Genomic DNA, 57,671 nt, shown 5'->3' with positions numbered 1-57,671 from the left:
TGATGGGCCTCTTCCGGCTGTGGTGGGTCCCGGAGGGCCGCGAGCCGGCCGAGGGCTGTTACGTCCGCTACGACGCCGAGGCGATGCTCGGCGTGCTCGCACTGGAGGCGCACCGCGCGGGCGCCGTCGTCGTGGGCGAGGACCTGGGGACGGTCGAACCGGGGGTGCGGGAAGCGCTGGCGGCACGGGGGGTGCTGGGGACGTCCGTGATGTGGTTCGAGCGAGACTATGACGAAGGGGGGCCCGCCCGGCCGCTCGCGCCCGAGGAGTGGCGGGCCGACTGCCTGGCCACCGCCACGACCCATGACCTGCCGAGCACGGCCGCCCGTCTCACCGGCGACCACATCGAGCTCCGGCACCGGCTGGGGCTCCTCACCCGCCCGCCGGCGCAGGAGCGTGCCGCCGAGGCGGTCGAGGTCGCCGAGTGGCTGGCACTGCTGGGCCGGCTGGGCCTGCTGCCCGAGGGGCCGGGCGACGAGGAGGCCGCGATCAAGGCCGTCCACCGCTTTCTGCTGCGCACCCCGGCCAGGATGGTGGGCGTCTGGCTCCCGGACACGGTAGGGGACCGCCGGCCGCAGAACCTGCCGGGAACGTGGAACGAGTACCCCAACTGGCGGCTGCCCATCGCCGACGCGCGGGGGCGCGCGGTCTCGCTGGAGGAGCTGGTGGCCTCGCCGCGGCTGCACGCGCTGATGGCCGAGGTGGCCCGGCTCACCTCCCCTTCCGCCTCCCCTGAGGCCACCCCACGCACGCGGGGCGCGGGGGCGTCCGATAGGTTGAGTCCGTGAGCAAGAAGGTCAAATTGAACGCCGTGCGCGCCGGTGCCGTCATCGCCGCGACGACGGCGATGCTGCTGATGTCGTCCCCCGCGTTCGCGCTCAACCGCGACGACGGTGACGACCCGGGTCCGGGCCTGAGCGTCGCAGAGACGCTGGGCCTCTACGTCGCCGCTCCGATCGTCCTCTTCCTGGTGATCGCGGGTCTGGTGATCGCGGGAGACAAGAAGTCCCGCAAGCAGACCGACTGACGCGTCCGACCGACGAGGAGTCGGACCGACGATCAGTCACGATCGTTCAACGAAGCGCTGAGACGCCGCTACAAGGGCGCCTGCGGCCATTTGGCCGGGGGCGCCCTTGTCGTATGTGACACAACACTCCCGCAGCCAAGTGCGCCCGCGTCACGGCCAGTTCACCGGGGGCCACCCGAACGCCCCGGGTCGTTTATTTTCGCTTTAACCTACGCTGTCGTAACCTACGGACGCGTAAGTAAGTTCGACCCCTCGTCCCCAGGAGCCCCGCCGTGTCTCTTGCCCCCTCCAGCCGCACTGGTCAGGCCGTGTGGAGCGACACCCAGCTCCTGTACGCGCTCGAAGAGGTCGTCGAGACCGAGCTCAACCGGCATCTGAATGTCGCCAGGGAATGGATGCCGCACGAGTACGTGCCCTGGAGCGACGGCCGCAACTTCGACGGCGTCATGGGCGGCGAGGCATGGGCTCCCGACCAGTCCAAGGTCAGCCAGGTCGGCCGGATCGCGCTCGTCGTCAACCTCCTCACCGAGGACAACCTCCCCAGCTACCACCACGAAATCGCCACCCTGTTCGGGCGTGACGGCGCGTGGGGCACCTGGGTGCACCGCTGGACGGCGGAGGAGGGGCGGCACGGCATCGTCATGCGTGACTACCTGCTCACCAGCCGGGCCGTCGACCCGGTCGAGCTGGAGCGGTTCCGGATGCAGCACATGTCGGAGGGGTTCGAGTCCGACAACCAGCACAGCATGCTGCACACCGTCGCGTACGTGGCCTTCCAGGAGCTGGCCACCCGCATCTCGCACCGCAACACCGGCCACCACTCCGGCGACCCGGTCTGCGACCGGATGCTGGCCCGCATCGCCACCGACGAGAACCTGCACATGATCTTCTACCGGAACCTGCTCGGGAAGGCGTTCGAGCTCGCTCCCGACCAGACCATGTGCGCCGTCCGCGATGTGGTCGTCAACTTCCGCATGCCGGGCCATGGCATGCCCGGCTTCGAGCGCGCCGCCGCGCAGATCGCCATCGGCGGCATCTACAACCTCCGCATCCACCACGACGACGTGCTGCAGCCCGTGCTGCGCTACCTCAAGGTGCTGGAAATCGGCGGCCTCGGCCCCGAGGGGCTCAAGGCGCAGGAGGAGCTCGGCCTCTACATGGGCGGCCTGGACGACCAGGCCACCAAGTTCGACGAGCGGCGGGAGGCGCTGCTGGCCCGCCGCAGGGCCCGTGCCGAAGGTGTTTGATCACTCTGACACCATCGGGTGATAGCCGAACATTCATCGCAGGGGACTCCCGGCGCGGCGCCCGGTGAAACGCCCGGTGCGGCCCAGGAGGCCGCCGTGGCGGCCGAGTTGAAGGCCGCGGCGGCGGCCGGCGCGCCGGGGCGTACCGGGCCTTGGCCGAACTCCTCACCGAGCGCGGGCAGCTGGACGAGGCCCTGCCCTGGTGGGCCAGGGCCGCCGACGCCGGCGACGCGGACGCCTCGCGCACCCTGGCCATCTGCCACAAGGGCGACGCCGGCGCCGCGTACGACATCGGGCGCATCCACGACGAGGCCGGGGGCCGGCGCGCCGCCGAGATCTGGTTCCACCGGGCCGCGGGCCTCGGTCACGGCCGCGCCGCGTGGTGGCTCGGCCGGCTCCGAGGAGCGCGGCGGCGACCCGCAGCAGGCCGAACGCTGGTACGTCCGCGCCGCCAGGACCGGGCTGACCCCGCCCGCCTTCCTGGCCGGCCGCAGCATGGTCCGGCGCGGCGCCCACGCCGACGCCGAACCGCTGCTGCGGGCCGCGTGCGACGACGGCCATATGGAGGCGCCGTACTGGCTTGCCAAGGCGTTGCGGGGGCTGGGGCGTACGGAGGAGGCCGAGCCGTGGCTGCGCCGTGCGGTGGAGGCGCATCCGGAGGTTGTGCGCGGTTACGGCGGCATGACGAGGCTCGCCCTCCCCGACCCTCGCCGCGAGCTGGCCGAAGTCCTGACCGAACTGGGCCGCGCCGAGGCCGGGGCGGCCGGTGGCTGCGCCCCCTGGCCCCCGCCGGGCCGGCCGGGGGCTGCGCCTCCTGGCCCCCGCTGGGCCGGCCGGGGGCTGCGCTTCCTGATCCCCGCTGGGCCGGCCGGTGGCTGCGCCCCCTGATCCCCGCTGGGCCGGCCGGGGGCTGCGCCTCCTGGCCCCCGCTGGGCCGGCCGGGGGCTGCGCTTCCTGATCCCCGCTGGGCCGGCCGGGGGCTGCGCCCCCTGACCCCCGCCGCGCCGGTTTGTGGGCACCCGTTCCGCCCCGCGGAACGAATGCCCACAACCGGCCGGCCGCGTCAGCCCGCGGCGGCGTCCGCCGCCTGGGCTTTCAGGGCCCGCTCAACGCCCGCTCGCGACTCCGTGACCAGCCGCCGCAGGGCCGGCGGCGGCTCGGCGGAGGCGAGCCAGGCGTCGGTGGCGTCCAGCGTGTCCTGGGAGACCTGGAGCGAGGGGTAGAGGCCGACCACGATCTGCTGCGCCATCTCGTGGCTGCGGCTCTCCCAGACGTCCTTCACCGCGGCGAAGTACTTTTCCGTGTAGGGGGCCAGCAGCTCCCGCTGGTCGGTCTGGACGAAGCCGGCGATCACCGCTTCCTGTACCGCGTTCGGCAGCTTGTCGTCTTCGACGACCGATGCCCACGCCTCGGCCTTGGCCTGCCCCGTCGGGCGCGCGGCGCGCGCCGTGGCGGCGTGGCGTTCGCCGGCGGAGGTCTTGTCGCGTTCCAGCTCGGCCGCGATCGCGCCCTCGTCCGCCCGTCCCGTCGCGGCGAGCCGCTCCAGCAGCGCCCAGCGCAGCTCGGTGTCGATGGCCAGGCCGTCGATGGTCTCGGTGCCGTCCAGCAGCCCGGAGACCAGGGCCAGCTGGTCGTCCGTACGGGCGGTGGCGACGAACGCCCGTGCCCAGGCGAGCTGGTGGTCGCTGCCGGGGGCGGCGGCCCGCAGGTGGTCGAGCGCGGCCTCGGTCCACTTGGCCAGGCCCGTCTCGCGCCAGTCGGGCGCGGCGTACAGGTCCAGGGCGAGCTTCACCTGGCGGTGCAGCGACTGGACGACGCCGATGTCCGACTCCTTGGCGATGCCGGACAGGACGAGCGCGAGGTAGTCGCGGGTGGGCAGCTCGCCGTCGCGGACCATGTCCCAGGCGGAGGCCCAGCACAGCGCGCGCGGCAGGGACTCCTCGAAGTCACCGAGGTGCTCGGTGACAACGGCCAGCGAATCCGGGTCGAGCCGCACCTTGGCGTAGGTGAGGTCGTCGTCGTTGAGCAGGATCACGGCGGAGCGCTTCTCGCCGGTCAGCGCCGGGACCTCGGTCAGCTCGCCGTCCACGTCCAGCTCGATCCGCTCGGTGCGGGTGAGCTTGCCGGTCGCGTCGAGGTCGTAGAGCCCGATGGCGATGCGGTGCGGCCGCAGCGTTGGCTCGCCCTTGGCGCCGGGCGGCAGGACGGGGGCTTCCTGGCGCACCGCGAAGGAGGTGATGGTGCCGGAGTCGTCCGTGTCGATCCGCGGCCGCAGGATGTTGATGCCCGCGGTCTCCAGCCACTTCTTCGACCAGGTCTTCAGATCCCGGCCGCTGGTCTCCTCCAGCGCGCCGAGCAGGTCGGACAGCCGGGTGTTCCCGTACGCGTGACGCTTGAAGTACGCCTGGACGCCCTGGAAGAACTCGTCCATGCCGACATACGCGACCAGCTGCTTCAGTACCGAAGCGCCCTTCGCATACGTGATGCCGTCGAAGTTGACCAGGACGTCGTCCAGGTCGTTGATCTCGGCCATGATCGGGTGGGTGGACGGCAGCTGGTCCTGCCGGTAGGCCCACGTCTTCATGGAGTTGGCGAAGGTCGTCCAGGCGTGCGGCCACTTGGAGCCCGGCGCGTGGGCCTGACAGGCGATGGAGGTGTAGGTGGCGAACGACTCGTTCAGCCACAGATCGTTCCACCACTCCATGGTGACCAGGTCGCCGAACCACATGTGGGCCAGCTCGTGGAGGATGGTCTCGGCACGCGTCTCGTAGGCCGCGTCCGTCACCTTGGAGCGGAAGACGTACTGGTCGCGGATGGTGACCGCGCCCGCGTTCTCCATCGCGCCCGCGTTGAACTCCGGCACGAAGAGCTGGTCGTACTTGGCGAACGGGTACGGGTAGTCGAACTTCTCCTCGAACCACTCGAAGCCCTGCCGCGTCACCTCGAAGATCGCGTCCGAGTCGAGGAACTCGGCGAGCGAGGGACGGCAGTAGATGCCCAGGGGCACCGACCGGCCGCCCTTCTCGTACGAGCTGTGCACGCTGTGGTACGGGCCCACGATGAGCGCCGTGACATAGGTCGACAGGCGCGGCGTCGGCTCGAAGCGCCAGACGTTGTCCTTGGGCTCCGGCGTCGGCGAGTTGGAGATCACCGTCCAGCCCTCGGGCGCCGTCACGGTGAACTGGAAGGTGGCCTTCAGATCGGGCTGTTCGAAGCTGGCGTACACCCGGCGGGCGTCCGGCACCTCGAACTGCGTATAGAGATACGCCTGCTGGTCCACCGGGTCGACAAAGCGGTGCAGCCCCTCACCGGTGTTGGTGTACGCGCAGTCCGCCACGACCCGCAGGTCGTTGCGCCCGGCCAGCAGGCCCGGCAGCGCGATCCGGGAGTCCTTGAAGACCTCGGCGGGGTCGAGCGCCTCGCCGTTGAGCACCACCTCGTGCACGGTGGGCGCCACCAGGTCGATGAACGACTCCGCGCCCGCCTCGGCGGCCGTGAAGCGCACCGTGGTCACCGAGCGGTAGGTGCCACCCTCCTGCGCGCCGCTCAGGTCCAGCTCGATCTCGTACGCGTCCACGGTGAGGAGGCGCGCCCGCTGCTGCGCCTCCTCCCTGGTGAGGTTGGTGCCAGGCACGTCGTCTCTCTCCCGTTCGTCATGTGCGGTACGCCATGCGTCAGGCGGATTGCCATCCTCGCACGTCGGAACCGGTCAGCGCCGGTACACCAGCTTGTCCACCAGCAGAAAGCGCAGGGTGAACACCGCGACGAGGCTGAGGGCCGTGGCAGGGAGCGCGGACAGGCCGAACGTGGAGACGAGCACCATCGTCAGCGGGATACGGGCGATCAGATCGGCGTTGCCGAGCAGCGCGAAGCCGGTGAGCCGCGCCCCGCGGGGGCGCTCGGCGCGGTGGCGGCGGTGGAGCAGCGTGTCGACGAGGGCGAAGTTCCACAGTAGGCCGGCCTGGTTGGCGATGATCTCGGCGGGCACATAGTGCATCCCGGCCGTCTCGGTGAGCAGCCACAGCACGGCCAGATTGGGCAGAAAGCCGGACGCGCCGATGAGGGCGAAGGCGAGGAGCCGGAGCCGGGCGTCGTCGCCGGCGCGCAGCTGGCCGAGATGGCGCACGAAGCGCAGGCCCTCGCGGAGGGTGGACTTCGACTCGCCCGCGTGGCGCTCGCCGAAGTCGAAGGGGACTTCGCTCACCGCGCGGGGGCGGCAGCGCACGGCCAGTTCGAGCAGGATCTTGTAGCCCAGGGGGCGCAGCCCCGTGGACCGCGCCCCCCGCTGGCTGCCGCGAGGCCCGCCGCTCGCCGCACGGCCGACCGCCTCCCGCCGGATCGCGAAGAAGCCGCTCATGGGGTCGGAGACCCCGCGCAGGGCGCGGGGGAAGAGGGCCTTGGCGGCGGTGGTGGAGGCGCGGGAGACCGCCTGCCGGTAGCGGCCGGCCAGCCCCCGGCGGCTGCCTCCGGCCGCGTACCGGCTGGCGACGACCAGCTCGGCGCCGGTCCGTACACCCGTCGCGACGAGTTCGGGCACCAGCTCGGGCGGGTGCTGGAGGTCGGCGTCCATGACGACGATCCAGGGCGCGGTGGTGCGGGCGATGCCCTCGACGACCGCGCCGCCGAGTCCACCGTCGGGGCGGGCGCGGTGGTGGACGGAGACCGGGAACGGGCAGCGCCGGGCGGCTTCGGCGATCACCTCGGGGGTGCGGTCGGTGGAGTCGTCCACGAACAGCACGTCGTACGGAATGCCTTCGGGCACGGCGGTGGTGATCCGGGTGAGCAGCGCCTCGATGTTGTCGGCCTCGTTGAAGGTGGGGATGACAAGTGATACGGCCGGGGCCGTCGGGGCCTGTGGGGTCGGTATGTGGGCATGCGGCGGCGGCACGGGCACGCTGGCGGTCACTGCGTTCTCCTCGGGAGTGAGCCTCAGGAGGCGGACGTGGAGTGGCTGGGTTGTGGCTCCGTGCTGTTGAGGCTGTTGAGATGCGCGCCGACATGGGAGGTCAGCTCCCAGTCGTTGCGCCCGGTGTACTCGCGCCAGACCGCCCGCACGGCCGCGGCGCCGAGGATCAGGGAGTAGACGGGGGTGCCGAGGACGAGCTGGGCGTAATGCCGCAGCCGGATCCTGACGCCGTACTGCCGGCCGAAGTCGTGCAGCGCGGCGCATTCGAAGGCCGTCATCGTGGCCATCGGCAGCACCGGCAGCCAGGCGAAGAGCGCCGCGGGCAGCGGGATTCCGCCTGCCACCGCCACGCCCGCGCCGATCGGCACGGCCACCCCGCTGAACGCCTGGAGGAACGGGGTGGTCAGGGTGTAGCGGGCCAGCACGCGCTGTCCGAAGCCGGGCAGCCGGCGCCATTCGCCCTTCCTCAGGACCTGCAGAAAGCCCTGGTTCCAGCGGGTGCGCTGCTTGTAGAGGGCGAAGAGTGAGCCCGGTGTCTCCTCCCGGGTGACCAGCGCCGCGTGGTACGCGACCTGTACCTTGGCGCCGCCGCTGGAGAGCCGTACGCCCAGGTCACAGTCCTCCGCGAGGCAATCGCCGTCCCAGCCGCCGGTGGCGCGCAGCAGATCGGCTCGTACAAAGACAGTATTGCCGCCGAGCGGAATGAACCCCTTTCGAGCGTGCAAATGCAATCGGCTGCGGAACCAGAAGAAATACTCGAGACAATTGCGCAGTGCGTACCAGCTGGACTCGTAGTTCATCAGTTGGACGCCGCCCTGTACCACATCCGTGCGTCTGCCGTCCCCTTCGTCGCGGTGGAAGGCGAAGTCCACATGGGTGAGGAGTTCGGAATGAACGATGTCCTCCGCGTCGAAGACCCCGATGATCTCGCCACGGCAATGCGGCAGTGCGGTATTCATCGCCCGCGGTTTGTTCTTCTGCTCATGGTGGTCGGTGACGACCTTCACCCGGTCGGGATGGACGGTGGCGAGCCGACGGGCTATGGCGGCGGTGCCGGGGTCGTCATGACCCACGATCACCACGATCTCGAAGTCCGGATGGTCGATGCGGAGCATCCGCTCGACGGTGTGCTCCAGCACGGCCTCCTCGTGCCGGGCCGGGACCAGCAGCGAGAAGGACAGCCGATGTTCGCCGTCAGGCTCGGCGAAGGCGGTGGCTTCGAGGGTCTCGGGCGTGCGCCAGGCATGCATCATCCACCACAGCGTGATGGCGGCCGCCGTCATGAGCACCAGCGATACGAACAACAACACGGCGGAAAGCGCCATGGAATTCCCCCCAATGGATTCCAGCGGTGCTCCGGCGAAACAGGACGAGACCGTAGCACCCAATTTTCCCGGACGTCAATTTTTTCCCGGAAGTTAATTGCGGATGGTGTTCTTCCGCATTGACGGTCCCTCACCGGCCGGCCGAACATGTCGCTAGTCTGAAACCGGGAGTTTATCCGCCCGTTATGGCTCACTGGTGTTCTGTAATGCCGTACCGACGGTGTTCTGAGGGGGGTTCCGTGGGGTACGTCACATTGCCCGTGGAAGAGGGTTCGTCCGTGAGTTCGCTGGGCACGGCGGATACGCCTGCGCCCAGGGACCCGGGATTACGTACCGGCCGCACGCCGGACCTCGCACTTCTGTTGCCGGTGGTGATACTCGCCGTGGCCGTCCGCGCCTGGAACATCGGCGGACTGCCCTTTCCCAATGACGACGAGGGCACCTATCTGGCGCAGGCGTGGGCCGTACAGCAGGGGGAGGGCCTGGCCCACTACACGTACTGGTACGACCACCCGCCGCTCGGCTGGACCCAGTTGGCGGCCCTGTCCTGGCTGCCGTCCTGGCTTCTGCCGGACCTGCCGACGTTCGTCCAGGGCCGCATCGCCATGCTGCCCATCGCCGCCGCCACCACCGCCCTGACCTGCCTGGTCGCGCGCCGCGGGGGGCTGAACCGCTGGGCGGCCACCGGCGCCGCCCTGCTCTACGCCCTCTCGCCGCTCTCGGTGACCCTGGGCCGGCAGATCTACCTCGACAACTTCGCCGTCCTGTGGGCGCTGGCGGCCTTCGCCTTCGCCCTGTCCCCGCGCCGTCATCTGTGGCACCACGTCGGCGCGGGCATGTGCCTGGCGATCGCGATCCTGTCCAAGGAGACCATCGCCGTCGTCCTGCCCGCCGTTGTCGTCGCGCTCTGGCAGGGCAGCCACCGCAGGACCCGCACCTTCTCCATCGCGGGCTTCGTCTCCGGACTGCTGGGCATCGCCCTGCTCTATCCGCTGTACGCCCTGCTCAAGAACGAGCTGCTGCCGGGGGACGGGCACGTCTCGCTGCTGGGCACGCTCAAGTTCCAGCTGGCCGGGAGGGCCGGCACCGGGTCGATGTTCCACTCGGGGACCGAGGCCCACGCGCTGGTACGGCAGTGGCTCGATGCCGACCCGGTCCTGCCGCTCGCGGGGCTGGCCGCCACCGTCGTCGTCCTCGCCCTGCCCCGGCGGTCGGGGCTGCGGCTGCGCGGCCCGGCACTGGCCGCCCTGCTGCTCGCCTCCGTCGCGATGCGGCCCAGCGGCTATCTGCCGAAGATGTACGTCATTCAGCTGCTGCCGTTCCTCGCCATCGCCCTGGCCGCGGTGGCCCAGGCGGCCGTCACCGCGCTGCCCGCCGGGCGCCTCGCCCGTGGCGCGGGGAGCGCACGCCGTGTGCGCGTCACCGCCGCCGCGCTGCTGGTGACCGCCGGCGCCCTGCTGATCGCCCCGCCCTGGTCCCGTACGGACGGTCACAACGCCACCACGGCCGAGACCGACGCCTATTACGAGGCGGCCCGCTGGCTGCGCGAGGGCAACGTCCCGCACCCGGCCGACACCCGCGTGGTCGTCGACGGGGTGCTGTGGCTCGACGCCGTCGGCAGCGGGCTGCGACCGGGCACCGGGGCCATCTGGCACTACAAGGTCGACCAGGACCCGGCCATCGCCAAGACGCTGCCGCACGGCTGGCGCGACATCGACTACGTCGTCTCCACGCCCGCCCTGCGCGGCGAGGAGGACAACCCGCAGATGCCGACGATCGCCGACCTGCTGCGCCACTCGACGCCCGTGGCGACCTTCGGCGAGGGCGGCGGCCGCATCGACATCCTCAAGACCCACAACTGACAGGGGGGACCATGAGGAGACCGCACCCACCTCGAAGGGCCCGGAAGGCCCGAGCCAGCAGAGCGCGGCTGCTGGCCGCCGTGCTCACCGCCCTGGCGTCCGTCGTCCTGGCCCTGTCCCCGCCCGACCCCGAGGCCCGGGCCGCCGCCAAGGCCGCGGCCAACCTCATCACCAACCCCGGTCTGGAGAACCTGGCCGCGGACGCCTTCCCCACCTGCTTCGAGAAGTCCGGCTACGGCGACAACGACCACACCTTCACCGTCACCGGCGCGGCCGGCGCCCACAGCGGCAGCCACGCCGTCGAGCTGACCATCACCCGCATCGCCTCCGGCGACCGCAAGATGATGATGCTCGAGAACCAGTGCGCCCCGGCCGTCGTCCCGGACCACCAGTACGATCTGTCGGCCTGGTACCGCACCACCTCGCCGAACACCGTGGTCACCCTCTTCCGGCACGACGCCGCAGGCGGGTGGAGCTGGTGGACCGATCTGAAGACGCTCCCCGTCACCGACGGCTACGAGCGCGCCGAGGTCCGCACCCCGCCCGTCCCCGCCGGCACCGACCGGATCACGTGGGGCATCACCCTCTACGGCACCGGCACCCTCGCCACCGACGACTACGCCATGACCGACGCGACCGTCCCCGGCCCCGAGGAGCCGAGCTGCGCCCCCGAGGACACCAGCCTCGCCTGCGACGGCCGCTGGACCGTCCTCGACATGCCCTCCCCGGTCCGGGCCATCCACGCGGTCCTGCTCAACAACGGAAAGGTGCTGCTCATCGCGGGCTCGGGCAACGACCGCGACGCCTTCCAGGCCGGGACCTTCAAGACCACCGTGTTCGACCCCGCGACCGACACCTTCACCGATGTGCCCACGCCCGACGACTTCTTCTGCGCCGGGCACGCCCAGCTTCCCGACGGCCGCGTCCTGGTCATGGGCGGCAACAAGGACTACGCCGCGCCCGACGGCAGCATCAGCTACAAGGGCCTCAAGACGTCGTACGTCTTCGACCCCGCCACCAACCGCTACACCCGCACCAACGACATGATCGCCGGACACTGGTACCCCTCGGCCACCGCCATGGGCAACGGCGACATCGCCTCCTTCGGCGGCCTGGACGAGTCCGCGAACGGCACCGTCATCAACGAGCGGTTCCATCAGGCCACCGGTGCCTGGAAGGGCTGCTGCGAGAAGCAGACCTGGAGCTTCTGGGGCCTGTACCCGGCGATGATCCTGCTCCAGGACGGCCGCCTCTTCTACACCGGCAGCCATGTCTTCGGCGTCGGATTGCCCGGCTCCGGAGCGTCCCTCTACGACTACGACACGGGCACGATCACCGACGTACCCGGGCTGCGCCGCAAGGACGAGCGCGACGAGTCGATGAGCGTACTGCTGCCCCCGGCGCAGGATCAGCGGGTGCTCACCGTCGGCGGCGGCAACCACACCATCACCGAGAACGCCCATCGCCTCACCGACCTCATCGACCTCAAGTCCGACGACCCGGGGTACGTCCCGGGCCCGGACCTGCCGCACGGCCACTACGAGGACGGCACCGCCCAGAAGGGCGAGGAGGGCAAGGTCTACGTCTCCACCGTGATCCTCCCGGACGGCAAGGTCCTGGAGACCGGCGGCGCCCTGCACACCTACCGCGAGAAGCCGGTCTTCGAGGCGTCCCTGTTCAACCCCGTCACGGGCGCCTTCGAGCCGGGCCTGGCCACCGACCCGGTCCCGCGGACGTACCACTCCTCGTCGCTGCTGCTGCCCGACGGGCGAGTGCTCAGCGTCGGCAACAACCCCGGCGACGGCTCCTTCGACCGCCGGATCTCGATCTACGAGCCGCCGTATCTCTTCCGCGGCGCACGGCCGCGCATCACCTCGGCCGCGTCCGGTGAGTGGGCCTACGGCTCGACGCAGCGCATCACCGTGGACAAGCCGGTCGTCAAGGCGTCGCTGATCAGGCCCGCGGCCGTCACCCACTCCTCCGATCCCAACCAGCGGTACGTCGACCTGCCGATGACCGTGGTCGACGGCAACACCCTCGACCTCAACCTCACCAGCAACCCGAACCTCGCGCCGCCCGGCTGGTACATGCTCTCCGTCGTGGGCGCGGACGGCGTCCCCTCGGCCTCCCGCTGGGTGCACATCGGCGGCGAGACGGCCGCCACCGCCCACACCCAGCCGTTCGCCGACGATCCCTCGGCCGCGCCGCATGCCAAGAAGCAGCGGCGCGCCAAGGCGGTGACCCTCGGCGAGGGGTACGACGGGTGCGACCACACCTACGGCAGGGCCGGCCAGTGCGTGCCCTGGACGTTCCCCCGGGGCCTGGCCAGGACCCACCGGTGCGAGTGGCTGCTCGTCCGGGGGTACGGCGCCATGAAGACCCACGGCCGGGACCGTCACCGCCTCGACCGCAACCGCGACGGCACGGCCTGCGGCCGCGGCGACTGACCGCCTTTTTCCGGGGCTCGCCCGGAAACGCCGCGTGGGAGCGGCCCCTACGGGGGCGCTCCCACGCGTTTCGTGAGGACCGGTGTCAGCTGAGGTCGGCCGCCACCAGCTCGGCGATCTGCACGGCGTTCAGCGCGGCGCCCTTGCGCAGATTGTCATTGGAGAGGAACAGAGCGAGACCGTGCTCGACCGTCTCGTCCACCCGGATCCGGCCCACATAGCTCGGGTCCTGGCCCGCGGCCTGGAGCGGGGTCGGGATCTCCGAGAGGGCCACGCCCGGGGCGCCGGCCAGCAGCTCGTACGCGCGCTCCACGCTGATCGGACGCTCGAATCGGGCGTTCACCTGGAGCGAGTGGCCGGTGAAGACCGGGACGCGGACACAGGTGCCGGAGACCTTGAGCTCGGGGATCTCCAGGATCTTGCGGCTCTCGTTGCGGAGCTTCTGCTCCTCGTCGGTCTCGTGCCGGCCGTCGTCGACGATCTTCCCGGCCAGCGGGAGCACATTGAAGGCGATCGGGCGGGCGTAGACCCCCGGCTCGGGGAACTCGACCGCCGCGCCGTCGTGGGTCAGCTCGGCCGCGCGGTCGGCGGTCTTGCGGATCTGGCCGTCGAGCTCGGCGACGCCGGCCAGGCCGGAGCCGGAGACGGCCTGGTAGGTGGTGGCCACCAGGGCGGTCAGACCCGCCTCGGCGTGCAGCGGGCGCAGCACCGGCATGGCGGCCATGGTGGTGCAGTTCGGGTTGGCGATGATGCCCTTGGGGCGGTCCACGGCCGCGTGCGGGTTGACCTCGGCGACGACCAGCGGAACCTCGGGGTCCAGCCGCCAGGCGGAGGAGTTGTCGATCACAACCGGGCCCTGGGCGGCGACCTTCTCGGCCAGCGCCTTGGAGGTCGCGCCGCCCGCCGAGAAGAGCACGATGTCAAGACCGGAGTAGTCGGCCGTGGCCGCGTCCTCGACCGCGATCTCGGTGCCGCGCCACGGGAGCGTACGGCCCGCCGAGCGGGCGGAGGCGAACAGCCGCAGCTGCTCGGCCGGGAAATCACGCTCGGCGAGTATTCTGCGCATCACTCCGCCGACCTGGCCGGTCGCTCCGACGATTCCGATCCTCATATCTACCCTTTTCCTTGGTCGTGCCTGTTCCGGGCGCCTACCCGCCGACCAGTGTCTCAGGCTGTGATGTAACCCGCCCGTGACTTCTCCCGCGCCCGGGGGTTCCCGGGCGTATGAACACCCGGTGAGCGGAAAAATACCTGTTCACGAGCGCGCGATGACCGTTTGCTCCCCCCAAGATCCACGTGTCGATTTCGGCGACGGGCGTTGCCACGTCGTTCACGCACAGGCCATCCCCGATGCCAACGATCCGAAGGGAAGGGCAGTGCCTGCTGCCCGCAGCTTCCGCGTGTCTACTCGGGGAGATCGCGCATGTCCCGCATACGGTCCGCCGCCTCTGCCGTCGCCGCCGTCGACCGTCGCACCTTCCTCGCCGCCACCGCCGCCACGGGTGTCACGGCCGGTCTCGGGATCGCCTTCGGCCCCGCCAGCGGCTCGGCGGACGCCTCGCAGCCCGCCACCGTGCGCGCCGCGGGCCGCCGCGTGGTCACCGCCCCCGCCCTGCCCTCCAAGGCCGGCACGACGCTGGAGACGTTCTCCGCCGCACGCCCCGGCACCGGCTACCGCCGGCTCGGCCAGGGCCCGGCCTGGGCCCGTACGGTGCGCACCGAGCTCACCGGCGCCAAGAGCGGCCGGGAGGACCGGCGCACCGCGCTCGCCTCCTTCGTCCAGCTGACGGACCTCCACCTCACCGATGTGCAGCACCCGCTGCGCTACGAGTTCCTGCGCTCCGGGAAGACGGGGGCCTGGCGGCCGCACGAGGCACTGACCGTCGTCGGTGTCGCCTCCCTGATCGAGCGGATCAACGGGCTGCGCGGCGGGCCCGCCACCGGCGCCCCGCTGTCGTTCGTGATGACCACGGGCGACAACACCGACAACAACTCGAAGATCGAGCTGGACTGGTTCCTGACCTCGATGAACGGCGGCCGGATCACCCCCAATACCGGAGACCCGCGCCACTACGAGGGCGTGCAGAACAGCGGTCTGAAGGCGTTCTGGCACCCGGAGCAGGCGCTGCGCGACGCCGACAAGCAGCTCGGCTTCCCGCGGATCGACGGCTTCCTCAAGGCGGCGCTGTCCACCGTCAACAGCCCCGGGCTGCGGCTGCCGTGGTACTCGACCATCGGCAACCACGACGATCTGGCGGGCGGCGTCTACTCCTTCGGCGGCGACTACCTGGCGGACTTCGCCACCGGCAGGCGCAAGCTCCAGATCATTCCGGCCGCCGAGGCCGAGACGATCTACCAGGGGGAGCGCAAGGGTGCCGACCCCAAGGGCAAGGACATGAAGGCGCTGCTGAAGGCGCACGCCAAGGACATGCGCACCGTCACCCCCGACGAGCGCCGCGCGCCGTTCACCCGGGCCGAATACCTCACCGCACACCTCGACCCGGCCCACACCGGGCCCGGTCCGGTCGGCCACGGCTACACCCGGGCCAACCTCGACGAGGGCACCCTCTACTACTCGTTCCGGATCTCCGACGACGTCATCGGCATCAGCCTGGACACCACCGACCCGGGCGGCCACTACACCGGCTCGGTCGGCACGGCCCAACTGCGCTGGCTGGAGCGGACCCTGAAGGCCCACAAGGACGACTACGTCCTGGTCTTCAGCCACCACTACAGCGACAGCATGAACAACATGAATCACGACCCGGCCCGGCCGGGCGAGGCCCGCCACGGCGGTGACGAGATCGTCGCCCTCTTCAAGCGCAACCCCCAGGTGCTGGCCTGGATCAACGGCCACAGCCACCAGAACGAGATCACCGCGCACGGCACCTTCTGGGAGATCACCACCGCCTCGCACGTCGACTTCCCCCAGCTGGCCCGGGCCATCGAGGTCGTGGACAACCACGACGGCACGCTGTCCCTGTTCACCACGCTCATCGAGTCGGCCGCCCCGCACCGCACGGACTTCACGGACCTGTCCCAGACCGGTCTGGCCGCGCTCTACCGCGAGCTGTCCTTCAACGCGCCGGGTGCCAGCCAGAAGCTCGCGGGCGACCCGGACGACCGCAACACCGAGTTGCTGCTGCGCAAGGCATGAGCCGAAGGGGCGGGCTCAGCGCGGCAGCACCACCACATAGGAGGCCGGGTCGCGGTCGGCCGCGGCGATGAGGGCGGTGCGGACCACCGCGGCCTGTTCCTCCAGGCAGTCCCGGAGCCTCTTCGGGGTGACGCGGACGACCGTGATCCCGAGCCCCTCCAGATGCTCGCGCTTGCGGCCGTACCCGCCGTGCGGGGTGTCCTCCTCGGGGCGGGGGGCCCGCGCGTCGATCTCCACCGCCACGGCCTGCTCCCGCCAGTAGGCGTCCACCCTGCCGAGGCCCGGGCCGCCGGGCAACCGCAGCTCGACATTCCACAGCGGCTCGGGCAGGCCGTAGCCGCGGACCATGTCGTACAGCCGTCCCTCGGCGATGGCCCGTCCCTCGGCGAGCAGCGCGTCCACGGCGTCCACGACATGCGGCCGGGACAGCAGCCGGGCCGAGCTCAGCTCCTTGACGACCGTCGCCGCCTCGCAGTGGCCATGGCGCACGGACTCGGTGAGCAGTCCGCGCACCAGGGCGGCGTCGCTGAGCCGGCCGACCGCGTCGGCGAGGGCGCGGGCGACCGGCGCGGTCGGCACCCCGGCCACGTACTGGGGGCTGGGCAGGGCGCCCGCCCGTACGAAGCGGACGAAGCCGGTGGCGCGCAGCCGCCGGGTGCGCGGCACCAGCACGTCGACGTGGTCGAGGGAGGGCAGCGGGGGAGCGGAGGAGAAGTGGTGCAAGGAGAGCGCCGCGAGCCCGGTGATCATCGCCTCGCCGTACGGGCCGCCGGCCGGCTCCCCGCCGCCCCCCGGCCCGCCGCCGGAGGCCGCCGTCTGGCCGCGGCTCGCGGTGTACAGCAGCGCCGCGAGCAGCCGCTCCTCGCTGGTGGCGGGGCCGGGGTGGAGCAGATGGACGCCCGGCAGGATCTGCTGCCAGGGGCCGCCGGCCCGGCAGCGCTCCGCGGCGACGGCGGCGGTCACACCGTGTTCGCGGAGCTGACGTGACGTCAGGACCCGGCGCTGGACATCCGAGAGGTGGTGGAGGGGGCGGGGGGACAGCGGCGTGTTGTGGCTCATGCCCCCCGCCATTCCCGTCCCCGCTCCACCCTCTAACCCCTGTTACAGAGTCGTCGACAAAACTGGACAACACCGCACTAAAGTACGGCAGTTCGAATGCCGAAAGAGCCCCCGCCCGGTTGCCCGGGCGGCTGCCGGAGCCGTCAGACGGCCGCGCGCGCGTCGCACTCCTGTCCGCGCAGCGACCGCGCGAGGTCGTCGCGCGCCTCCAGGACCAGCCGCCGCAGCGCGGGCGCCGCGTCCGGATGGCCGGCCAGCCAGGCGTCGGTCGCCTCCAGCGTGGTGGCGTCGCCCTGAGTGCCGGGGAACAGCCCGCGCACGATGGCCATCCCGATCTCGATCGACCGCTCCTGCCAGATCCGCTCGATCACCTCGAAGTAGCGCGGTGCGTACGGCGCCAGCAGCTCCCGCTGGCCCGGCTGGTCGAAGCCGGAGATGGTCGCCTCCACCAGCGCGTTGGAGAGCCGGTCGGACTCCACCAGCGCCTCCCACGCCTCGGCCTTGACCGCGGCCGACGGCCGGGCGGAGAGGCAGCGCACCTGGTGGCGCTTACCGGAGGCGGTGTCGTCACGGGCCAGCTCGGCCGCGATCAACTCTTCGTCGGCCGCCCCGTGAGAGGCCAGCGCGGCCAGGAACGTCCAGCGCAGCTCCTGGTCGACGTCGAGCCCGTCGATCCTGGCCGTGCCGTCCAGCAGCCCGCGCAGCAGCCGCAGCTCGGTATCGGCGACGGCGACCTGGGCGAAGAACCGGGCCCAGGCCAGCTGATGCCCGCTGCCCGGCGCGGCGAGCCGCAGCTCGCGCAGCGCGGCCTCCGCGATCCGGCCGCCCGCCGCCGCGCGGCCGTCGGGCGCGGTGTAGTGGTGCAGGGCGGACAGCGCCCATGCCTGGACCATCTGCACCACGCCGATGTCGCTTTCGGCCCCGGCGAACCGGTCCACCAGCCCGAGGAAGTCGCGGGCGGGCATCAGGGCGTCCCGGGTCATGTTCCACAGCGCGGACCAGCACAGCGCGCGGGCCATGGGGTATCCCCGGCCGGAGGCTGGGGAAGGATCGGACAGCTCGCCGAGGTGCTCGCGCAGCGTGTTCAGCGAGCCCTCGTCGAAGCGGGTCTTGCAGTAGGTGAGGTCGTCGTCGTTGACGAGGATCAGATCGGGCCGCTGGGCCCCGGCCAGCTCGGTGACGACCGTGCGGGGGCCGTCGATGTCGACCTCCGCACGGGCATAGCGCACCAGTGCCCCGGCGCCCTCCCCGGCGGCGGCGTCCCTCCGGTACAGCCCGACGGCGATCCGGTGCGGCCGCAGCGTCGGGTGGCTCTCGGACGCCTCCTGGACGACCGCCAGCTCCGTGATGTGCCCGGCCGCGTCGTACGTCGCCTGCGGGGTCAGCGCATTGACGCCCGCGGTCTCCAGCCAGGCGCGGGACCAGGCGGCCATGTCCCGGCCCGAGGTCTCGGTGAGCACCGACAGCAGATCGGTCAGCCGGGTGTTGCCGTACGCATGCCGCTTGAAGTAGCGCCGCGCGGCCTCCAGGAAGGCGTCCTGCCCGGCGTAGGCGACGAGCTGCTTGAGGACGGAGGCGCCCTTGGCGTAGGTGATCCCGTCGAAGTTGAGCTTGGCGTCCTCCAGATCGCGGATGTCGGCCGTGACGGGGTGGGTGGACGGCAGCTGGTCGGCGCGGTAGGCCCAGGCCTTACGGCGGTTGGCGAAGGTGATCCAGCCGTCGGTGAAGCGGGTCGCCCCGACCATCGAGAAGGTCCCCATGAAGTCCGCGAACGACTCCTTGAGCCACAGGTCGTCCCACCACTCCATGGTCACCAGGTCGCCGAACCACATGTGCGCCATCTCGTGCAGGATGACGTTCGCCCGGTGCTCGTACGACGCCTGGGTGACCTTGCCGCGGAAGATGAACTCCTCACGGAACGTCACACACCCCGGGTTCTCCATCGCGCCGAGGTTGTACTCGGGCACGAACGCCTGGTCGTACTTGCCGAAGGGGTACGGGTAGTCGAAGTGGTCGTGGAAGAAGTCCAGACCCTGCTTGGTGACGGTGAAGATGTCGTCCGCGTCGAAGTGCTTGGCGAGCCCCTTGCGGCACAGCGCGCCCAGCGGGATCTCCAGCACGGAGCCGTCGGGGAGTGTGCGGCTGTAGCGGTCCGACTCGTAGTGGTACGGGCCCGCCACGATGGCCGTGATGTACGTCGAGATGGGCTGGGTCGGGACGAAGCGGGTGGTCGTGCCCCCTTCCGCGTCGCCCGTCGGCTCGGTCTCCGCGACCGCCCCGTTGCTGAGCACCGTCCAGCCCTCCGGGGCGGTCACCGAGAAGGTGAACGGCGCCTTGATGTCCGGCTGTTCGAAGGTGGCGAAGACCCGGCGGGCGTCGGCCGGCTCGTACTGGGTGTAGAGATACACCTCGCCGTCCTCGGGGTCCACGAAGCGGTGCAGCCCCTCACCGGTCCTGCTGTACGCGCACTGCGCGTCCACCACCAGCTCGTTCTCCGCGGCGAGCCCGTCCAGCGCGATCCGCGTCCCGTCGAAGACGGCCGCCGGGTCCAGCTCCCGGCCGTTCAGCCGCACGGAGGTCACCGAGGGCGCCAGCAGATCCATGAAGGTCGCCGCACCCGGCTGGGAGCAGCGGAAGCGGACCGTCGTGGTCGAACGGAAGGTCCGAGGTGAACCCAGCCCCGCCCCGGCGTGCTCCCCGACCGCTGACCGCACATCGAGCGCCACCTCGTACGCGTCCACGGCCAGCAGCTTCGCCCGCTCGCGGGCTTCGTCACGGGTCAGGTTCTCACCGGGCACGACGTGGCTCCCTCGGCATGTCTCGGATATCGGACAGCCGGAATCATGTCACGGTGCACTGACGGGGGGAATCGGGGAATGCGGTCCGATCCCGTCCATGTTGCCTGAAGGAGATAGCGCTTTTTCCGTATGCGATTCGTCTGCGCCCGACCGAGGAGAAACCGTGACCGAGACTGCCAAGACTCCTGCCGACTTCTGGTTCGACCCGCTGTGTCCCTGGGCGTGGATGACCTCGCGCTGGATGCTCGAGGTGGAGAAGGTCCGCCCGGTCGAGGTGCGTTGGCATGTGATGAGCCTGGCCGTGCTGAACGAGCCCAGGCTCGACGAGCTCCCCGAGCAGTATCAGGAGCTGATGAAGACCGCCTGGGGCCCGGTCCGGGTCTGCGTCGCCGCCGAGCAGAAGCACGGCAGTGAGGTCCTCGGCCCGCTCTACACCGCCCTCGGCACCCGCTTCCACAACCAGGGTCTGGAGAAGAACCGCGAGACGATCGTCGCCGCCCTGGAGGAGGCCGGTCTGCCCGCCGAGCTCGCGGACGCCGCCGACTCGGACGAGTACGACGTCGAGCTGCGCGCCTCCCACAAGGAGGGCATCGACCTGGTCGGCCAGGACGTCGGCACCCCCGTCATCGCCGTCCCCGGCGCCGACGGCGAGCAGGTCGCCTTCTTCGGCCCGGTCGTGACCCCCACCCCCAAGGGCGAGGCCGCCGCCAAGCTGTGGGACGGCACCCTGCTGGTCGCCTCGACCCCCGGCTTCTACGAGATCAAGCGGACCCGCACGGTCGGCCCGATCTTCGACTGACGCCGCCCGAGAACGGCCCCGGGAACGCCAGGGCCCCCGCGCGAGTCGACCGCGCGGGGGCCCTGTTTTCCGCCTGCCGGTGAAGGTTGAGAAGACGATCACACAAGCAGGAGGTCCGGGCGCTCCGTACTACGGAGCCAGCAGCAGGTTGTTGGCGCGCTCCTTGGCGGCGGTGTAGCGGCGCGCGACATCCTGCCAGTCGACCACCTTCCACATGGCCTCGATGAAGTCCACCTTCTGGTTCTTGTACTGCAGATAGAAGGCGTGCTCCCAGGCGTCGAAGACCAGGATCGGCACTGAGCCCTGGCCGACGTTGCCCTGGTGGTCATAGACCTGCTCGACCACCAGCCGGCTGCTCACCGGCTCGTAGGCGAGCACACCCCACCCCGAGCCCTGCGTGGTGGCGGCCGCCTTGGAGAGCTGCGCCTTGAACCCCGCGAACGAGCCGAAGTGCTCGGCGATGGCATCGGCGAGCTCGCCCACCCCGTCCTTCTCCAGCGGCTCCCCGCCGCCGTCACCGGTCATGTTGTGCCAGTAGACGCTGTGCAGGATGTGCCCCGACAGATGGAAGGCCAGATTTTTCTCGAGCCCGTTGATCGAGCCCCACTGGTCCTTGTCCCGCGCCTCCGCGAGCTGCTCCATCGTGTCGTTCGCGCCCTTGACGTACGCGGCGTGATGCTTGTCGTGGTGCAACTCGATGATCTCGGGGCTGATGACGGGGGCCAGCGCCGCGTAGTCGTACGGAAGTTCAGGAAGCGTGTAGATGGCCATGCGGAGCCCTCCGGGCGGCTTATTGCAATTAACTTGCAACTACACGCTAGCAGCAAGAGAGTTTTTCGCCGGCCGGGACCGACCATCCGGCACCAAAGACGGAGGCGGGGCAGGCCCTCGCACCGAGGACCTGCCCCGCCTCCTGAGAACGGGGGAGTGAAAGCGTCAGCGCCGGGCTGCCGCCATCCGCTGCCGTACGCAGCCGATGACCGCCAGGGCGAGCGTCAGCACGGCCGTGGCGTACAGCTGCGTGCGGGTGTCGCTCTCCCGGAGCATCAGCAGCAGGACACCGACCGTCGCGGCCAGGGCGATCCAGGTCAGATACGGGAAGAGCCACATCTTCACCACGAGCTTCTCCGGCGCCTCGCGCTGGAGGCGGCTGCGCATCCGCAGCTGGGCGACCGCGATGAAGGCCCAGACGACCAGCACGGCCGCGCCGACCATGTTGAGCAGCCACTTGAAGATCGTGTCCGGCCACCAGTAGCTGAGCAGCACCGCGACAAAGCCGAAGAAGGAGGAGGCGAGGACGGTGAGGCGGGGGACGCCGGAGGTGACCTTGCCGAGGAAGGCGGGGCCCTCGCCCCGGGCGACCAGCGAGTAGGACATGCGGGAGGCGCCGTAGATGTTGGCGTTCATCGCGGACAGCAGCGCGACCAGCACGATGACGTTCATGATGTTCCCGGCCGCCGGGATGTCGAGGTGGTCGAGGACCGCCACATACGGGCCGTCGGCCACGACCGCCTTGTCGTTCCACGGGATCAGCGTGACGACGACGACCATCGAGCCGACGTAGAAGAGGGCGATGCGCCACATCGCGGTGCGCACGGCGCCCGCGACGCTCTTGACCGGGTTCTCGGACTCGGCCGCCGCGATCGTCACCGTCTCCAGTCCGCCGTAGGCGAAGACGGAGGCCAGCAGACCGACGACGAGGCCGTTCACACCGTTGGGGAGGAAGCCGCCGTCGCCGGTGAGGTTGGCGCTGCCCGGGGCGTCGGTGCCCGGCAGGATGCCGAGGATGGCGAGGACGCCCAGGGCGAGGAAGAGGGTGATCGCGGCGATCTTCAGCGCGGCGAACCAGAACTCGAACTCGCCGAAGTTGCTGACCGCCGCGAGGTTCGTACCGCAGAAGACCGCCATGAAGAGGGCGACCCACATCCAGGAGTCGGTGGCCGGGAACCACTGGACCATGATTCCCGCCGCGCCGATCGCCTCAGCCGCGATGCCCACGCACAGCAGCACCCAGAACATCCAGCCCGCCGTGAACCCCGCCCACGGCCCGATCGCCCGCTCGGCGTGCACGGAGAAGGAGCCGGAGGCCGGATTGGCGGCCGACATCTCGCCGAGCATCCGCATGACGAGCATCACCAGCAGCCCGGACAGCGTGTACGCGATCACGATGGACGGTCCGGCGGCGGCGATTCCGGCGCCGGAGCCGACGAACAGGCCCGCGCCGATCACACCGCCGAGGGCGATCATCGACAGGTGGCGCTGCTTGAGGCCATGGGAGAGCGGGGGCGTGGCGGTCGCGCCCGCGCCGGTCGCCTCAGCAGCGCTCGGTGACGCGGATGACGCTGGTGTCCGGTTCATGTGTTCGTCATCGTCCCTAGGTGGATGCCGGGCGGGTACAAAAAACGTCCCCCAGTGTGCGGCCAATGTCCGATGAGAACAATGTTGAGCTCGAAACTTTCCGGATATCGGACATCGCGGTCACGCTTCGTAATGCGGCGATCTGCCTGAAGCCGCCAAGTCCATGGCTCGGCCTTTGTCTCATTCGGCGGTGATCGAAGATCGATCGCTGGGCTAACGTCGCCAGAGTCCGCACCGCCTTTCCCCTCGGAGCTTCGCTGATGAGCACTGTTTCTGCCGCTGCCGCGCCCGGTACCGTCCTCGCGGACGCGGTCTTTCCCGCCCGGCGCGCCCTCGTCCGGGACGCCGCGCTGGTCCTCGGGGGCGTCGCGCTCACCGGCCTGGCCGCGCAGATCTCGGTGCCCGTCCCCGGCTCGCCGGTGCCGGTGACCGGCCAGACCTTCGCCGCGCTGCTGGTCGGCACCTCGCTCGGGGCCCGCCGGGGCTTCCTCTCCCTCGCGCTGTACGCGCTGGTCGGGATGGCGGGCATGCCGTGGTTCGCGGAGGGCGGCTCGGGCGCCGCCGCGCCGTCCTTCGGCTACGTCCTGGGCATGCTGCTCGCCGCCACCGTGGTGGGCGCGCTGGCCCGGCGCGGCGGGGACCGCGGGGTGCTGCGCACCGCGGGCACCATGGCGATCGGCTCCGCGATCATCTACGCCGTGGGCGTCCCGTACCTCGCGCTGGCCGCCCACATCTCCCTCGCCCAGGCTGTCGCGGCCGGGCTGACCCCGTTCCTGGTCGGGGACGCGCTGAAGGCGGCGCTGGCGATGGGCGCGCTGCCGGCCGCCTGGAAGCTGCTCGGCCGCCGGGGTTGATACCAACTCGGCCGCCGGGGTTGATACCAACGAGCCGGGGCCCGCACCCTCCATGGGCGCGGGCCCCGGCTCGTACGGCACGGCTGGTGCGCACCCTACGGGGCCACCGACTCCTTGGAGGCGGCGGGGTCGGCCGCCGCCTGGCTCCGGGCCCCGGTGATCCGGTCGCGGACCAGGGCGAAGCCCACCACGAGCGCGGCCACCAGCGCGGAGAGGATCACCTGCTGGCGCCCGTCCTTGTCGGTGAGCATGTAGACCAGCACGAATGAGATCATGCCGATGGTCGCCCAGGTCAGATACGGGAACAGCCACATCCGTACGATGAGCTTCTCCGGGTTCTCGCGCAGGATGATCCCGCGCATCCGCAGCTGGGTGAAGCAGATGACCAGCCAGACGAAGAGCGCGACCGCACCCGAGGAGTTCAGCAGGAAGTCGAAGACCGTGTCCGGCCACTGGTAGTTGAACCAGACCGCCAGGAAGCCGAAGACGACCGACCCGAGAATCGCGGCCTGCGGGACGCCTCGCGTGTTGGTGCGGGCGAAGGCGGCCGGGGCGTCGCCGCGCCGGCCCAGGGAGAAGGCCATGCGGGAGGCGGTGTAGAGGCCCGAGTTCAGGCAGGAGAGCACGGCGGTCAGCACGATGACGTTCATGATGTCGCCGGCGTGCGGGATGCCGATCGAGTCGAGGGCGGCGACGTAGCTGCCCTTGTCGGCGATCGCCTTGGAGTCCCATGGCAGCAGGGTCACCACGATGAAGATCGAGCCGAGGTAGAAGACCGCGATCCGCCAGATCACGCTGTTGGTGGCCTTTGAGACGGCCCGCTGCGGGTCCTCGGACTCACCGGCCGCCAGGGTGACGATCTCGCTGCCCATGAAGGAGAAGACGACCAGCAGCACACCGGTGAGGATCGCGCCCGGACCATTGGGCAGGAAGCCGCCGGTGTCGGTCAGGTGGGCCAGGCCCGGGCCCGGGTTGTCCGAGTGCGGCAGCAGCCCGAAGGCCGCGAGTCCGCCGATCACGATGAAGGCGGCGATGGCGACGACCTTGATCCCCGCGAACCAGAACTCGAACTCACCGTAGGAGCCGACCGAGACCAGGTTGGCGGCGGTGAGCACGACCATCACGATCAGCGCCCAGCCCCACTGGGGTACGGCGGGCCACCAGCCCTCCAGGATCTTGGCGCCGGCGGTCGCCTCGACCGCCAGCACCACGACCCAGAAGAACCAGTACAGCCAGCCGATGGAGAAGCCGGCCCAGCGGCCGAGCGCCCGGTCGGCGTAGGCGGAGAAGGAGCCGGAGCTGGGATTGGCGGCGGCCATTTCGCCCAGCATCCGCATGACGAGGACGACCATGAGGCCGACCAGTGCGTAGGAGATGAGAATGCCGGGCCCGGCCTTGGCGATTCCCGCGCTGGAGCCGACGAACAGGCCGGCGCCGATCACTCCGCCGATCGCGATCATGGACAGATGGCGATTCTTGAGTCCGGCCTTGAGGCCGTCGGGGGAGCCCGGTCCGGAGCCGCCCGGTGCCTGCTGCTCCGAGGTGGTCGCTGGTTGTGCGCTCATGTGCTCGGTTCCTTTGCTCTCGCGATACGAGCGACGCCAGTGAATCTCAGGAAGACCATTTGCTGAACCTTTGAATCCGGATCGTTACTTGAGGTTTTCATGAGGTTCCTTGGTAAGGAAAGGTTTTTCCGCGCGCGCCTACCCGGCGCGGCGTGAGCGACACGGTCATGTCACACTCGGTTTATGCGCGTGTACCTCGGCTCCGATCATGCCGGTTTCGAACTCAAGAACCATCTGGTGGCCTGGCTCAGGGCGGCCGGCCATGAGCCCGTCGACTGCGGCCCGCACATCTACGACGCCCAGGACGACTACCCGCCGTTCTGCCTGCGCGCCGCCGAGCGGACCGCCGCCGACCAGGGCAGCCTCGGCATCGTGATCGGCGGGTCCGGCAATGGTGAGCAGATCGCCGCGAACAAGGTAAAGGGCGTACGTGCCGCGCTGGCCTGGAGCGAGCAGACCGCCGCCCTCGGCCGTGAGCACAACGACGCCAATGTGATCAGCATCGGCGCCCGGATGCACACCCAGGAAGAGGCGACCAAGTTCGTCGAGATCTTCCTGAACACGCCGTACTCCGGCGAGGAGCGGCACACCCGCCGCATCCAGATGCTCGCCGCCTACGAGACCACCGGCGAACTGCCGCCGATCCCCGCCCATCACCCGCACGGCGACTGATGCCCGAAGGGCACACCATTCACCGGCTGGCCGCCGACCACCTCGAGATCTTCGGCGGCCGGCCCGTCCGGGCCATGAGCCCGCAGGGCAAGTTCGCCGACGGCGCCGCGCTGATCGACGGCCAGGAGCTGCACCACGCCGAGGCGCATGGCAAGCACCTCTTCCTGGACTTCGCCGCCACCGGATGGGTCCACGTCCATCTGGGCCTCTTCGGCACGTACGGCTTCGGGCCGGCCCCCGCCCCGCCGCCCACCGACACCGTCCGGCTGCGGCTGGCGAACCCCACGGGGTACGCCGATCTGCGCGGGCCGACCGCCTGCGCGCTGATCACCGACGAGGAGAAGCGGGCCGTCCACGACCGGCTCGGCCCCGACCCGCTGCGCCCGGCGGACGACGGCGAGCACGCCTGGGCCCGGATCTCCCGCAGCCGGGTCAGCGTGGCCGCGCTGCTGCTGGACCAGAAGATCGTCGCCGGGGTGGGCAATGTCTACCGCGCCGAGGTCCTCTTCCGGCACGGCATCGACCCCTACCGTCCCGGCCGCCGGCTCCTGCGCGCCGAATGGGACGCGATCTGGTCGGATCTGGTGGAGCTGATGCGCGAGGGCGTACGGAACAACCGGATCGACACCGTCCGCCCCGAGCACACCCCCGAGGCGATGGGCCGCCCGCCGCGCGTCGACGACCACGGGGGCGAGGTCTACGTCTACCGCCGCGCCGGGCAGCCGTGCCACATCTGTGGCGGCGAGGTCCGCACCGCCGACCTCGCCGCCCGCAATCTCTTCTGGTGCCCGGAGTGCCAGTCGGCCTAAGCGGTTACGGCGAAGTCAAGTGCTGATCCTTCTCGGCGTCCAAGCCCTCGGCCAGGCCGAACGGCGAGGGATCAGCGGCGAACTCCACCGCATCCGCTTAGAAGCCGTGAGGCAGCCAGGGGGCGACGACGGAGAGGAACGCGGCCGACGCCTCCGCCAGCGCACCCTTTCGCGCCTCCTGGACGCGGCCCGCGCCCGCCAGTGCGGCCAGCGAGACCCCGCCGAGGTACGCCGCGCCCAACTCCCGCACGCCAAGCCGTAGATCGGGGGCGTCGCTGGTGCGGCCGCAGGAGGCGCCCTTCGCGTCGCCGGTCAGCCGCCAGCGCCCCTCGTTCCAGGGACAGAAGGAGTCCGTGACCTCCAGGACGACATCCACCGGGGTCGTATACGTACGCGCCTCCAGCGCCGCCCCCACGTCCACCAGGCGCACATGCAGCGAGTCGCGCAGCCGTACGTCGCATCGGCGGATGTCCGAAACCAGGTGCTGCCACGGGTCGTCGACCGGGCGGCCGCCCGTCCTGATCGCCGAGGTCAGGTCGAGGTCGAAGAGGAAGCGCCACAGCGCCGCGTACGACGCCGGGTCCAGGGCCTCCAGATCGCGCAGCAGGACCAGGCCCTTCGGCCCGGCCATATCCCAGTCGGGCTTGACCGCGAAGCGCGCGTACCCGGTGACCTCACCGCCCGTCTCGGCGAGCACACAGCGCAGTGGGGACGCCCCCTCGCGCTCGCCCGGCGGGTCCAGCAGCCGCAGCCGCTCCCAGCCGGGGCGGCGCTCCAGCATGCCCGGCCGCTCGGTCACCCGCCGGGCGTAGACGGCCTCACACTCCTCGGCCGCGGCACCGGGCGCCACCGCACGCAGCCTTACGTCATCGGTGCCCTCCGGGACGGTCAGCCGCACCCGGGTGGTGTCGATCTCGGCGTAGACGCTCTGCGTGGCCGCGCCGTACCCGAACCGGCCGTAGATGTCCGGTTCCGATGCGGTCAGGACGGCCAGCGGCTCGCCCGCCGCGCGGATGTCGTCCAACTGGCGAAGCATCATGGACCGCAGCACCCCGCGCCGCCGGTGCGTCGCCTGCACGCTGACCATGGTGACGCCCGCCGCGGGCACCACGGCGCCACCCGGCACGCACAGCCGGAAGCTGAACAGCCCCGCTGTGCCGACGATGTCCGCGCCGTCCCAAACGCCGATCGAGCGCTCGCATTCGGTCAAGTCCCGCCAGAGCGCGGTTTCCTCCGGCGACTCGGGTACGCCGCCGAACGCGAACACCAGCTTTCCGTACCAATCATCCCAAATCGTGGGATCGAGCACCCGCAGCTCAGTCGTCATATTCCCATCCCTAGCAGCAGTTTCCCGTACACGCGAACGGATTTCGCTTACGATTGCCCCCCTTGGCTGGGTGGTTCAACGCGCCACGAATCGACGCGCGTCCGAACGGGTGGGTAGGGTCCCGATGCAATGACTGGCGGCGCGGACACTCCGATGGCCCGGATGCGCAAGGCTCTGCACCGGGCTCGCACAGGCGTGCGCAAAGCCGGAGTCGACTACTTCCGCGGCGAGGGCTCCGACCGGCTCGCCCTCACCGCACTCCTCCTCGGCGTCCCCGCCATCGCCTGCGGCACCATCGCCATGCCCGACTGGTGCGCCCCCTCCGCCCTCGTCCTGCCCATCGTCGCTGGCGGGCTGCTGCTGCGCCCCGCCAGCCTGCTCGCCCTGTACGCGGCCGCCGCCAGCGCCCTCATCGTGGAATCCGCCGTCCTCGGCCCCTACACCGAGGAGGACGCCTCCTCCCGCGTCACCCCCGGCACCATCCTGGTCGTCGCCGCCGTCGGCTTCTTCGGCCTGCTGATCGCCCAGTTCCGCAGCCGGGTCGGCGTGCCGTGGCGGCGCGGCGGCACCATGCTCTTCGACCTGCGCGAGCGCATCCGCGTCCAGAGCAAGCTGCCCGGCCTGCCGCGCGGCTGGCACCGGGAGATGGCCCTGCGCCCGGCCGGCGGACAGTCCTTCTCCGGCGACTTCGTCGTCGCCGCCCGCACCGGCGGCGGCCGCACCCTCGAAGTCGTCCTCACCGACGTCTCCGGCAAGGGCATGGACGCCGCCTCCCGCGCCCTGCTCCTCTCCGGCGCCTTCGGCGGCCTCCTCGGCTCCCTGCCCCCGCACGGCTTCCTCCCCGCCGCCAACGGCTATCTCCTCCGCCAGGACTGGGACGAGGGCTTCGCCACCTCCGTCCATCTCGTCCTCGACCTCGACAGCGGCGACTTCGAGCTCTTCTCCGCCGGACATCTGCCCGCGCTCCAGCTGAGCGCGGGCACCGGCAAGTGGGAGGAGAAGTCCGCCGACGGCCCGCTCCTCGGCGTCTACGACGGCGCCCAGTTCGACCCCACCAAGGGCACACTGCGCCCCGGCGACGTCCTGATGCTCTTCACCGACGGCCTCGTCGAAACCGCCGACCGCGACATCAGCGAAGGCATCGACCGCCTGACGGGCGAGGCCGACCGCTACGTCGCCTCCGGCTTCCACGGCGCGGCCTGGCACCTGATCGAAACGGTGGCGAAGGACGTCAACGACGACCGAGCGCTGCTGCTGATCTGCCGCCAGTAGTACGGGGGTTCCCAGCGAACAGGTGACCGGGCCACGGCCGCCGGCGCGCGTGAAGAGTGGGGCCGGGGCCACCGGCCCGGCGCCCGCCGACGAGACGGGAGGGGGCGGGGAAAGGGGGCTGACGCGGGGTCTGACGGGGGAGGGCCGGTACATCCCGCCGCCGATCCATGCGGGTTCGCGGGGGTCGCCGTGGCGCTCGGCCTCGTGGCGACGGCACTGCCCGCGCGGCCGGCACCGCGCCGGGAGACGCCCCGACGGGGCTGAGCGGCACCCGGCGCGCCCCCGAAACGGCAAAGGGCTGGGCCGTGCCGTGCCCGGTCCAGCCCCACGGCTCCTCGCCGCCTTGGCTCAGGCTCAGGCCGTCGTCGTACGGCTGCGGGCCTGTTCGGCGGGGTCCTTCTTGAAGGCCCACGCCATCTTCGGCTCCATCGCGAAGCGGAAGGCGCGCTGTACGGGGGAGGTGCACAGCACGGTCACCACGGAGGCGGCGATCACCGTCACCGTGATCTCGCCCAGCGGCTTGTGCAGCCACTGGTAGTCGTCGAACCAGCCCCAGAAGCGGGAGCCCTTGGCCAGGAAGCCGTGCAGCAGGTAGCCGTACAGCGTCCCGGCGCCCAGCGCGGTGAACCACATCTTCCGCCGCGGCACCCAGGAGAAGAAGCAGGCCACGAGCACCATCGAGCAGCCGAAGAGGGCGAGCGTCATCACGGGGCCGGTCCACGGCGGGGCGCCCAGCTCCTGGACGCTGTCCCGGTGGTAGAACCACGCCGAGCTCATCCGGGGCGCCGCCCAGTAGGCGAAGAGGAGGGCGCACAGACCGATCGGCACCGATGCGATCCGCACCTCGCGCCGCCGCATCAGCTGGAAGTGCTCGGGCTTCATGCACAGGCCGATCACGAAGAACGGCAGGAACTGGAGCAGCCGCTGCAGATCGAGGTCGTCGCCGATGTCGGGTGAGACGGACGCGAGCGTGGCGATCGCCAGCGACAGCGGGACTGGCCAGCGCACCAGCTTCCAGATGGGGGTGGACAGCCGCCATACGAAGAGCGCGACCAGGAACCAGGTGAGGTACCAGGGGTCGAGCAGGCTGAAGTCGTAGGTCGGATCGTCGTCCGCCCACCGCTTGAAGAAGGTGTACGCGACTTCGAAGAGCACGTACGGGACGGCGATGCCGGTGATCAGCCGCTTGAGCCGGTCCGGCCGCATGTCGAAGCTGCGCGAGAAGTAGCCGGAGATCAGGATGAAGGCCGGCATGTGGAAGGTGTACACGGTCATGTACAGCGCTTCCGCGGTCCGGCTGGTGTCGGTGAGCGGTTCCCAGGAGTGGGCCATCGCGACCAGCACGATCGCGAGGTACTTCGCGTTGTCGAAGAACGCGTCCCGCTGCTTGGGCTTCTGCCCGGCGGGGGCGCTGGGGGTGGGCGGGGCGGTGGCCCGGTGCCCTGCTTCTTCGTCCCGCGGTGTGGGGGCAGTGGGTTCCGCCTCCCGTGCCGGTGGGAGGGGGGACCGCTGATAACCGTGCGGGCGCAGGGAGTTGGTCACAGGCCCTCCCACCAGGAACTAGGGGAAAGTACGCGGGACCGCACTGCGCGTAGGGGAGTCATGGCAGCGTGGAACATCCAAGGCACGATAGCGCCGAAACCTGTATTCCGTAAAACCTCGTTCAGTTCTTTGCCGGTAATAGCTTCCGTGACTCGGCTGATGGTCCGCTCTTATGGAGTCGATAAAACGATCTCCGTGTCCTGCGAGTCGACTCATGCTGTCCGTTCTGTCATGTTTCATCCTACTTAAATGGTGCATATGCCCCGCAGGAGGCTCAAGCGGAATGTCTGATTCATTGATGCTTTGTCACCCCGTCGAGTGACCGCCGGACGAATTCCGAATTTCCGCACGGGCTATCGGATCGGGCTGGGATTTCGCCCTCGTGTCGCTCCGTGAATTGTGGCGGGCGTCACCCGCGCTGATTTGTGTGAAGTATTTCGGGGCGGGTACGGGCGGAGCGGATGTCGTGTGCACTGATGGCCGCAGGTCGCTCACCCTGCTGCTGTGCGGCGGGAGTTGGTGGCACGATGGAGCCGCGGGGGTGTGCGAGGTCGCGTGCTTCCGGGGCAGGCGAGACAGTGCGACCGAGGATGTGTGATCAGTTGTGGCCATTTCTCTGTCACTGGTGGTGCTCGTGGGCATCATCCTGGTGCTGATGATCCGCAACGGACAGATGAAGTGGGGGCCGGCTCTCGTCGCGGCACTCTTCGGCTTCCTGCTGGCCTCGTCCACCCTCGCACCGGACATTCAGCACTTTCTGGACTCGGTCGCGAACTCCATCAGTGACATAAAGTTCTGACCTTGGCCGTCCGGCCCGCTCCAAAGATGCGAAGAATGCGAACGGCCCGGCTCGGGGGAGTTCCCCGGGGCCGGGCCGGACGTCGTGGAGCGGGCGACGGGAATCGAACCCGCGTAGCCAGTTTGGAAGACTGGGGCTCTACCATTGAGCTACGCCCGCACGCGCCGCGAACATGGTGGAGGGCCGGTCACCCGGTCCCACACGCACAGGCATGATCGCCCGAGTCGCGGCACGGGATGCATCGTAGCGGGTCCCCACCGTTCCCCGCACACCCTTGCCCACCAGTCGAATAACCGGCAGCCGGGGCGTCCCCGGGCATGTACCCTACGTGTCGCACCGACGGGGTGTGGCGCAGCTTGGTAGCGCGTCCGCTTTGGGAGCGGAAGGTCGTCGGTTCGAATCCGGCCACCCCGACCATCATCAGCGGCAAGATCGCATTGTGGGGTCCGTCATGCGTGCGGTTACTATGCAAGCTGCGCGTCTGTGTCTTTTCTCCCGGACGCGATCCGCTGCACCGCAACAGCGCACCGCAGCAGAACACCACACGTCAGCCCCCAAGGAGACCGAACCGTGAAGAGCGCCGTGGAGAACCTGAACCCGACCCGGGTTCGGCTCACTGTCGAGGTGCCCTTCGAGGAGCTCAAGCCCAGCCTCGACGCGGCGTACAAGAAGATCAATCAGCAGGTCACGGTGCCTGGGTTCCGTAAGGGCAAGATCCCGGCCCGGGTCATCGACCAGCGCTTCGGCCGTGGCGCCGTGCTGGAGGAGGCCGTCAACGACGCGCTCCCGAAGTTCTACACCGACGCGGTCAACGAAGGTGAGCTGAACCCGCTCGGCCAGCCCGAGGTGGACATCACCGAGCTCAAGGACAACGAGTTGCTGGCGTTCACCGCCGAGGTGGACATCCGCCCGGCGATCGAGATCCCGGACTACTCCGGCATCGAGGTCACCGTCGACTCCGTCGAGGTCGCGGACGAGGACGTCGACAAGGCGGTGGAGCAGCTGCGCGAGCGCTTCGCCACCACCACCCCGGTCGAGCGCGCCGCCGCCGAGGGCGACATCGTGGTCATCGACCTGGAGGCCAAGGTCGAAGGCGAGGTGCTGGAGGACGGTGTCGCCGAGGGCGTCACCTACACCATCGGCTCCGGTGAGCTGCTCGAGGGCATCGACGAGGCCGTCACCGGCCTGGAGGCGGGTGGCTCCGCCACCTTCACCTCCGAGCTCAAGGGCGGCTCCGCCCAGGGCAAGGAGGCCGAGGTCTCGGTCAAGGTCTCCGAGGTCAAGGCCCGTGAGCTGCCCGAGCTGGACGACGACTTCGCCCAGATGGCCAGCGAGTTCGACACCCTCGAGGAGCTGCGCGCCGACAGCCGCCGGCGACTGGAGCAGTCGAAGAAGTTCGAGCAGGCCACCCAGGCCCAGGAGAAGGTGCTGGACGCCCTGCTGGAGCTGGTCGAGGTGCCGATCCCCGAGAAGCTCCTCGAGGACGAGATCCAGACCCGCAAGCACAACCTGGAGCACCACCAGCTCGAGCAGATGGGCCTGAACCTCGACTCGTACCTGCAGATGCAGGGCAAGACCGCCGAGGAGTTCGACGCCGAGCTCAAGGAGCAGGCCGAGAAGGGCATCCGGACCCAGTTCGTCCTCGACGAGCTGGTCAACAAGGAGAAGCTGTCCGTCGGCCAGGAGGAGCTCACCGAGCACCTGATGCGCCGTGCGCAGTCCTCCGGCATGAGCCCGGACCAGTTCGCCCAGGCCGTCGTCGAGGGTGGCCAGGTGCCGATGCTCGTCGGCGAGGTCGCCCGCGGCAAGGCGCTGGCCGTCGTGGTCGAGGCCGCCGCGGTCGTCGACGACAAGGGCCAGACCGTGGACCTGGACGACGAGGACGAGACCGCCGAGACGGTCGAGGCCACCGAGGAGCCCGCCGCGGCCGAGGCCGCCGCCGAGGAGCCCGCGGAGTCCGCGGACAAGCAGGAGAAGTCCGAGGGCTGATCCGCCGGCTCCCCCCGCCCGTACGAACGGGCCCGAACGTATGTACGCGTCCGGGCCCGTTCGTGTTCCGCGATGTCCCCGGTATGCCGGAACCTGCGCTCAGAGCGAACAGTTCCTGATGCGGGATGGCGCCCGCCGACCAGCGCGTTAGGGTCCGTAGATACGAGGGCAGGGGAGTCCCGCAAGCCCGCCGGGAGCGCACCGGCGGCCACGCTCCCGCGCCCAGAAGAAGACGCTGAGACGGCCAGTCGCCGTCAGAGACGAGCAGGTGGATACGTGACGAATACGATGCCTTCCGCCGCCGGCGAGCCGACCATCGGTGGCCTCGGCGACCAGGTCTACAACCGGCTGCTCGGTGAGCGGATCATCTTCCTCGGCCAGCCGGTCGACGACGACATCGCGAACAAGATCACGGCGCAGCTGCTCCTGCTCGCCGCCGATCCGGACAAGGACATCTACCTCTACATCAACTCCCCGGGCGGCTCGATCTCGGCCGGCATGGCGATCTACGACACCATGCAGTACATCCAGAACGACGTGGTCACCATCGCCATGGGCCTCGCGGCCTCGATGGGCCAGTTCCTGCTGAGCGCCGGCACCCCGGGCAAGCGGTTCGCGCTGCCGAACGCCGAGATCCTGATCCACCAGCCCTCCGCGGGCCTGGCGGGCTCGGCCTCGGACATCAAGATCCACGCCGAGCGGCTGCTGCACACCAAGAAGCGGATGGCGGAGCTGACCGCCTTCCACACCGGTCAGACGGTCGAGCAGATCACCCGCGACTCCGACCGCGACCGCTGGTTCTCCGCCGAGGAGGCCAAGGACTACGGTCTGGTCGACGACGTCATGCTGTCCGCCTCCAGCGTTCCGGGCGGGGGCGGCACTGGGGCCTGAGTCCCGCCGTCCCGTAGCCGACCTCCAGCCCTCAGATCGCCACAGGATGGTGAAGACCCAGATGAACACCTTTTCCGGCAGCGGCCAGTACACCGGCCCGATGGCCGAGTCCCGCTATGTCGTCCCGCGCTTCGTCGAGCGCACCTCCCAGGGCATCCGCGAGTACGACCCGTACGCGAAGCTCTTCGAAGAGCGAGTGATCTTCCTGGGCGTCCAGATCGACGACGCGTCGGCCAATGACGTCATGGCGCAGCTGCTGTGCCTGGAGTCGATGGACCCCGACCGCGACATTTCGGTCTACATCAACTCGCCCGGCGGCTCGTTCACGGCGCTGACCGCCATCTACGACACGATGCAGTTCGTGAAGCCCGACATCCAGACGGTGTGCATGGGCCAGGCGGCGTCCGCCGCGGCCGTCCTGCTCGCCGCCGGGACGCCCGGCAAGCGGATGGCGCTGCCCAACGCCCGCATCCTGATCCACCAGCCGTACAGCGAGACCGGTCGCGGCCAGGTCTCCGATCTGGAGATCGCGGCCAACGAGATTCTGCGGATGCGCTCGCAGCTCGAGGAGATGCTGGCCAAGCACTCCACCACGCCGATCGAGAAGATCCGTGACGACATCGAGCGGGACAAGATCCTGACCGCCGAGGAGTCGCTGTCGTACGGTCTTATCGATCAGATCGTCTCCACCCGTAAGACCTCGGTCGGCCTCGGCTGAGCGCCGGTTGACATGGCCCCCCATGGATCGAGTCGGTCCAAGGGGGGCCCGAACCGGGGGCCCGGCAAGGTACCGTCATAGAGGGCTGGGGGCCGGCCCCCGGAGACAGACGCAGAAAGCGCAGCGCAAGCACCCGGATCCGCGGAGCAAAGCGGATCCAAGGCGAAGGGGAAGCACCTCGTGGCACGCATCGGTGACGGCGGCGACCTGCTCAAGTGCTCGTTCTGCGGAAAGAGCCAGAAGCAGGTGAAGAAGCTCATCGCGGGCCCGGGTGTGTACATCTGCGATGAGTGCATCGATCTCTGTAACGAGATCATCGAGGAAGAGCTCGCCGAGACCTCCGAGGTGCGCTGGGAGGAACTTCCCAAGCCGCGTGAGATCTATGAGTTCCTCGAGGGCTATGTGGTCGGCCAGGAGGCTGCCAAGAAGTCGCTCTCCGTCGCCGTCTACAACCACTACAAGCGGGTCCAGGCGGGCGAGAACGGCGGCCACAGCCGCGACGACGGCATCGAGTTGGCGAAGTCCAACATTCTGCTGCTCGGCCCGACCGGCTCCGGCAAGACGCTGCTGGCGCAGACTCTCGCCCGGATGCTCAACGTCCCCTTCGCCATCGCCGACGCGACCGCGCTCACCGAGGCGGGCTATGTCGGCGAGGACGTGGAGAACATCCTCCTCAAGCTGATCCAGGCCGCCGACTACGACGTCAAGAAGGCCGAGACGGGCATCATCTACATCGACGAGATCGACAAGGTGGCCCGCAAGAGCGAGAACCCCTCGATCACCCGTGATGTCTCCGGTGAGGGCGTCCAGCAGGCGCTGCTGAAGATCCTGGAGGGGACCACGGCGTCGGTGCCGCCGCAGGGCGGCCGCAAACACCCGCACCAGGAGTTCATCCAGATCGACACGACGAACGTGCTGTTCATCGTGGGCGGTGCCTTCGCCGGTCTGGAGAAGATCATCGAGTCGCGGGCGGGTGCCAAGGGCATCGGCTTCGGCGCCACGATCCGCTCCAAGCGCGAGATCGAGGCCAGCGACCAGTTCCAGGAGGTCATGCCCGAGGACCTGGTGAAGTTCGGGATGATTCCGGAGTTCATCGGCCGGCTCCCGGTCATCACCTCCGTCCACAACCTGGACCGCGAGGCGCTGCTGCAGATCCTGGTCGAGCCGCGGAACGCACTGGTCAAGCAGTACCAGCGGCTGTTCGAACTCGACGGTGTGGAGCTGGACTTCGACCGTCCGGCCCTGGAGGCCATCGCCGACCAGGCGATTCTGCGCGGCACCGGGGCGCGCGGCCTGCGCGCCATCATCGAAGAGGTGCTGATGTCGGCAATGTACGAGGTACCGTCCCGCAAGGACGTGGCCCGGGTCGTCATCACCGAGGACGTCGTCCATTCGAACGTCAACCCGACGCTTGTGCCGCGCACCCGTGGCACCGAGCCGGGCGAGCGTCACGAGAAGAGCGCGTAGGCGCCCCGCACAGCGCATACGAAGAGGGCCCCGGCATCCGGGGCCCTCTTCGTGTCGTACGCGCCCTGTGGCGCCGTGGGAGGTCTTGCTCAGGCGGGCTTGCGGGCGTCCTTGTAGATGCCCGCGGTCACCTTGGCGAAGGCTTCCATGTCGGCGTCCGATGCGGTGGTGTGCTCCGCGTTGACGTCCAGCACCATCGCCGCGTCCGTCTTCTCCGCCCAGGTGCAGGCGGGGGCGTAGATCCGGTCGTAGAGCTTCACGACCTCACACTCCACCGCCGGGCCGTCGGCGCCATTGGGCTGGAACCGCTTGCGCTTCTGCTCGACGGTGGGGGAGCCCTCACCGCCCTCGAACCCCTTGAACATCTCGTCCTGGACCTTCTCGGGGTCGCTGATCTCCCCGTACATGCCGGAGAAGGCGAGCCCCGAGTTCTCGTCATCGGACCGCTTGTACTGGGCCAGCACGGAGGTCGCGCCCTTCGGCATGCTCTCCTGCACGCTGGTGCCCTCGTTCTTGAGGTCGTCCGTGCCCTTGTCCAGGGTGTACGTGCCGTTGTCGAGCGTCTTGGGGGTGACGAGCTTCATCGCCTTGGGGCTGTCCTCACCACCGCTCAGGACGACGGCGCCGGTGACGATGGCACCGGCCACCACGAACCCGGCCACCGTAATGGCGATGATCTTGGTCCGGTTCCCGCCCCCGCCGGCCGCGGGCGGCGCGGGGTACGGGGGCTGGCCGTAAGGGCCCGGCTGCTGCGGGTAGCCGTACCCCTGCTGGGGCTGCGCCTGCGGATAGCCGTAACCGGGCGGCTGGGCGTACGGATTGGGCTCCGCGGGCGGCTGCTGCCCTCCGCCGTACGGATTGGGCTGGGCGCCCCCGTACGGGCCGGGCCCGCTGCCGCCGTACGGGCCAGACGGCGGCGGTGGCTGGTTGTAGCTCATGGGTGGGGTCCCCCTCCGGGCATTTCGGTACGGCCTGCGAACTGAACGGCAGGGGCCGCTACTTGGCTATCTCCACGCGGCTGTCCTTGCGGACCTTCGCGGTGAGTTCCCCGGCCTCGTCCAGGGACGGGCCCTTGCCCGCCATGGCCAGCGCCCGGTCGCTGCTGATGACGTAGGCGACCGTGCTGTAGTCCCCCCACATGCAGAGCGGAACGGTGAAGCCGTTCTTGGGGATGCCGGGGGTGCCGCTCCCCTTCGAGGTGGGCGTGAACTTCATGTTCTGGCACTTCATCACGGCGTCGTCGAGTCCGTTCGGGGACACCTTCTCGGGGCTGCCCACGAGCTCGGCCTTGAGGATGCCGCTGTCGGAGGTGTCCTTCTCGGACTCCTGCGCGATCTTCGCGAAGGCGCCGTCGACGACCGTCTCGGGATCCTTCACCTCCCCGTAGACCCCTTGCATCTGCAGGTCCTTCTCGGTGAGACCCGAGCCCGACTTGTACTCGCCGGACACGCCCTTCGGGTTGGTCACCCCGAACTTCTCGAAGTCGTCGATCTGGTCCTGGTCGACACTGCCGCCGGAGCCCTCCTTGGAGTACTCGCCGGCCACGGTCTGCGGAGTGGTGAGCTTGTAGCGCTTGCCGTCGTCGGCGATCTTGCCGCCGCCGTCGTCCCCGCCCGTGGCCACCAGGATGCCGCCGACGACCGCGGCCACCACGACCACCGCCCCGATCGCGATGGCCAGGGTCTTCTTGCTGCCGCCGCCCTGTCCCGGGCCCGGCTGGTAGGGGCCCGGCACGCCCGGCTGGCCGTACGGGGGCTGCTGGCCGTAGGGCTGCTGGCCGTAAGGGGCCGCGGGCTGACCGGGCTGACCGGGCTGACCGGGCTGACCGGGCTGACCGGGCTGGCCGTAGGGGCCCGGCTGCTGCGGGTAGCCGTACCCCGGCTGCGGCGGCTGGCCCTGCGGCGGCTGGCCGTAGGGGCCGGGCTGCTGCGGGTAGCCATAGCCGGGCTGGCCGGCGGCACAGCCCTGGCCATAGGGACCCGGCTGCTGGGGCTGCTGGCCGTAGGGGCCCGGCTGGTTGTAGCTCATGTTGTTCCCTCGTTAGACATATGTAGATCTGTCGCTGTTGCCCGTTTCGGGCTAGCCGCCGATCTCGACGCGCGCGTCCTTGCGCACCTTGGCCGCGACATCGGCGGCCTCCTTCAGGGACATGCCACCCCCGATGACAGCGGCCGCCGGGTCCGCCATCACGGTGACCCCCAGGGTGTTCTTATCGCCCCAGACGCATGCGGGAGCCTCCATGGATCCCTGATCCGAGGTGAACTTCAGCGTCTGGCACTTCAGGACGTCCCCGTCGAAGCCGTCCGGGGAGAACTCCTCCGGGCTGCCCTTGGCCTGGGCGGTGCCGTTGTCCTGCAGCGTCTTCACGATGACCGCCAGGGCAAGATCCGCGCCCCGCTCGGGGTCGGTCACCTCGCCCCAGACACCGGTGAACTTCAGCATCTCCTTGCCGGGAGTCTGGTAGTCGGCCGCCACCAGATGCGGATCCTTGACGACCGGGACCTGCTGGAGGTCCTTCTTGCCCGCCGCGGAAAGATCACCGTCGTCGGTGCCCGAACCCTGGCGCTGGTACTCCCCGGCGACCGTCTTCGGCGTCGTCAGCTTGTACGGGCCGCTGTCGCCGCCGAACAGCGCGAACGCTCCCACCGTCAGCGCGCCCACCACGACCAGCGCGCCGACTGCCCAACCGATCGTCCTGCCCTTGCCGCGGCCACCGCTGCCCGGCCCCGTCGACGGCGCGGGCGGCTGCTGGCCGCCGTAGTACTGAGGCCCCGGCGGCTGCTGCGGAGCCTGCGGCGGGCCGGGCGGCTGCTGGGGCCCGGGTGCCTGCGGCGGCCGGCCGTACGGGTTCGCGGGCCCGCCGTACGGGTTCGGCTGGGCGTACCCTCCCTGCGGCGGCTGCCCGTAGCCGGGCTGCTGCGCGTACGGATTCGGCACTGGCGGCTGACCGGCGCCGTACGGCCCCGGCTGTCCCCCATAGGGACCGGGTTGCGGCGGCGGCTGCTGATGGCTCATCGTGCCTCTCCTTGACGCGCATGACAGGTGCGCAACATCCTTCCCGACGCGCCCGGGTGCCTTTGCCCCGGGGCCACAACGGGTTCGTAACGGAGTGCCGCCGCCCTTTAGACTGCGGTCGTGACCGAGAACTCTTCGCAGCGCCCCGAGAGCGGGCCGAACAGCCACCCTGAACTGCCGACCCAGTACGCGCCGGCCGATGTGGAGGGGCAGCTGTACGAGCGCTGGGTAGAGCGCGGTTACTTCGAGGCGGACGCGAAGAGCGACAAAGAGCCCTACACCATCGTCATCCCCCCACCCAATGTGACCGGGTCACTCCACCTCGGCCATGCCTTCGAGCACACCATCATCGACGCGCTCACCCGGCGCAAGCGGATGCAGGGCTACGAGACGCTCTGGCAGCCCGGCATGGACCACGCCGGTATCGCCACGCAGAACGTGGTCGAGCGCGTGCTGGCCAAGGAAGGCGTCTCCCGACACGACCTGGGCCGCGAGGCGTTCGTCGAGCGGGTGTGGCAGTGGAAGGCCGAGTCCGGCGGGCAGATCTCCGGCCAGATGCGGCGCCTGGGCGACGGCGTCGCCTGGAACCGCGAGCGGTTCACCATGGACGAGGGGCTGTCCAAGGCCGTCCAGACCATCTTCAAGAAGCTCTACGAGGATGAGCTGATCTACCGCGCCGAGCGCATCATCAACTGGTGCCCGCGCTGCCTCACGGCCATCTCCGACATCGAGGTGGAGTACCAGGACGACGACGGCGAGCTCGTCTCGATCCGGTACGGCGAGGGCGACTCCTCGATCGTCGTGGCCACCACCCGCGCCGAGACGATGCTGGGCGACACCGCGGTCGCCGTCCACCCCGACGACGAGCGCTACCGCCATATGGTCGGCACCGAGATCGAGCTGCCGCTCACCGGCCGCCGTATCCCGGTCGTCGCCGACGAGCACGTGGACCCGGAGTTCGGCACCGGCGCGGTCAAGGTCACCCCGGCCCACGACCCGAACGACTTCGAGATCGGCCAGCGGCACGGCCTGCCGAACCTGAGCGTCATGGACGAGCACGCGGTCATCACCGCCCATGGCCCCTTCCAGGGCCTGGACCGGCTGGAGGCGCGCAGCGCCATCGTCGGCGCGCTGCGTGCCGAGGGCCGGATCATCGCCGAGAAGCGCCCGTACACCCACTCCGTGGGCCACTGCTCCCGCTGCCAGACGACCATCGAGCCGCGGCTGTCCATGCAGTGGTGGGTCAAGGTCGGCCCGCTGGCCAAGGCGGCGGGCGACGCGGTCCGCGACGGCCGGGTGAAGATCCACCCCGAGGACATGGCGAAGCGCTACTTCGACTGGGTCGACAACCTCCACGACTGGTGCATCTCGCGCCAGCTGTGGTGGGGCCACCGGATCCCGGTCTGGTACGGGCCGAACGGCGAGGTCGTGTGCGTCGGACCGGACGAGGAGCCGCCGAGCGGCGAGGGCTGGACCCAGGACAGCGATGTCCTGGACACCTGGTTCTCCTCCGGGCTGTGGCCGTTCTCCACGCTGGGCTGGCCCGAGCGGACCGAGAGCCTGGAGAAGTTCTATCCGAACTCCGTCCTGGTCACCGGTTACGACATCCTTTTCTTCTGGGTCGCCCGGATGATGATGTTCGGCCTGTACGCGATGGACGGCACCCCGCCGTTCCACACCATCGCCCTGCACGGCATGGTCCGTGACCAGTTCGGCAAGAAGATGTCCAAGTCCTTTGGGAACGCGGTCGATCCGCTGGACTGGATGGACACCTACGGCTCCGACGCCGTCCGCTTCACCCTGGCCAGGGGCGCCAACCCCGGCGTGGACGTCCCGATCGGGGAGGACTGGGTCCAGGCCTCCCGCAACTTCGCCAACAAGATCTGGAACGCGACGCGCTTCGCGCTGATGAACGGCGCGACCGTCGAGGGCGAACTGCCCGCGCCCGAGCGGCTTTCGGCGACCGACCGCTGGATCCTGTCCCGGCTGAACCAGGTCGTCGCGGACGTCGACGCGTACTACGACGACTACCAGTTCGCGAAGCTCTCGGACACGCTCTTCCACTTCGCCTGGGACGAGGTCTTCGACTGGTACGTCGAGCTGTCCAAGACAACGTTCCTCAAGGGCGGCGCGGAGGCCGACGCCTCGCGGCGCGTCCTCGGCGAGGTGCTGGATGTCACACTGCGGCTGCTCCACCCGGTGGTCCCGTTCGTCACCGAGAAGCTGTGGACCTCGCTGACCGGGCAGGAGTCGGTCGTCATCGCCAACTGGCCGAACGACAGCGGTTTCCGCGACGAGGCGGCCGAGCGGGAGATCGAGAACCTCCAGCAGGTGGTCACCGAGGTCCGCCGGTTCCGCGCCGACCAGGGGCTGCAGCCCGGCCAGCGGGTCCCGGCCCGGCTGGAGCTGTCCGGCACCTCGCTCGCCGCCCACGAGGACGCGATGCGCTCCCTGCTGCGCCTCCAGCCGGCCGGTGGGGGCTTCACCGCCACCGCCTCGCTGCCGGTCGCGGGCGCGACCGTGGCGCTCGACCTGTCCGGTGCGATCGACTTCGAGGCCGAGCGCAAGCGGCTGGCCAAGGATCTCGCCGCGGCCGAGAAGGACAAGGCGCAGACGACGGCCAAGCTGTCCAACGAGGGGTTCCTGGCCAAGGCGCCCGACCACGTCGTGGAGAAGATCCGTACCCGGCTGGCGACCGCCGAGGCCGACATCGCCCGGATCACCGCCCAGCTGGCGACCCTGCCCAAGGGCTGAGCCCTCGCTCACCAGGCGCCCCCCACCGGATGCCGGCGGGGGGCGCTTCGCGTGATATCTCACAATCGCCGCTCAGGAACGCCTCGCAGGAACCCAACCCTTCCTTCCGGGAGTTATCCGCCCGTACGTCCCGGAAGGAGCTCCACCCTCCATGAACAAGCCCCTGCGGAAAGCCTCCGTGTTCTCCCTGCTGCTCGTGCTGGCCCTGCTCATCTGGGTCACGTATGTCCAGGTGGGGAGAGCGAGCAGCCTCCGGGACAACCCGCACAACAGCCGGACGGCCATCTCCGAGTACGCGGGCCCGCTCGGCGACATCCTGGTCGGCGGCAAGCCCGTCACCGGCTCCGCCGCCACCACGGGCAATCTGAAGTACAAGCGGACGTACAGCGCCGGGAAGCTCTACGCACCGGTCACCGGCTACGCTTCGCAGTCGTACGGCTCCAATCAGCTCGAGGCCCTGAACCGGCAGGTTCTCGACGGCTCCGACAGCCGGCTGAAGAGCCCGCTCCAGGCGCTGACCCGGGAGCGGTCCAAGCCGGGCGACGTGGTCACCACGATCAGCCCGGCCGCCCAGAAGGCCGCCTACCGTGGGCTGGGGAAGAAGACCGGCGCGGCCGTGGCGCTCGACCCCAGGACGGGCGCGGTCCTCGCCCTGGCCAGCACGCCCTCCTACGACCCCGGGTCGATCTCGGGCTCCTCCACGGGCGACTCGAAGGCATGGAGCGCGCTGCAGAAGGACGAGAAGCAGCCGATGCTGAACCGGGCCCTGCGCCAGACCTATCCGCCGGGCTCGGCCTTCAAGGTGGTGGTCGCCGCCGCGGCGCTGGAGAACGGGCTGTACTCCTCGGTGGACGAGCCCACCAAGAGCCCCGATCCGTACCGGCTGCCGAACACGAGCACCGATATGCACAACGAGAACCGGTCGGCGCCGTGCCGTAACGCGACGATACGCACCGCCCTGCAGTACTCCTGCAACACGGTCTTCGCGAAGATGGCCGTGGACCTGGGCCAGTCCAAGGTGGCGGCGCAGGCCGAGAAGCTGGGCTTCGACGACTCCAGGCTGGACATTCCGGTGCGCGCCGCGAAGAGCCTGTACCCGCGCGGTATGGACAAGGCGCAGACGGCGCTGAGCGGTATGGGCCAGTTCGATGTGACCGCGACCCCGCTGCAGATGGCCATGGTCACCTCGGCCATCGCCGAGGACGGCAAGCTCATGACCCCGAACGAGGTGGACCGCACCACCGACGGCTCCGCGTCCGCGCTGGACCGCCCCGGGACGAAGACGTACGGCCAGGCGATGTCCAAGGACACCGCGACCGAGCTCCAGTCCGCGATGCGGACGGTGGTGGAGAAGGGCACCGGCACCAACGCGAGGATCCCCGGGGTGACGGTCGGCGGCAAGACCGGCACCGCACAGCACGGCGAGAAGAACGATGCCAACCCGTACGCCTGGTTCGTCAGTTACGCGGACGACGGCAGCGGCCACAAGGTCGCGGTCGCGGTGGTGGTCGAGGACAGCGACGCGGCGCGCGCCGACATCTCCGGCGGCGGCCTGGCGGCGCCGATCGCCAAGTCGGTGATGAAGGCCGCGCTGGCCGGCGAGTGAGCCGAAGTCGAACCGGGCCGCAGATACAACGAGACCTGGTCGTAACCCCCGCGATGGCGCTCACCCGGCTTGTCACCCCTCCCTCGTAGACTGGTCGGCGTGAGCGAGGAGCGTCCCCAAAACGAGTCCGACGGGTCCGACGAGTTCGAAGAGATCGTCGGAGCCGAGACCGACCGCGACCCCGATCTGGCGGTGATCGAGGCCGGCAGCCGGACGCTGCGCGCGCAGTCGGGGCCGCCGCAGGGGGACGGCATCCCGGCCCGGCCGGCCGACCCCGAGATGGACCGCGCCCTGCGCGAGGTGGAGACGGAGCTGGCCGGGCGCTGGCCCGAGACCAAGCTCGACCCCTCGTTGGTGCGGATCGAGTCGCTGATGGACATCCTCGGCTCGCCGCAGCGGGCCTACCCCTCGATCCACATCACCGGGACGAACGGCAAGACGAGCACCGCCCGCATGATCGAGTCGCTGCTGGGCGCCTTCGAGCTGCGCACCGGCCGCTATACGAGTCCGCATGTGCAGTCCATCACCGAGCGGATCAGCCTGGACGGGGCGCCGATCTCCGCCGAGCGGTTCATCGAGACGTATCAGGACATCCGGCCGTACATCGATATGGTCGACGGCCGGCAGGAGCACCGGCTGTCCTTCTTCGAGGTGCTCACCGGTATGGCGTACGCGGCCTTCGCGGACGCGCCGGTGGACATCGCGGTGGTCGAGGTGGGCATGGGCGGCTCCTGGGACGCCACCAATGTGATCGACGCGGGCGTCGCCGTGATCATGCCGATCTCCCTGGACCACACCGAGCGGCTCGGCACCACCCCGGAGCAGATCGCCACGGAGAAGGCCGGGATAGTCAAGCAGGACGCCACCGTGGTGCTCGCGCAGCAGCCGGTGGAGGCCGCCTCGGTGGTGCTCAAGCGCGCCGTCGAGGTGGACGCCACGGTTGCCCGCGAGGGCATGGAGTTCGGTGTGCTCTCCCGTGAACAGGCGGTCGGCGGTCAGCTGCTGACGCTGCGCGGCCTGGGTGGTGAGTACCCGGACATCTTCCTCCCGCTGTACGGCGCCCATCAGGCGCACAACGCGGCGGTGGCGCTGGCCGCCGTCGAGGCGTTCTTCGGGATCGGCACCGAGCACGCCCGCACGCTCGACATCGACACCGTCCGCTCCGCCTTCGCCTCCGTCACCTCGCCCGGCCGGATGGAGGTCGTGCGCCGCAGCCCCACCGTGGTGCTGGACGCCGCGCACAATCCGGCGGGCGCGCGGGCCGCGGCCGAGACCGTCGCCGAGGCGTTCGGCTTCAGCCGGCTGATCGGTGTGGTCGGGGCGAGCGACGACAAGGACGTACGCGGCCTTCTGGAGGCCTTCGAGCCGATCTTCGCCGAGGTCGTGGTGACCCGCAATTCCAGCCATCGCGCGATGGACCCGGACGCGCTGGCCGCGATCGCCGTCGAGGTCTTCGGCCCCGACCGGGTGCAGGTCGAGCCGCGGCTCGACGACGCCCTGGAGGAGGCGATCACCCTCGCGGAGGAAGAGGGTGAGTACTCCGGCGCGGGCGTGCTGGTGACCGGCTCGGTGATCACAGTCGGCGAGGCCCGGCTGCTTCTGGGAAAGGGCTGATATGCGAACGCTGTGCGCCTCCACTCTGATCGGCGAGTTCTTTGTGATCGGCTTTGCCGGGCTGGTCGCGATGAAGATGTCCGAGCTGTCGATGGGCACCGTCTGGACGGTCTGCGGCGTCGCCATGGCGCTGTGTGTGCTGCTGTGCGGCGCGCTGAGCCGTCCCGGGGCGGTGCGGATCGGCTGGGCCCTGCAGATCGGCCTGGTGCTGAGCGGCTTCATCGTGACGACCATGTTCTTCCTCGGCGTGGTCTTCGCCGCTCTGTGGTGGGCCTCCGTTCACTTCGGCCGCGAGGTCGACGAGGCGAAGGCGCGGTTCGCCGCGTCCTCCGCTCCCTCCGCTGACGCTGCGTAACGTGGATCACGTTCATCCATGTAGCCTCTGCGGCACAGCTTCACCCGCACGCCACTTCCCTAAGGAGCCCGCACCGTGAGCCAGCGCACGCTCGTCCTTCTCAAGCCCGACGCCGTACGACGCGGCTTGGTGGGCGAGATTCTGGGGCGGATCGAGAGGAAGGCGGGCTGGACGATCACCGCCCTTGAGCTGCGCGAGCTGGGCCCCGAGGTCCTGGAACAGCACTACGCCGAGCATGTCGGCAAGCCGTTCTATGAGCCGCTGGTGACGTTCATGGCCTCCGGTCCGGCCGTGGCGCTGGTCGTCGAGGGCGAGCGGGTGATCGAGGGCGTCCGTGCGCTGGCCGGGCCGACCGACCCGATCGCCGCGGCGCCCGGCTCCATCCGTGGCGATTTCGGCACCATCGTTCGGGAAAATCTCATCCATGCCTCGGACTCCGAAGAGTCCGCCGAACGGGAAATCAAGATTTTCTTTCCCGGTCTTGCCTGATCGTTCCTGATCTCGCCTGATCGTTCATCAGGTCGTCACACCCCTGTTGACCTGGGGGCGGTCGATTTTATCGGCCGCCTCTTGGCATATGCGGGCCGATCGAGGGAACGCATCTCCGCGACACGACGTCACCATTAGGTGGGGCGGGCTCGTGTTCCGCCGACAATGGCGGAGGACCCCCGCAGCGTGTTCGAGCGGGCGTGACTACGATGAAGCTTCCGCGCCTCGCAGCGCACTACACATCCCTGCCGACCTCAAGCAAGCAATCGCTCCAGTAGGGAAGGCCTGACGTATCCTCATGGGGAACAACATGTCGTTCATCGGCCGTGACATGGCTGTCGACCTCGGGACCGCCAACACGCTGGTGTACGTCAGGGGCCGCGGGATCGTCCTCAACGAGCCATCCGTCGTCGCCATCAACACCAACACCGGCGGAATTCTCGCCGTGGGCGCCGAGGCAAAGAAGATGATCGGCCGCACCCCTGGCAACATCGTCGCTGTGCGTCCGCTCAAGGACGGCGTTATCGCCGACTTCGAGATCACCGAGCGGATGCTGCGGTACTTCATCCTTAAGATCCATAAGCGCCGCTATCTCGCCCGCCCCCGTGTGGTCATCTGTGTTCCCTCCGGAATCACGGGGGTCGAGCGCCGCGCCGTCATCGAGGCGTCCACTCAGGCGGGCGCCCGCCAGGTGCACATCATCGAGGAGCCCATGGCCGCCGCCATCGGCTCCGGCCTCCCGGTCCACGAGGCCACCGGCAACATGGTCGTGGACATCGGCGGCGGCACCACCGAGGTCGCCGTCATCTCCCTGGGCGGCATCGTCACCGCCCAGTCCATCCGGGTGGCGGGCGATGAGCTGGACAACGCGATCATCCAGCACATCAAGAAGGAGTACAGCCTGCTTCTCGGTGAGCGCACCGCCGAGAACATCAAGATCACGATTGGCTCGGCGTTCGAGAACGGCGAGGAGGAGCACACCGAGATCCGCGGCCGCGACCTGGTCAGCGGGCTCCCCAAGACCGTCGTGATCTCCGCCGCCGAGGTCCGCAAGGCGATGGAGGAGCCGGTCAACTCCATTGTCGACGCGGTCAAGACGACCCTCGACAAGTGCCCGCCGGAGCTTTCCGGCGATGTCATGGACCGCGGCATCGTGCTCACCGGTGGCGGCGCGCTGCTGCGCGGCCTCGACGAGCGCCTGCGCCGCGAGACCGGCATGCCGATCCATATCGCCGAGGACCCGCTGGACTCGGTCGCGCTCGGCTCCGGCAAGTGCGTCGAGGAGTTCGAGGCGCTCCAGCAGGTGCTGGACGCCCAGCCCCGCAGATGACAATCCGGCGGATCCGCCGCACAGGTTGACGGCTGCTGCCCGTGCGGCGGAACGCTGATATACAGGCATAAGGCTCCCAGGACCGGTCGCACGCCATGAAACCGGGACCGGTCCGACTTCGACGAGGAAGGCACGTCGCCGCACGTGAGGGACACACGAGAGAGCCGGCTGCTCCTGGTGCTGCTGGTCGCCATCGCGTTCGCGCTGATCACGGTGGATATCCGCGGCGGCGAGGACTCGCCCCTCGACGGCGCCCGTCAGGCCGCCGCTTCCGTCTTCGGGCCGGTGGAGGACGGGGTCTCCTCCGCCGTCGATCCGGTCGGCAACGCGGTTGCCGCCGTACGGGACTCCGATGAGCGGCACAACCGGATCAGCGCCCTGGAACAGGAGAACGCCAAGCTCAAGCAGCGGCTCGGCAGCGACGACCGCAACCGCGCCCGCGCCGGTGAGCTCGACAAGCTGCTGAAGACAGCGGGCCGCGGCCAGTACGGCATCAAGGGCGCCGAGGTCATCGGCGTCGGCGCCGCCCAGGGCTTCTCCTGGACCGTCACCATCGACCTCGGCAGCAACGACGGCATCCGCCGCGACCAGACCGTCATCAACGGCGACGGACTGGTCGGCCGGGTCACCACCGTCGGCCCCTCGACCGCCACCGTGCTGCTCGCCATCGACCCGGACTTCACCGTGGGCACCCGGATGGAGAAGTCCAGCGAGCTCGGCTTCGCCACCGGCCGCGGCGACCGCTCGCTCCACGTACAGCTCCTCAATGGCAAGGCCAAGATCAAGAAGGGCGAGCGGCTCGTCACCTTCGGCTCCCAGGGTGACAAGCCGTTCGTTCCCGGCGTCCCGGTCGGCAAGGTGGTCCGCGTCGATCCCACCGGCGGTGACCTGACCCGCACGCTCCAGGTGCGCCCGTACGTCCAATTCAGCAAGCTGGACATCGTCGGGGTCGTCGTCCAGCCGCCGCGCACCAACCCGCGCGACACCGTGCTGCCGCCCAAGCCCGCGAAGCCCAAGCCCACGCCCACGGTCACCGTCACGGCCACGCCCTCCGGCACGGCCACGCCCTCCGGCACAGGCACGCCCTCCGGCACGGCCACGCCATCCGGCCCGTCCACGAGCCCGGCCCCCTACAGGAGCTGACCCGATGCTGCACCTCAACCGGATCGTCCTGTCGACCGTCCTCGTGGTCTTCGCCCTCGTCGTCCAGATCTGTGTGCTGGCCCGGCTGCAACTGCCCGGCGCCGTACCGGATCTGCTGCTGCTCGTCGTCCTCGGCCTCGCCCTCGTCTACGGCCACACGGGTGGCGCGCTCATCGGCTTCGGCGCCGGACTCCTCGCCGACCTCGCCCCGCCCGCCGACCACGCCGCCGGGCGCTATGCGCTGGTGCTGTGCGTCATCGGCTATCTGGCGGGGCTCGCCAAGCCGGAGACCGGCCAGCTCCGGTCGGCCACCGGGCCGATGCTCGTGGTCGTGGCCGCGGCCGTCGGAGCCACGCTGCTGTACGCGGGCGTCGGCATCCTCGTCGGCGACGACGCGGCCCGCCAGGTGGGCCTGGGCAAGCTGCTGTTCACCGCGGCCCTCTACGACCTGCTGCTGGCGCCCTTCACGGTGCCGCTCATCATGGGGCTGGCCAGACGGAGTGAGAACGATCCGATGGCCGACAGCGCCGGTGGCACCGGCGGCGAGAGCGCGTCCCGCTGGATCAGCGCGGCGGGCGGCGTCCGCACCGGCCGGACGAGCCGGATGAGCCGGCTTCGCCGCCCCGGCCGGACCGCCCGCATCGGCAGCCAGCGCGGTGGGCTGCTGTCGAAGGCGGGCAAGAGCAAGTCGGGACGGATCAAGGGGGTCAAGCGCCTGTGATGCCGCCATCTCCCGCCACGGCCCCCGAGGGAGGCTGCGCGCCATGAGCAATATCCCGGAGACCGGACGGACTCCGCGGGTCACCGTCCGCCTTGTCGCCATCCAGATCCTGGCCTTCTCGCTGCTGCTGACCCTCGGCGGCCGGCTGTGGTTCCTCCAGATCCGCAACGGCGACGAGTACACCGCCGAAGCCGCCAACAACCATGTCCAGCAGGTCGTCCACCCCGCCGTGCGCGGTTCGATAGTGGATGCCCGTGGGGTGCCGCTCGCCGACAACGAGACCCGTCTCGTGGTCTCCGCCAGCCGCACCGCCCTGATGAAGGAGCCGGACGACGGCAAGGCCGTCCTCACCCGGCTGGCGGGCGTGCTCCGGATGAAGCCCAAGGACGTCATGGACAAGGTCCGGCTGTGCGACGCCAAGACCCCCCAGCCCTGCTGGAACGGTTCCCCGTACCAGCCCATCCCGATCACGGATGAGGCCAGCGCCAAGCAGGCGCTCCAGATCCGCGAGCGGGAAGAGGACTTCCCCGGGATCAGCGCGGAGCCCACCGCCGTGCGCCGCTACGCCGCGCCCGCGGGCTCCAACGCCGCCCAGGTGCTGGGCTATCTCTCGCCGGTCACCGACGAGCAGATCAAGAAGGCCGAGCACACCAAGTCGCCCCTGCTCCGCTCCGACCAGGTCGGCAGCAACGGCCTTGAGCACCAGTACGACACCCAGCTGCGCGGCAAGGCGGGCGTCACCCGCTACGAGGTCGACAACCTCGGCCGGGTCATCGGCCAGCGGGAGAGCCAGCGGGCCCGCCCCGGGGACAACGTGGTCACCAGCATCGACTCCCGCGTCCAGGCGGTCGCGGAGAAGGAGCTGGACCAGGCGATGAAGGACGCCCGGAAGCAGTTCGACAAGAACACCGGCCGGAACTACAAGGCCGACTCGGGCGCGGTCGTGGTCATGGAGGCCAAGACCGGCCGGGTCGTGGCCATGGCCTCCAACCCGGCGTACGACCCCAATGCCTGGGTCGGCGGCATCTCCGGCAAGGACTACAGGAAGCTCACGGGCAAGGACAGCAACTACCCGTTGCTGAACCGGGCCATCCAGGGCCAGGCGGCCCCCGGCTCGATCTTCAAGGTGATCCCCACGACCGCCGCGGTCAACGCCGGATACGGCTTCGCCGGGCCCTACGCCTGCACCAGCTCCTTCAGTATCGGTGGCCAGGTCTTCAAGAACTTCGAGTCCCAGAACCACGGCGGGATCAGCCTCGGCCGCGCGCTGGAGGTCTCCTGCGACACCGTCTTCTACCGCCTCGCCTACGACGAGTGGAAGAAGGACGGCGGCAACAAGCCCAAGAAGAAGCCGGGGGACTGGTTCTACAAGACCGCCCACCAGTTCGGCCTCGGCAAGGAGACCGGCATCGACCTCCCCAACGAGGTCACCGGCCGGGTCCCCGACCGCCAGTGGAAGAAGGACTACTGGAAGGCCAACAAGGACGCCTGGTGCAAGAGCGCCAAGAAGGACGGGAACTACGGCCAGCGGCTCGCCTACGAGAACTGCCTCGAAGGCATGAAGATGCGCGCCGGTGACTCCGTCAACTTCTCCATCGGCCAGGGCGACACCCTGGTCACCCCGATCCAGATGGCCAGCATCTACGCGGCCATCAGCAACGGCGGCACGCTCCACAACCCGTCCGTCGGCAAGGCGATCGTCAGCCCCGACGGCAAACATGTCCGGGAGATCAAGCCAAAGTCCCACGGCAAGCTGCCGATGAACGCCCGGACGCAACAGCAGATCGACAGCGCGCTCGCGGGCGTCGCGACCCGGGGCACCGCCGCCTGGCGGTTCCAGGGCTGGCCGCAGGACAAGATCCCGATGCACGCCAAGACGGGTACCGCGGAGGTCTACGGCAAGCAGACCACCTCGTGGTTCGCCACGTACACCAAGGACTACTCGATCGTCATGACGATCTCCCAGGGCGGCACCGGCTCCGGCGCCTCCGGCCCCGCCGTGCGCAAGATCTACAACGCGCTGTACGGGGTGGACGCCAAGGGCGGCATCGACAAGCGCAAGGCGCTGCTGCCCCAGCCTCAGGCGAGCCTCCCCAGGATCGACCCCGACGGCTCCATCGAGGCCCAGCCGCTGGGCAAGCAGTTCGAGCGGGCGGCCCGGGAAGCGAAGAGGAGGCCGCAGTGAGTGACGCGGGTGCGGCCGCCGGGCCGCAGGTGACATCGGAGGCGGCACCTGTGCGCCGCGCGGGCGGAGAAGCGAACGGGAGGTCGCTGTGAGTGGCGTGTGTGCGGCCGCCGGGCCGCAGGTGACGTCGGAGGCGGCACCTGTGGGCCGCGCGGGCGGAGAAGCGAACGGGAGGTCGCTGTGAGTGGCGTGCGTGCGGCCGCCGGGCCGCAGGTGGCATCGAAGGCGGCACCTGTGCGCCGCGCGGGCGGAGAAACGAACGGGAGGTGGCAGTGACCGCTACGGGTTACTCCGTCCGCCGCTTCACCCCGGAGCGCGGCACCTGGGGCAAGCTCATGGCGCGCGACTCGCTCGTACGCCGCCTCGACTGGGTGCTGCTGCTCACCGCCGTCGCCCTGTCGGCGATCGGCGCGGCGCTCGTCTACTCCGCCACCCGCAACCGCACCGAGCTCAACCAGGGCGACCCGTACTACTTCCTGGTCCGGCATGCCCTGAACACCGGGATCGGGGTGCTGCTGGCGATCGGCACCATCTGGCTCGGTCATCGCACCCTGCGCGGCGCGGTCCCGGTCCTCTACGGGCTGTCCGTGGTGCTCGTCCTCGCCGTCCTCACCCCGCTGGGCTCGACCATCAACGGCGCGCACGCATGGATCGTCATCGGCGGCGGCTTCTCCCTCCAGCCCGGAGAGTTCGCCAAGATCACGATTATTCTGGGCATGGCGATGCTGCTGGCCACCCGGGTGGACGCGGGGGATCGTCTCCACCCCGACCACCGCACCGTCGTCCAGGCGCTCGCGCTGGCCGCGCTGCCCATCGTGATCGTGCTGCTGATGCCGGACCTCGGCTCGGTGATGGTCATGGCGGTGATCGTGCTCGCCGTGCTGCTCGCCTCCGGCGCCTCCAACCGCTGGATCGCGGGGCTGATCCTCACCGCGGTGACCGGCGCGCTGCTCGTCTGGAAGCTCGGCGTCCTGGACCAGTACCAGATCGACCGCTTCGCCGCCTTCGCCAACCCCGCCCTGGACCCGGCCGGCGTCGGCTACAACACCAACCAGGCGCGGATCGCGATCGGCTCGGGCGGTCTGACCGGCAAAGGGCTCTTCCACGGCACCCAGACCACCGGTCAGTTCGTGCCCGAGCAGCAGACCGACTTCGTCTTCACGGTGGCGGGGGAGGAGCTCGGCTTCCTCGGCGCCGGCCTGATCATCCTGTTGCTGGGGGTCGTGCTGTGGCGCGCGTGCCGGATCGCCCGTGACACCACGGAGCTGTACGGGACGGTCGTCGCCGCCGGCATCATCGCCTGGTTCGCCTTCCAGTCGTTCGAGAACATCGGCATGACGCTCGGCATCATGCCGGTCGCCGGTCTGCCGCTGCCGTTCGTCTCCTACGGCGGCTCGTCGATGTTCGCCGTATGGATCGCCGTCGGCCTGCTGCAGTCCATCAAGGTGCAGCGTCCGATCTCCGCCTGAGCGGATGCGGTGAAGTTCGCCGCTGATCCCTCGCCGTTCGGCCTGGCCGAGGGCTTGGACGCCGAGAAGGATCAGCACTTGACTTCGCCGTAACCGCTTAGCCGTGTCGTAGGGCTGTCACCTGCCCAGGCGGGTAGGTGACAGTCATGGTCGACACGAAGCAGGAGATCGAGCGCAAGTACGAGGCGACGGCCGAAGAAGCCGGTCCGTCCGGGCGACCCGACCTGCCGGGTCTGCCCGAGCTGACCGGGGCGGGCCCGGTCGCGTCCGTGGTGAGCAAGGGCGTGACCACCCTCGACGCCACCTATTACGACACCCCCGAGCGGCGCCTTTTCGCGGACGGCATCACCCTCCGCCGCCGCGAGGGCGGCGACGACGCGGGCTGGCATCTGAAGCTGCCGGTCGGGCCGGACACCCGGGAGGAGATCCACGCGCCGCTCGGCGACGAGGTGCCGTCCGAGATGGCCGCCCTCATCCGCTCGCGAGTTCGTCGCGCCCCGCTGCTCCCGCTCGCCCGACTGCGGTCCGAGCGGGACCGCAAGCACCTGGTGGACGCCGACGGCACCGTGCTCGCCGAGGTGTCCCTCGACCGCGTGACGGCCCGGCGGCTGGCGCCGGAGGAGGGCAAGCCGGTGCGGTGGACCGAGGTCGAGGTGGAGCTCGCCGAGGGCCGGGGCCACGACCAGCGGCTGCTCGACGCCGTCGAGGCGCGGCTCGGCGAAGGAGGGCTGCACCGCGCCGAGAGCCCCTCCAAGCTCGCCAAGGCCCTGGCCGAGACGGAGGCGGGCGCGGTCGCCGTCGAGGCCGGCGGGGGCAGGCCCGGACGGCCCGCGAAGCCTGGGAAGCCCGCCACCACCGCCCAGCAGGTCCAGCAGGCCGCGAAGGACCCGCGGCGGCCGCTGGGTGCGGGCGATGTCGTCCTGGACTACATACGCCGCCAGCTCGACGCCATCGCCGAGCTCGACCCGGCCGTGCGCCGGGACGTACCGGATTCGGTGCACCGCATGCGCGTCGCCACCCGCCGGCTGCGCAGCGCCTTCCGCTCGTACCGCAAGGTGCTCGACCGTACGGTCACCGACCCGATCGGCGACGAGCTGAAGTGGCTGGCCGGTGAGCTCGGCGTGGAGCGCGACCGCGAGGTGCTCACCGAGCGCCTGGAGCACCAGCTCGCCGAGGTGCCGGACGACCTCCGGCTCGGCCCGGTGAAGGCCCGGCTGCACCACTGGTCGCAGGGGCGGCGCGGCGGCGCACGCGAGAGGGTGCTCGGCGCCCTCGACGGCGAGCGCTATCTCACGCTCCTCGACACCCTCGACGCGCTGGTGGCCGACCCGCCGCTGCGGCCGGCCGCAGCGAAGCCGGCCGGGCCGGTGGCCGCCAAGGCCGTGTTGCGCGACTACGAGCGGCTCGCGGGCCGGATGGCCACCGCCCTGGAGACGCCCCCGGGACCGGACCGCGACATCGCCGTCCACCAGGCCCGCAAGGCCGCCAAGCGCGCCCGCTACGCCGCCGAGACGGCCCGGCCCGCGCTCGGCAAGCCCGCGAAGAAGTTCGCCCGCCGTATGGAGGCCATGCAGGACGCCCTCGGCGAGCACCAGGACAGCGTCGTCACCCGGGAGGCGCTGCGCGTGCTGGCCACCCAGGCCCATGGCGCGGGGGAGAGCGACTTCACCTTCGGCCTGCTCTACGGGCACGAGGAGGCGCGGGCGGCCGACAGCGAGCGCGAGCTGCCGGATGTCTGGGCGAAGGCCTCGCGCAAGAAGCACAGGGCGGCGCTGAGCCCCTGACGTGCGGCCGCTGGGGCGGGCCCGTCCTGTGGCGGGCGGGCCCGCGCGGGGCGGGTACGCTTGAGGGTCACCCCTGTCAGCTCACGAAGGTAACTCCCAGATGTCTGTCGAGTCGGTCTTCCCACAGCTCGAGGCCCTGCTCCCGCATGTGCAGAAGCCGATCCAGTACGTAGGCGGGGAGCTCAACTCCACCGTCAAGGACTGGGACTCCTGCGACGTGCGTTGGGCGCTCATGTACCCCGACGCCTACGAGGTCGGGCTGCCCAACCAGGGCGTCCAGATCCTCTACGAGGTGCTCAACGAGCGCGAAGGCGTGCTCGCCGAGCGCACCTACAGCGTCTGGCCGGACCTCGAAGAGCTGATGCGCGAGCACAAGGTGGAGCAGTTCACCGTGGACGCGCACCGCCCGGTGTCCGCCTTCGACCTGTTCGGCGTCTCCTTCTCGACCGAGCTGGGCTACACCAATCTGCTCACCGCGCTCGACCTCGCCGGCATCCCCCTGGACGCCGTCGACCGCACCGAGGACCACCCCGTCGTGGTCGCCGGCGGCCACGCCGCGTTCAACCCGGAGCCGATCGCGGACTTCATCGACTGCGCGGTGATCGGCGACGGTGAGCAGGCCGTGCTGGAGATGACCGAGACCGTCCGGGCCTGGAAGGCCGAGGGCCGCCCGGGTGGCCGCGATGAGCTGCTCTTCCGCCTCGCCCGCACCGGCGGCGTCTATGTGCCGAAGTTCTACGACGTGGAGTACCTGCCCGACGGCCGGATCTCCCGGGTGGTGCCGAACCGCTCCGGCGTGCCGTGGCGGATCTCCAAGCACACCGTCATGGACCTCGACGAGTGGCCGTACCCCAAGCAGCCGCTGGTCCCGCTCGCCGAGACCGTTCATGAGCGGATGTCGGTGGAGATCTTCCGCGGCTGCACCCGCGGCTGCCGCTTCTGCCAGGCGGGCATGATCACCCGCCCGGTGCGTGAGCGGTCCATCACCGGCATCGGCGAGATGGTCGACAAGGGCCTGAAGGCCACCGGCTTCGAGGAGGTCGGCCTGCTGTCGCTCTCCTCCGCCGACCACACCGAGATCGGCGACATCGCCAAGGGCCTGGCCGACCGGTACGAGGAGGACAAGATCGGCTTGTCCCTCCCCTCGACCCGGGTCGACGCCTTCAACATCGACCTCGCCAACGAGCTGACCCGCAACGGCCGCCGCTCGGGCCTGACTTTCGCCCCCGAGGGTGGCAGCGAGCGCATCCGCAAGGTCATCAACAAGATGGTCTCGGAAGAGGACCTCATCCGGACCGTCGCCACCGCGTACGGCAACGGCTGGCGGCAGGTGAAGCTGTACTTCATGTGCGGTCTGCCCACCGAGACCGACGACGACGTCCTGCAGATCGCCGACATGGCGATCAAGGTCATCGCCAAGGGCCGCGAGGTGTCCGGCAAGAACGACATCCGCTGCACCGTCTCGATCGGCGGCTTCGTGCCCAAGCCGCACACCCCCTTTCAGTGGGCGCCGCAGCTCAGCGCCGAGGGGACGGACGCGCGGCTGGAGAAGCTGCGCGAGAAGATCCGCGGCGACAAGAAGTACGGCCGCTCCATCGGCTTCCGCTACCACGACGGCAAGCCCGGCATCGTCGAGGGCCTGCTCTCGCGCGGCGACCGCCGGGTGGGCGCGGTCATCCGCGCCGTCTACGAGGACGGCGGCCGGTTCGACGGCTGGCGTGAGCACTTCAGTTACGACCGCTGGATGGAATGCGCCCAGCGCACGCTGCCCGACTTCGGTCTGGACGTCGACTGGTACACCACCCGTGAGCGCACCTATGAGGAGGTCCTGCCCTGGGACCACCTGGACTCCGGTCTCGACAAGGACTGGCTCTGGGAGGACTGGCAGGACGCTCTCGACGAGACCGAGGTCGACGACTGCCGCTGGACCCCGTGCTTCGACTGCGGCGTCTGCCCGCAGATGGACACGGAGATCCAGATCGGCCCGACCGGCCGGAAGCTGCTGCCGCTGTCGGTCGTGAAGTAGCCGTCCGGTAACCACCGGCTCACAAAGTAGGCTGGAAGACACGAGGGCCGCACAGGCCCTGGTGTTCGACCGCAAGGAAGTACAAGGAGACAGACCCCTGGGCAAGCGACAGCCCGAAGGCCCGCCGCCCGCACCGGCGGTGCAGCGCATCCGTTTGCGCTACACCAAGCGCGGCCGCCTCCGGTTCACCAGCCATCGCGACTTCCAGCGCGCCTTCGAGCGGGCGCTGCGCCGCGCCGAGGTGCCCATGGCCTACTCGGCGGGCTTCACCCCGCATCCGAAGGTGTCGT

General features: G+C 70.0%; 44 protein-coding genes and 2 tRNA genes (2 of these 46 only partly in view). 31 read left to right on the top strand and 15 right to left on the bottom strand.

The features are described 5' to 3' along the window. From malQ to ABZU99_RS23035, 4 genes are all read left to right on the top strand, one after another. Nucleotides 1–788, top strand: the final stretch of a protein-coding gene (gene malQ, locus ABZU99_RS23050) for a 4-alpha-glucanotransferase (RefSeq protein ID WP_356050480.1). Its footprint begins 1,432 nt before the window's first position; only the last 788 of its 2,220 coding nucleotides appear in the window; its start codon lies beyond the left edge, outside the window; the stop codon is at nt 786–788. Then, a complete protein-coding gene (locus ABZU99_RS23045) occupies nt 785–1,027 on the top strand; it encodes a hypothetical protein (RefSeq protein ID WP_355953357.1) in 243 nt (80 codons plus the stop codon). Before malQ ends, ABZU99_RS23045 begins: the two co-directional genes overlap by 4 nt. Before the next feature lie 272 nt (nt 1,028–1,299). After that, nucleotides 1,300–2,274: an acyl-ACP desaturase gene (locus ABZU99_RS23040; protein ID WP_355953360.1), complete on the top strand. Its 975-nt coding sequence runs from the start codon at nt 1,300–1,302 to the stop codon at nt 2,272–2,274. 495 nt (nt 2,275–2,769) lie between these two features. Continuing rightward, the gene (locus ABZU99_RS23035) at nt 2,770–3,162 is read left to right on the top strand and encodes a tetratricopeptide repeat protein (RefSeq protein WP_356227962.1); all 393 of its coding nucleotides are present in this window, start codon (nt 2,770–2,772) and stop codon (nt 3,160–3,162) included. Between the two features lie 175 nt (nt 3,163–3,337). Here the strand turns inward: ABZU99_RS23035 and pepN (ABZU99_RS23030) are convergent, their stop codons facing one another. The 3 genes from pepN (ABZU99_RS23030) to ABZU99_RS23020 all read right to left on the bottom strand — a co-directional run bounded on the left by pepN (ABZU99_RS23030) (nt 3,338) and on the right by ABZU99_RS23020 (nt 8,505). Then, on the bottom strand, nt 3,338–5,908 hold the full coding sequence (gene pepN / locus ABZU99_RS23030) for an aminopeptidase N (RefSeq protein WP_356046321.1): 2,571 nt from the start codon (nt 5,906–5,908) through the stop codon (nt 3,338–3,340). Between the two features lie 75 nt (nt 5,909–5,983). Beyond that, nucleotides 5,984–7,168, bottom strand: a complete 1,185-nt coding sequence (locus ABZU99_RS23025; protein WP_355953452.1) for a glycosyltransferase family 2 protein — start codon at nt 7,166–7,168, stop codon at nt 5,984–5,986. Between the two features lie 35 nt (nt 7,169–7,203). Beyond that, the gene (locus ABZU99_RS23020) at nt 7,204–8,505 is read right to left on the bottom strand and encodes a glycosyltransferase (protein WP_356046319.1); all 1,302 of its coding nucleotides are present in this window, start codon (nt 8,503–8,505) and stop codon (nt 7,204–7,206) included. A 371-nt stretch (nt 8,506–8,876) separates the two neighbouring features. Between ABZU99_RS23020 and ABZU99_RS23015 the strand changes: the two genes are divergently transcribed. Both ABZU99_RS23015 and ABZU99_RS23010 read left to right on the top strand, forming a co-directional pair. Further along, complete coding sequence (locus ABZU99_RS23015) at nt 8,877–10,367, top strand: phospholipid carrier-dependent glycosyltransferase (RefSeq protein WP_356227961.1); 1,491 nt, start codon at nt 8,877–8,879, stop codon at nt 10,365–10,367. Between the two features lie 11 nt (nt 10,368–10,378). After that, nucleotides 10,379–12,814, top strand: coding sequence for a galactose oxidase early set domain-containing protein (locus ABZU99_RS23010; RefSeq protein WP_356046317.1), 2,436 nt, complete (start codon nt 10,379–10,381; stop codon nt 12,812–12,814). 85 nt (nt 12,815–12,899) lie between these two features. Here ABZU99_RS23010 and ABZU99_RS23005 read toward each other — a convergent pair whose 3' ends face one another. After that, the gene (locus ABZU99_RS23005) at nt 12,900–13,925 is read right to left on the bottom strand and encodes an aspartate-semialdehyde dehydrogenase (protein WP_355953375.1); all 1,026 of its coding nucleotides are present in this window, start codon (nt 13,923–13,925) and stop codon (nt 12,900–12,902) included. Nucleotides 13,926–14,237: 312 nt separating this feature from the next. Here ABZU99_RS23005 and ABZU99_RS23000 point away from each other — a divergent pair, with 312 nt between their 5' ends. Beyond that, a complete protein-coding gene (locus ABZU99_RS23000; protein WP_355953377.1) occupies nt 14,238–15,971 on the top strand; it encodes a TIGR03767 family metallophosphoesterase in 1,734 nt (577 codons plus the stop codon). 15 nt (nt 15,972–15,986) lie between these two features. On the opposite strand, the gene ABZU99_RS22995 is transcribed toward ABZU99_RS23000, so the two are convergent. Next, entirely contained in the window at nt 15,987–17,030 is a 1,044-nt protein-coding gene (locus ABZU99_RS22995; RefSeq protein WP_356046316.1) for a hypothetical protein, read from the bottom strand. A 143-nt stretch (nt 17,031–17,173) separates the two neighbouring features. Continuing rightward, entirely contained in the window at nt 17,174–19,828 is a 2,655-nt protein-coding gene (gene pepN / locus ABZU99_RS22990; RefSeq protein ID WP_356046315.1) for an aminopeptidase N, read from the bottom strand. Between the two features lie 163 nt (nt 19,829–19,991). Here pepN (ABZU99_RS22990) and ABZU99_RS22985 point away from each other — a divergent pair, with 163 nt between their 5' ends. Next, nucleotides 19,992–20,627: a DsbA family protein gene (locus ABZU99_RS22985; RefSeq protein ID WP_355953386.1), complete on the top strand. Its 636-nt coding sequence runs from the start codon at nt 19,992–19,994 to the stop codon at nt 20,625–20,627. A gap of 129 nt (nt 20,628–20,756) precedes the next feature. Here the strand turns inward: ABZU99_RS22985 and ABZU99_RS22980 are convergent, their stop codons facing one another. Both ABZU99_RS22980 and ABZU99_RS22975 read right to left on the bottom strand, forming a co-directional pair. Then, a complete protein-coding gene (locus tag ABZU99_RS22980) occupies nt 20,757–21,398 on the bottom strand; it encodes a superoxide dismutase (protein WP_356046314.1) in 642 nt (213 codons plus the stop codon). Nucleotides 21,399–21,563: 165 nt separating this feature from the next. Next, nucleotides 21,564–22,985 (bottom strand): amino acid permease, encoded by a 1,422-nt coding sequence (locus ABZU99_RS22975; RefSeq protein ID WP_355953391.1) that lies wholly within the window; start codon nt 22,983–22,985, stop codon nt 21,564–21,566. 260 nt (nt 22,986–23,245) lie between these two features. Between ABZU99_RS22975 and ABZU99_RS22970 the strand changes: the two genes are divergently transcribed. Further along, entirely contained in the window at nt 23,246–23,839 is a 594-nt protein-coding gene (locus ABZU99_RS22970; protein WP_356046313.1) for a biotin transporter BioY, read from the top strand. Between the two features lie 95 nt (nt 23,840–23,934). On the opposite strand, the gene ABZU99_RS22965 is transcribed toward ABZU99_RS22970, so the two are convergent. Further along, nucleotides 23,935–25,404 carry an amino acid permease gene (locus tag ABZU99_RS22965; RefSeq protein ID WP_355953396.1) on the bottom strand — a complete coding sequence of 490 codons (1,470 nt, stop codon included), beginning with the start codon at nt 25,402–25,404 and terminating at the stop codon, nt 23,935–23,937. Between the two features lie 183 nt (nt 25,405–25,587). On the opposite strand from ABZU99_RS22965, the gene ABZU99_RS22960 reads away from it, so the two are divergent. Then, the gene (locus ABZU99_RS22960; RefSeq protein ID WP_356046311.1) at nt 25,588–26,076 is read left to right on the top strand and encodes a ribose-5-phosphate isomerase; all 489 of its coding nucleotides are present in this window, start codon (nt 25,588–25,590) and stop codon (nt 26,074–26,076) included. Next, nucleotides 26,076–26,885 (top strand): DNA-formamidopyrimidine glycosylase family protein, encoded by an 810-nt coding sequence (locus tag ABZU99_RS22955; protein WP_355953402.1) that lies wholly within the window; start codon nt 26,076–26,078, stop codon nt 26,883–26,885. The genes ABZU99_RS22960 and ABZU99_RS22955 overlap by 1 nt, the downstream gene beginning before the upstream one ends. A gap of 97 nt (nt 26,886–26,982) precedes the next feature. Here the strand turns inward: ABZU99_RS22955 and ABZU99_RS22950 are convergent, their stop codons facing one another. Continuing rightward, a complete protein-coding gene (locus ABZU99_RS22950) occupies nt 26,983–28,212 on the bottom strand; it encodes a GNAT family N-acetyltransferase (protein WP_356227957.1) in 1,230 nt (409 codons plus the stop codon). Nucleotides 28,213–28,341: 129 nt separating this feature from the next. Between ABZU99_RS22950 and ABZU99_RS22945 the strand changes: the two genes are divergently transcribed. After that, nucleotides 28,342–29,484: a PP2C family protein-serine/threonine phosphatase gene (locus ABZU99_RS22945; protein ID WP_355953408.1), complete on the top strand. Its 1,143-nt coding sequence runs from the start codon at nt 28,342–28,344 to the stop codon at nt 29,482–29,484. Nucleotides 29,485–29,838: 354 nt separating this feature from the next. On the opposite strand, the gene ABZU99_RS22940 is transcribed toward ABZU99_RS22945, so the two are convergent. Next, complete coding sequence (locus ABZU99_RS22940; protein ID WP_356046309.1) at nt 29,839–31,026, bottom strand: acyltransferase family protein; 1,188 nt, start codon at nt 31,024–31,026, stop codon at nt 29,839–29,841. 604 nt (nt 31,027–31,630) lie between these two features. Between ABZU99_RS22940 and ABZU99_RS22935 the strand changes: the two genes are divergently transcribed. Next, entirely contained in the window at nt 31,631–31,825 is a 195-nt protein-coding gene (locus ABZU99_RS22935; protein ID WP_355953413.1) for a hypothetical protein, read from the top strand. An 85-nt stretch (nt 31,826–31,910) separates the two neighbouring features. Here ABZU99_RS22935 and ABZU99_RS22930 read toward each other — a convergent pair. Continuing rightward, nucleotides 31,911–31,984 (bottom strand) — tRNA-Gly (locus ABZU99_RS22930). 181 nt (nt 31,985–32,165) lie between these two features. On the opposite strand from ABZU99_RS22930, the gene ABZU99_RS22925 reads away from it, so the two are divergent. The 5 genes from ABZU99_RS22925 to clpX all read left to right on the top strand — a co-directional run bounded on the left by ABZU99_RS22925 (nt 32,166) and on the right by clpX (nt 36,890). Next, a tRNA-Pro gene (locus tag ABZU99_RS22925) sits at nt 32,166–32,242 on the top strand. Between the two features lie 153 nt (nt 32,243–32,395). Further along, nucleotides 32,396–33,814, top strand: a complete 1,419-nt coding sequence (gene tig / locus ABZU99_RS22920) for a trigger factor (RefSeq protein WP_355953416.1) — start codon at nt 32,396–32,398, stop codon at nt 33,812–33,814. A 288-nt stretch (nt 33,815–34,102) separates the two neighbouring features. Continuing rightward, a complete protein-coding gene (locus ABZU99_RS22915) occupies nt 34,103–34,705 on the top strand; it encodes an ATP-dependent Clp protease proteolytic subunit (protein WP_355953454.1) in 603 nt (200 codons plus the stop codon). 61 nt (nt 34,706–34,766) lie between these two features. Then, entirely contained in the window at nt 34,767–35,423 is a 657-nt protein-coding gene (locus ABZU99_RS22910; RefSeq protein WP_355848377.1) for an ATP-dependent Clp protease proteolytic subunit, read from the top strand. A 180-nt stretch (nt 35,424–35,603) separates the two neighbouring features. Next, nucleotides 35,604–36,890: an ATP-dependent Clp protease ATP-binding subunit ClpX gene (clpX, locus tag ABZU99_RS22905; RefSeq protein WP_355953417.1), complete on the top strand. Its 1,287-nt coding sequence runs from the start codon at nt 35,604–35,606 to the stop codon at nt 36,888–36,890. 89 nt (nt 36,891–36,979) lie between these two features. Here clpX and ABZU99_RS22900 read toward each other — a convergent pair whose 3' ends face one another. From ABZU99_RS22900 to ABZU99_RS22890, 3 genes are read right to left on the bottom strand one after another with little or no spacing between them, the layout of a single operon-like run. Then, complete coding sequence (locus ABZU99_RS22900) at nt 36,980–37,828, bottom strand: hypothetical protein (RefSeq protein WP_356046308.1); 849 nt, start codon at nt 37,826–37,828, stop codon at nt 36,980–36,982. Between the two features lie 58 nt (nt 37,829–37,886). Further along, nucleotides 37,887–38,918 carry a hypothetical protein gene (locus ABZU99_RS22895; RefSeq protein ID WP_356046307.1) on the bottom strand — a complete coding sequence of 344 codons (1,032 nt, stop codon included), beginning with the start codon at nt 38,916–38,918 and terminating at the stop codon, nt 37,887–37,889. A gap of 51 nt (nt 38,919–38,969) precedes the next feature. After that, the gene (locus tag ABZU99_RS22890; protein WP_355953425.1) at nt 38,970–39,905 is read right to left on the bottom strand and encodes a hypothetical protein; all 936 of its coding nucleotides are present in this window, start codon (nt 39,903–39,905) and stop codon (nt 38,970–38,972) included. 120 nt (nt 39,906–40,025) lie between these two features. Here ABZU99_RS22890 and ABZU99_RS22885 point away from each other — a divergent pair, with 120 nt between their 5' ends. From ABZU99_RS22885 to ABZU99_RS22825, 13 genes are all read left to right on the top strand, one after another. Then, the gene (locus ABZU99_RS22885; RefSeq protein WP_355953428.1) at nt 40,026–42,659 is read left to right on the top strand and encodes a valine--tRNA ligase; all 2,634 of its coding nucleotides are present in this window, start codon (nt 40,026–40,028) and stop codon (nt 42,657–42,659) included. A 151-nt stretch (nt 42,660–42,810) separates the two neighbouring features. Beyond that, entirely contained in the window at nt 42,811–44,265 is a 1,455-nt protein-coding gene (locus ABZU99_RS22880) for a penicillin-binding transpeptidase domain-containing protein (protein WP_355953431.1), read from the top strand. 99 nt (nt 44,266–44,364) lie between these two features. Beyond that, on the top strand, nt 44,365–45,879 hold the full coding sequence (locus ABZU99_RS22875; protein ID WP_355953433.1) for a folylpolyglutamate synthase/dihydrofolate synthase family protein: 1,515 nt from the start codon (nt 44,365–44,367) through the stop codon (nt 45,877–45,879). 1 nt (nt 45,880) lies between these two features. After that, entirely contained in the window at nt 45,881–46,234 is a 354-nt protein-coding gene (locus ABZU99_RS22870; RefSeq protein WP_355953435.1) for a DUF4233 domain-containing protein, read from the top strand. 75 nt (nt 46,235–46,309) lie between these two features. Next, nucleotides 46,310–46,723, top strand: a complete 414-nt coding sequence (gene ndk, locus ABZU99_RS22865; protein ID WP_355953438.1) for a nucleoside-diphosphate kinase — start codon at nt 46,310–46,312, stop codon at nt 46,721–46,723. 310 nt (nt 46,724–47,033) lie between these two features. Then, nucleotides 47,034–48,053, top strand: coding sequence for a rod shape-determining protein (locus ABZU99_RS22860; protein WP_355953457.1), 1,020 nt, complete (start codon nt 47,034–47,036; stop codon nt 48,051–48,053). Nucleotides 48,054–48,197: 144 nt separating this feature from the next. Continuing rightward, nucleotides 48,198–49,196: a rod shape-determining protein MreC gene (mreC, locus tag ABZU99_RS22855; protein ID WP_355953441.1), complete on the top strand. Its 999-nt coding sequence runs from the start codon at nt 48,198–48,200 to the stop codon at nt 49,194–49,196. Between the two features lie 7 nt (nt 49,197–49,203). Further along, nucleotides 49,204–49,917: a rod shape-determining protein MreD gene (gene mreD, locus ABZU99_RS22850; RefSeq protein ID WP_355953460.1), complete on the top strand. Its 714-nt coding sequence runs from the start codon at nt 49,204–49,206 to the stop codon at nt 49,915–49,917. A 43-nt stretch (nt 49,918–49,960) separates the two neighbouring features. Next, nucleotides 49,961–52,102: a penicillin-binding protein 2 gene (gene mrdA / locus ABZU99_RS22845; RefSeq protein WP_355953443.1), complete on the top strand. Its 2,142-nt coding sequence runs from the start codon at nt 49,961–49,963 to the stop codon at nt 52,100–52,102. Between the two features lie 272 nt (nt 52,103–52,374). Then, on the top strand, nt 52,375–53,571 hold the full coding sequence (gene rodA, locus ABZU99_RS22840; RefSeq protein ID WP_355953446.1) for a rod shape-determining protein RodA: 1,197 nt from the start codon (nt 52,375–52,377) through the stop codon (nt 53,569–53,571). Nucleotides 53,572–53,717: 146 nt separating this feature from the next. Then, on the top strand, nt 53,718–55,355 hold the full coding sequence (locus tag ABZU99_RS22835; protein ID WP_356046306.1) for a CYTH and CHAD domain-containing protein: 1,638 nt from the start codon (nt 53,718–53,720) through the stop codon (nt 55,353–55,355). 100 nt (nt 55,356–55,455) lie between these two features. Beyond that, on the top strand, nt 55,456–57,381 hold the full coding sequence (locus tag ABZU99_RS22830; RefSeq protein WP_356046304.1) for a TIGR03960 family B12-binding radical SAM protein: 1,926 nt from the start codon (nt 55,456–55,458) through the stop codon (nt 57,379–57,381). 139 nt (nt 57,382–57,520) lie between these two features. After that, nucleotides 57,521–57,671: the 5' portion of a TIGR03936 family radical SAM-associated protein gene (locus ABZU99_RS22825; protein ID WP_356046302.1), read on the top strand. It continues 593 nt past the right edge of the window; only the first 151 of its 744 coding nucleotides appear in the window; the start codon lies at nt 57,521–57,523; its stop codon lies beyond the right edge, outside the window.

The sequence above is a fragment of the Streptomyces sp. NPDC005266 genome (genome assembly GCF_040607655.1).
Lineage (GTDB): Bacteria > Actinomycetota > Actinomycetes > Streptomycetales > Streptomycetaceae > Streptomyces.
This window is presented reverse-complemented; position numbering and strand designations above follow the sequence as displayed.

Coding starts and splice junctions, on each gene's coding strand:
- ABZU99_RS23035 (WP_356227962.1), top strand. CDS start 2,770: ATGGTCCGGCGCGGCGCCCACGCCGACGCCGAACCGCTGCTGCGGGCC.
- ABZU99_RS23020 (WP_356046319.1), bottom strand. CDS start 8,505: ATGGCGCTTTCCGCCGTGTTGTTGTTCGTATCGCTGGTGCTCATGACG.
- ABZU99_RS23010 (WP_356046317.1), top strand. CDS start 10,379: ATGAGGAGACCGCACCCACCTCGAAGGGCCCGGAAGGCCCGAGCCAGC.
- ABZU99_RS23005 (WP_355953375.1), bottom strand. CDS start 13,925: ATGAGGATCGGAATCGTCGGAGCGACCGGCCAGGTCGGCGGAGTGATG.
- ABZU99_RS23000 (WP_355953377.1), top strand. CDS start 14,238: ATGTCCCGCATACGGTCCGCCGCCTCTGCCGTCGCCGCCGTCGACCGT.
- ABZU99_RS22995 (WP_356046316.1), bottom strand. CDS start 17,030: ATGAGCCACAACACGCCGCTGTCCCCCCGCCCCCTCCACCACCTCTCG.
- ABZU99_RS22980 (WP_356046314.1), bottom strand. CDS start 21,398: ATGGCCATCTACACGCTTCCTGAACTTCCGTACGACTACGCGGCGCTG.
- ABZU99_RS22975 (WP_355953391.1), bottom strand. CDS start 22,985: ATGAACCGGACACCAGCGTCATCCGCGTCACCGAGCGCTGCTGAGGCG.
- ABZU99_RS22970 (WP_356046313.1), top strand. CDS start 23,246: ATGAGCACTGTTTCTGCCGCTGCCGCGCCCGGTACCGTCCTCGCGGAC.
- ABZU99_RS22965 (WP_355953396.1), bottom strand. CDS start 25,404: ATGAGCGCACAACCAGCGACCACCTCGGAGCAGCAGGCACCGGGCGGC.
- ABZU99_RS22960 (WP_356046311.1), top strand. CDS start 25,588: ATGCGCGTGTACCTCGGCTCCGATCATGCCGGTTTCGAACTCAAGAAC.
- ABZU99_RS22955 (WP_355953402.1), top strand. CDS start 26,076: ATGCCCGAAGGGCACACCATTCACCGGCTGGCCGCCGACCACCTCGAG.
- ABZU99_RS22950 (WP_356227957.1), bottom strand. CDS start 28,212: ATGACGACTGAGCTGCGGGTGCTCGATCCCACGATTTGGGATGATTGG.
- ABZU99_RS22945 (WP_355953408.1), top strand. CDS start 28,342: ATGACTGGCGGCGCGGACACTCCGATGGCCCGGATGCGCAAGGCTCTG.
- ABZU99_RS22915 (WP_355953454.1), top strand. CDS start 34,103: ATGCCTTCCGCCGCCGGCGAGCCGACCATCGGTGGCCTCGGCGACCAG.
- ABZU99_RS22910 (WP_355848377.1), top strand. CDS start 34,767: ATGAACACCTTTTCCGGCAGCGGCCAGTACACCGGCCCGATGGCCGAG.
- ABZU99_RS22900 (WP_356046308.1), bottom strand. CDS start 37,828: ATGAGCTACAACCAGCCACCGCCGCCGTCTGGCCCGTACGGCGGCAGC.
- ABZU99_RS22895 (WP_356046307.1), bottom strand. CDS start 38,918: ATGAGCTACAACCAGCCGGGCCCCTACGGCCAGCAGCCCCAGCAGCCG.
- ABZU99_RS22890 (WP_355953425.1), bottom strand. CDS start 39,905: ATGAGCCATCAGCAGCCGCCGCCGCAACCCGGTCCCTATGGGGGACAG.
- ABZU99_RS22880 (WP_355953431.1), top strand. CDS start 42,811: ATGAACAAGCCCCTGCGGAAAGCCTCCGTGTTCTCCCTGCTGCTCGTG.
- ABZU99_RS22870 (WP_355953435.1), top strand. CDS start 45,881: ATGCGAACGCTGTGCGCCTCCACTCTGATCGGCGAGTTCTTTGTGATC.
- ABZU99_RS22860 (WP_355953457.1), top strand. CDS start 47,034: ATGTCGTTCATCGGCCGTGACATGGCTGTCGACCTCGGGACCGCCAAC.
- mrdA (WP_355953443.1), top strand. CDS start 49,961: ATGAGCAATATCCCGGAGACCGGACGGACTCCGCGGGTCACCGTCCGC.
- ABZU99_RS22835 (WP_356046306.1), top strand. CDS start 53,718: ATGGTCGACACGAAGCAGGAGATCGAGCGCAAGTACGAGGCGACGGCC.
- ABZU99_RS22830 (WP_356046304.1), top strand. CDS start 55,456: ATGTCTGTCGAGTCGGTCTTCCCACAGCTCGAGGCCCTGCTCCCGCAT.